Annotated in this window: 46 protein-coding genes, 3 tRNA genes and 3 rRNA genes (2 of these 52 only partly in view); 37 read left to right on the top strand and 15 right to left on the bottom strand. The window is 65.1% G+C overall.

The genetic code is table 11. The annotated features are described in order from the left end of the window. From hisC to BJP62_RS06830, 3 genes are all read right to left on the bottom strand, one after another. Positions 1–653, bottom strand: the 5' portion of a protein-coding gene (gene hisC, locus BJP62_RS06840) for a histidinol-phosphate transaminase (RefSeq protein ID WP_070528180.1). 406 nt of this gene lie to the left of the window's left edge; the window shows 653 of its 1,059 coding nt (coding positions 1–653); it begins with the start codon at positions 651–653; its stop codon lies beyond the left edge, outside the window. Positions 654–745: 92 nt separating this feature from the next. Further along, positions 746–1,459 (bottom strand): SAM-dependent methyltransferase, encoded by a 714-nt coding sequence (locus BJP62_RS06835; RefSeq protein WP_070528178.1) that lies wholly within the window; start codon positions 1,457–1,459, stop codon positions 746–748. Next, on the bottom strand, positions 1,456–2,055 hold the full coding sequence (locus tag BJP62_RS06830) for a Maf family nucleotide pyrophosphatase (RefSeq protein ID WP_070528176.1): 600 nt from the start codon (positions 2,053–2,055) through the stop codon (positions 1,456–1,458). The genes BJP62_RS06835 and BJP62_RS06830 overlap by 4 nt, the downstream gene beginning before the upstream one ends. 90 nt (positions 2,056–2,145) lie before the next feature. Between BJP62_RS06830 and BJP62_RS06825 the strand changes: the two genes are divergently transcribed. From BJP62_RS06825 to fabF, 8 genes are all read left to right on the top strand, one after another. Further along, complete coding sequence (locus tag BJP62_RS06825) at positions 2,146–2,640, top strand: DUF177 domain-containing protein (RefSeq protein ID WP_168163811.1); 495 nt, start codon at positions 2,146–2,148, stop codon at positions 2,638–2,640. Positions 2,641–2,680: 40 nt separating this feature from the next. Next, positions 2,681–2,860, top strand: a complete 180-nt coding sequence (gene rpmF / locus BJP62_RS06820; protein WP_070528171.1) for a 50S ribosomal protein L32 — start codon at positions 2,681–2,683, stop codon at positions 2,858–2,860. Between the two features lie 102 nt (positions 2,861–2,962). Beyond that, on the top strand, positions 2,963–4,009 hold the full coding sequence (gene plsX / locus BJP62_RS06815; RefSeq protein ID WP_070528169.1) for a phosphate acyltransferase PlsX: 1,047 nt from the start codon (positions 2,963–2,965) through the stop codon (positions 4,007–4,009). A gap of 21 nt (positions 4,010–4,030) precedes the next feature. Then, positions 4,031–4,987, top strand: a complete 957-nt coding sequence (locus tag BJP62_RS06810) for a beta-ketoacyl-ACP synthase III (RefSeq protein ID WP_070528167.1) — start codon at positions 4,031–4,033, stop codon at positions 4,985–4,987. An 89-nt stretch (positions 4,988–5,076) separates the two neighbouring features. Continuing rightward, on the top strand, positions 5,077–6,006 hold the full coding sequence (gene fabD, locus BJP62_RS06805) for an ACP S-malonyltransferase (protein WP_070528165.1): 930 nt from the start codon (positions 5,077–5,079) through the stop codon (positions 6,004–6,006). A gap of 83 nt (positions 6,007–6,089) precedes the next feature. Then, a complete protein-coding gene (gene fabG, locus BJP62_RS06800; RefSeq protein ID WP_070528162.1) occupies positions 6,090–6,833 on the top strand; it encodes a 3-oxoacyl-ACP reductase FabG in 744 nt (247 codons plus the stop codon). 102 nt (positions 6,834–6,935) lie between these two features. Further along, a complete protein-coding gene (gene acpP / locus BJP62_RS06795; RefSeq protein ID WP_070528160.1) occupies positions 6,936–7,175 on the top strand; it encodes an acyl carrier protein in 240 nt (79 codons plus the stop codon). Between the two features lie 84 nt (positions 7,176–7,259). Then, complete coding sequence (gene fabF / locus BJP62_RS06790; protein ID WP_070528159.1) at positions 7,260–8,504, top strand: beta-ketoacyl-ACP synthase II; 1,245 nt, start codon at positions 7,260–7,262, stop codon at positions 8,502–8,504. Between the two features lie 61 nt (positions 8,505–8,565). On the opposite strand, the gene BJP62_RS06785 is transcribed toward fabF, so the two are convergent. From BJP62_RS06785 to BJP62_RS06775, 3 genes are all read right to left on the bottom strand, one after another. Further along, a complete protein-coding gene (locus BJP62_RS06785) occupies positions 8,566–10,863 on the bottom strand; it encodes a TonB-dependent siderophore receptor (RefSeq protein WP_070528156.1) in 2,298 nt (765 codons plus the stop codon). Between the two features lie 76 nt (positions 10,864–10,939). After that, a complete protein-coding gene (locus tag BJP62_RS06780) occupies positions 10,940–11,881 on the bottom strand; it encodes a FecR domain-containing protein (protein WP_070528154.1) in 942 nt (313 codons plus the stop codon). Then, positions 11,878–12,369: an RNA polymerase sigma factor gene (locus BJP62_RS06775; protein WP_070528151.1), complete on the bottom strand. Its 492-nt coding sequence runs from the start codon at positions 12,367–12,369 to the stop codon at positions 11,878–11,880. The genes BJP62_RS06780 and BJP62_RS06775 overlap by 4 nt, the downstream gene beginning before the upstream one ends. Positions 12,370–12,509: 140 nt before the next feature. Between BJP62_RS06775 and BJP62_RS06770 the strand changes: the two genes are divergently transcribed. The 17 genes from BJP62_RS06770 (at position 12,510) to yegQ (ending at position 33,682) form a co-directional block, all read left to right on the top strand. Continuing rightward, entirely contained in the window at positions 12,510–13,787 is a 1,278-nt protein-coding gene (locus BJP62_RS06770) for an aminodeoxychorismate synthase component I (RefSeq protein ID WP_070528150.1), read from the top strand. Beyond that, positions 13,784–14,659: an aminodeoxychorismate lyase gene (gene pabC, locus BJP62_RS06765; protein WP_070528147.1), complete on the top strand. Its 876-nt coding sequence runs from the start codon at positions 13,784–13,786 to the stop codon at positions 14,657–14,659. The genes BJP62_RS06770 and pabC overlap by 4 nt, the downstream gene beginning before the upstream one ends. Next, positions 14,647–15,000 (top strand): hypothetical protein, encoded by a 354-nt coding sequence (locus tag BJP62_RS06760; RefSeq protein WP_145927135.1) that lies wholly within the window; start codon positions 14,647–14,649, stop codon positions 14,998–15,000. The genes pabC and BJP62_RS06760 overlap by 13 nt, the downstream gene beginning before the upstream one ends. Before the next feature lie 61 nt (positions 15,001–15,061). Then, complete coding sequence (ribA, locus tag BJP62_RS06755) at positions 15,062–15,679, top strand: GTP cyclohydrolase II (RefSeq protein ID WP_070528142.1); 618 nt, start codon at positions 15,062–15,064, stop codon at positions 15,677–15,679. Positions 15,680–15,785: 106 nt separating this feature from the next. Beyond that, positions 15,786–18,083 carry a hypothetical protein gene (locus BJP62_RS06750; RefSeq protein ID WP_070528140.1) on the top strand — a complete coding sequence of 766 codons (2,298 nt, stop codon included), beginning with the start codon at positions 15,786–15,788 and terminating at the stop codon, positions 18,081–18,083. 149 nt (positions 18,084–18,232) lie between these two features. After that, the gene (locus BJP62_RS18370; protein ID WP_145927134.1) at positions 18,233–18,472 is read left to right on the top strand and encodes a hypothetical protein; all 240 of its coding nucleotides are present in this window, start codon (positions 18,233–18,235) and stop codon (positions 18,470–18,472) included. Between the two features lie 153 nt (positions 18,473–18,625). Next, positions 18,626–20,160 (top strand): 16S ribosomal RNA (locus BJP62_RS06745). Between the two features lie 61 nt (positions 20,161–20,221). Continuing rightward, positions 20,222–20,298 (top strand) — tRNA-Ile (locus BJP62_RS06740). A gap of 35 nt (positions 20,299–20,333) precedes the next feature. Continuing rightward, positions 20,334–20,406: transfer RNA gene (locus BJP62_RS06735), tRNA-Ala, on the top strand. Positions 20,407–20,673: 267 nt separating this feature from the next. Continuing rightward, a 23S ribosomal RNA gene (locus tag BJP62_RS06730) occupies positions 20,674–23,565 on the top strand. 125 nt (positions 23,566–23,690) lie between these two features. Further along, positions 23,691–23,803, top strand: a 5S ribosomal RNA gene (gene rrf, locus BJP62_RS06725). Together the 16S, 23S and 5S rRNA genes with 2 tRNA genes alongside form the textbook arrangement of a ribosomal RNA operon. A gap of 171 nt (positions 23,804–23,974) precedes the next feature. Beyond that, positions 23,975–27,727, top strand: coding sequence for a nitrate reductase subunit alpha (locus BJP62_RS06720; RefSeq protein WP_070528138.1), 3,753 nt, complete (start codon positions 23,975–23,977; stop codon positions 27,725–27,727). Positions 27,728–27,729: 2 nt separating this feature from the next. Continuing rightward, on the top strand, positions 27,730–29,289 hold the full coding sequence (narH, locus tag BJP62_RS06715) for a nitrate reductase subunit beta (protein ID WP_070528136.1): 1,560 nt from the start codon (positions 27,730–27,732) through the stop codon (positions 29,287–29,289). Then, a complete protein-coding gene (gene narJ / locus BJP62_RS06710) occupies positions 29,289–29,972 on the top strand; it encodes a nitrate reductase molybdenum cofactor assembly chaperone (RefSeq protein ID WP_236943674.1) in 684 nt (227 codons plus the stop codon). Before narH ends, narJ begins: the two co-directional genes overlap by 1 nt. Before the next feature lie 38 nt (positions 29,973–30,010). Then, entirely contained in the window at positions 30,011–30,736 is a 726-nt protein-coding gene (narI, locus tag BJP62_RS06705; RefSeq protein WP_070528134.1) for a respiratory nitrate reductase subunit gamma, read from the top strand. Beyond that, on the top strand, positions 30,733–31,464 hold the full coding sequence (locus tag BJP62_RS06700) for a peptidylprolyl isomerase (RefSeq protein WP_083300761.1): 732 nt from the start codon (positions 30,733–30,735) through the stop codon (positions 31,462–31,464). The genes narI and BJP62_RS06700 overlap by 4 nt, the downstream gene beginning before the upstream one ends. An 856-nt stretch (positions 31,465–32,320) precedes the next feature. Beyond that, the gene (yegQ, locus tag BJP62_RS06695; RefSeq protein ID WP_070528130.1) at positions 32,321–33,682 is read left to right on the top strand and encodes a tRNA 5-hydroxyuridine modification protein YegQ; all 1,362 of its coding nucleotides are present in this window, start codon (positions 32,321–32,323) and stop codon (positions 33,680–33,682) included. A 27-nt stretch (positions 33,683–33,709) separates the two neighbouring features. Here yegQ and BJP62_RS06690 read toward each other — a convergent pair whose 3' ends face one another. Further along, complete coding sequence (locus BJP62_RS06690; protein WP_070532421.1) at positions 33,710–35,119, bottom strand: PLP-dependent aminotransferase family protein; 1,410 nt, start codon at positions 35,117–35,119, stop codon at positions 33,710–33,712. Positions 35,120–35,252: 133 nt separating this feature from the next. Here BJP62_RS06690 and BJP62_RS06685 point away from each other — a divergent pair, with 133 nt between their 5' ends. The 8 genes from BJP62_RS06685 (at position 35,253) to BJP62_RS06660 (ending at position 44,961) form a co-directional block, all read left to right on the top strand. Then, positions 35,253–36,920, top strand: coding sequence for a nitrite/sulfite reductase (locus BJP62_RS06685; RefSeq protein WP_070532417.1), 1,668 nt, complete (start codon positions 35,253–35,255; stop codon positions 36,918–36,920). Further along, positions 36,917–37,447, top strand: coding sequence for a DUF934 domain-containing protein (locus BJP62_RS06680; protein ID WP_070528127.1), 531 nt, complete (start codon positions 36,917–36,919; stop codon positions 37,445–37,447). Before BJP62_RS06685 ends, BJP62_RS06680 begins: the two co-directional genes overlap by 4 nt. After that, positions 37,448–38,875 (top strand): cytochrome ubiquinol oxidase subunit I, encoded by a 1,428-nt coding sequence (locus BJP62_RS06675; protein ID WP_070528124.1) that lies wholly within the window; start codon positions 37,448–37,450, stop codon positions 38,873–38,875. It begins immediately after the preceding gene. After that, positions 38,872–39,876, top strand: coding sequence for a cytochrome d ubiquinol oxidase subunit II (cydB, locus tag BJP62_RS06670; RefSeq protein WP_205700976.1), 1,005 nt, complete (start codon positions 38,872–38,874; stop codon positions 39,874–39,876). Before BJP62_RS06675 ends, cydB begins: the two co-directional genes overlap by 4 nt. Next, positions 39,876–40,004, top strand: a complete 129-nt coding sequence (locus BJP62_RS17945) for a DUF2474 family protein (protein ID WP_083300759.1) — start codon at positions 39,876–39,878, stop codon at positions 40,002–40,004. Before cydB ends, BJP62_RS17945 begins: the two co-directional genes overlap by 1 nt. Positions 40,005–40,083: 79 nt before the next feature. Continuing rightward, on the top strand, positions 40,084–41,499 hold the full coding sequence (gene ccoG / locus BJP62_RS06665; RefSeq protein WP_070528122.1) for a cytochrome c oxidase accessory protein CcoG: 1,416 nt from the start codon (positions 40,084–40,086) through the stop codon (positions 41,497–41,499). A 22-nt stretch (positions 41,500–41,521) separates the two neighbouring features. Continuing rightward, entirely contained in the window at positions 41,522–41,650 is a 129-nt protein-coding gene (locus BJP62_RS19170) for a hypothetical protein (RefSeq protein ID WP_257785854.1), read from the top strand. Between the two features lie 266 nt (positions 41,651–41,916). Next, positions 41,917–44,961: an autotransporter outer membrane beta-barrel domain-containing protein gene (locus BJP62_RS06660; RefSeq protein ID WP_083300758.1), complete on the top strand. Its 3,045-nt coding sequence runs from the start codon at positions 41,917–41,919 to the stop codon at positions 44,959–44,961. A gap of 472 nt (positions 44,962–45,433) precedes the next feature. On the opposite strand, the gene BJP62_RS06655 is transcribed toward BJP62_RS06660, so the two are convergent. Then, positions 45,434–45,523, bottom strand: a tRNA-Ser gene (locus BJP62_RS06655). 21 nt (positions 45,524–45,544) lie between these two features. Between BJP62_RS06655 and mltF the strand changes: the two genes are divergently transcribed. Together mltF and gltX are read left to right on the top strand one after the other, a co-directional pair. Continuing rightward, positions 45,545–47,098, top strand: coding sequence for a membrane-bound lytic murein transglycosylase MltF (gene mltF / locus BJP62_RS06650; RefSeq protein WP_083300757.1), 1,554 nt, complete (start codon positions 45,545–45,547; stop codon positions 47,096–47,098). A 117-nt stretch (positions 47,099–47,215) separates the two neighbouring features. Further along, the gene (gltX, locus tag BJP62_RS06645; RefSeq protein WP_070528116.1) at positions 47,216–48,625 is read left to right on the top strand and encodes a glutamate--tRNA ligase; all 1,410 of its coding nucleotides are present in this window, start codon (positions 47,216–47,218) and stop codon (positions 48,623–48,625) included. 54 nt (positions 48,626–48,679) lie between these two features. Here the strand turns inward: gltX and BJP62_RS06640 are convergent, their stop codons facing one another. Continuing rightward, on the bottom strand, positions 48,680–49,174 hold the full coding sequence (locus tag BJP62_RS06640; protein WP_070528111.1) for a superoxide dismutase family protein: 495 nt from the start codon (positions 49,172–49,174) through the stop codon (positions 48,680–48,682). Between the two features lie 75 nt (positions 49,175–49,249). Between BJP62_RS06640 and nagZ the strand changes: the two genes are divergently transcribed. Next, entirely contained in the window at positions 49,250–50,767 is a 1,518-nt protein-coding gene (nagZ, locus tag BJP62_RS06635; RefSeq protein ID WP_083300756.1) for a beta-N-acetylhexosaminidase, read from the top strand. Positions 50,768–51,128: 361 nt separating this feature from the next. Next, on the top strand, positions 51,129–51,566 hold the full coding sequence (locus BJP62_RS06630) for a hypothetical protein (RefSeq protein ID WP_070528109.1): 438 nt from the start codon (positions 51,129–51,131) through the stop codon (positions 51,564–51,566). Between the two features lie 66 nt (positions 51,567–51,632). Here the strand turns inward: BJP62_RS06630 and BJP62_RS17940 are convergent, their stop codons facing one another. The 6 genes from BJP62_RS17940 to BJP62_RS06600 form a co-directional block, all read right to left on the bottom strand. Next, the gene (locus BJP62_RS17940; RefSeq protein WP_083300755.1) at positions 51,633–53,372 is read right to left on the bottom strand and encodes a glycoside hydrolase family 19 protein; all 1,740 of its coding nucleotides are present in this window, start codon (positions 53,370–53,372) and stop codon (positions 51,633–51,635) included. 529 nt (positions 53,373–53,901) lie between these two features. Continuing rightward, on the bottom strand, positions 53,902–55,203 hold the full coding sequence (gene aroA / locus BJP62_RS06620) for a 3-phosphoshikimate 1-carboxyvinyltransferase (protein ID WP_070528107.1): 1,302 nt from the start codon (positions 55,201–55,203) through the stop codon (positions 53,902–53,904). A gap of 57 nt (positions 55,204–55,260) precedes the next feature. Then, a complete protein-coding gene (gene waaF, locus BJP62_RS06615) occupies positions 55,261–56,292 on the bottom strand; it encodes a lipopolysaccharide heptosyltransferase II (protein WP_070528104.1) in 1,032 nt (343 codons plus the stop codon). Between the two features lie 2 nt (positions 56,293–56,294). Continuing rightward, positions 56,295–56,660: a cupin domain-containing protein gene (locus tag BJP62_RS06610; protein ID WP_070528101.1), complete on the bottom strand. Its 366-nt coding sequence runs from the start codon at positions 56,658–56,660 to the stop codon at positions 56,295–56,297. A 69-nt stretch (positions 56,661–56,729) separates the two neighbouring features. After that, entirely contained in the window at positions 56,730–56,930 is a 201-nt protein-coding gene (locus BJP62_RS06605; RefSeq protein ID WP_070528098.1) for a zinc-finger domain-containing protein, read from the bottom strand. A 14-nt stretch (positions 56,931–56,944) separates the two neighbouring features. Then, positions 56,945–57,671: the 3' portion of a branched-chain amino acid transaminase gene (locus BJP62_RS06600; RefSeq protein WP_070528095.1), read on the bottom strand. The gene runs 197 nt beyond the window's last position; the window shows 727 of its 924 coding nt (coding positions 198–924); the start codon falls outside the window, past its right edge; the stop codon is at positions 56,945–56,947.

Below are 57,671 nucleotides of genomic sequence, written 5' to 3'. Positions count from 1 at the left end.
CGCAGCCCGGCGAGCGAGCGGCTCTTCGACAGCGTCTGCACGACCAGCAGGTTCGGGTAGCGCGCGGTCAGGCCGATCGCGCTTTCGCCGCCGAAGTCGATGTAGGCCTCGTCGACGACGACGACCGCGTCGGGCTGGCGCACCAGCAGGCGTTCGATGTCGGCCAGCGGCATCAGGCGGCCGGTCGGCGCATTCGGATTCGGGAAGATGATCGCGCCGGCGTCCTGTTCGTAGTCGGCGACGTCGATCTCGAACGCGTCGTTCAGCGGCACCGTCCGGTAGTCGATCTGGTACAGCCCGCAGTAGACCGGGTAGAAGCTGTAGCTGATGTCCGGGAACAGCAGCGGCCTGTCGTGCTTGAGCAGGGCGCAGAACGCGTGTGCCAGCACCTCGTCCGAGCCGTTGCCGACGAAGACCTGTTCGCGGCGGACATCGTGGTAGGCGGCGATCGCGTCCTTGAGCTGGTCGGCGTTCGGGTCCGGGTACAGCCGCAGCGCGTCGTTGTTGGCGTCGTGCATTGCCGCGAGCGCTTTCGGTGACGGGCCGTACGGGTTCTCGTTGGTGTTGAGCTTGACGAGTTTTTGCAGCTTCGGCTGTTCGCCCGGGACGTACGGGGTCAGCGTGTGGACGATCGGGCTCCAGAATCGGCTCATGGCGGTCTCGGTGGGCAGGGATGGGTCGAGCCTACCGCAGCACGCCGGCATTCCCAAGTGCCGGCGCGCTACGGCGTGTTCGGGGCGTCGGCTCAGTCGGCGCTGAGCACGAACACGGTCGGCCGCTTGTGCAGCTCCGGTTTGGGCGCGCGACGCCACTCGGCGACGGTCCGGCTGCCGATCCATTCGCCGGCGCCGGTCAGCTCGCGTGCAACGGTGATGTGCGTGCCGGGGCTGCAGTGCTGGACCAGTGCGGCGAACAGCGCGTCGTTGCGGTACGGCGTTTCGATGAACAGCTCGGCCTGCTTTTCCTTGCGCGAGCTCGCCTCGAGATTGCGGATCGCCGTCATCCGTTCGCCGTCGCCGGCCGGCAGATAGCCGTTGAAGCGGAACTTCTGGCCGTTGGCGCCGGACGCCATCAGCGCCAGCAGGATAGCCGACGGCCCGACCAGCGGGACGACGCGGACGCCGCGCGCATGCGCCAGCCGCACCAGCCGGGCGCCGGGGTCGGCGACGCCGGGGCAGCCGGCTTCGGACATCAGCCCGACATCGTGGCCAGACAGCAGCGGCGCCAGCAGCCCGGCGAGCTCGCCGTCCTTCGTGTGTTCGTTCAGCTCGCCCATCGTCAGGCTGCGCAGTTCGTGCGGCGTGCCGAACAGCTTGAGATGGGCGCGGGCGGTCTTGGGTGCCTCGACGACGAAGTGCGTCAGCGTGCGGGCAACGGCCAGCGCATCGGCCGGCAGGACGCTGGCGAGCGTGTCGTCGGCCAGCGGCACCGGAATCAGGTAGAGGATGCCGCTGCTCATAGGATGTCGACGCCTTCGTTGTTCAGCATGTCGACCAGCGCAATCAGCGGCAGGCCGATGATCGCTGCCGGGTCGGTCGATTCGATCGCGGCGATCAGTGCAATGCCGAGTCCCTCGGTCTTGGCGCTGCCGGCGCAGTCGTACGGCTGCTCCTTCAGCAGGTAGCGCTCGATGGCCGCATCGTCGGCGTTGCGCATGGTCACGCGGGTGACGTCGGTGTGCGTCTGGGTGCGGCCGGTTGCTGCGTTGTGCAGCGCCACGGCGGTGTGGAATTCGATTGTCCGGCCGCGCATGGCCCGGAGCTGGGCGACGGCGCGCTCGTGGGTGCCGGGCTTGCCGAGCTGGACGCCGTCGAGCAGGGCGACCTGGTCCGAGCCGATCAGCAGCGCGCCGGGGAAGCGCGACGCCAGCGCGACGGCTTTGGCGACGGCCAGCCGCAGGCTGGTCTGCGCGGCGGTTTCGAGCGGAAGCGGCGTCTCGTCGACGTCGGGGCTGGCGGTGTCGAACGGCAGGTGCAGGCGTTCGAGCAGTTCGCGCCGGTAGCGCGAGGTGGACGCCAGCACGAGGGCCGGCGAGCGAAGCGTTTGTTTTTGCATTGGAAATCCGTCGCACCGGGCGGAAAGGTTTTGACATCGGCAGGCGGCAAATTATATCATGCGCGGTTTCTGGTTCGTTGGCTCATGGGTATGACGGTCATTCACAGCGCCGAATTTGCCCGCGAGGGCAGCGTGCTCGACGGGGTGATCCCGGTTGCGGCGATGTCGCGGCTGAGTGATCAGCTGGCAAGCAATGGCGGCGAAATTCGCTGGTCGCTTGCCGGATCGGTCGACCGGTTCGAGCGTCCGCGCCTGACCGTGACCGTGTCGGGCGAGTTGCAGCTCGTCTGCCAGCGTTGCCTTGCGCCGATGGCGTGGTCGCTCGATGTGGACACCGTACTGACGCAGTTTCCGACCGAGGAGCTGGCCGACGAGGCCGCGGAACTCGACGAAACGCTCGAAACGGTGCTGATCGACCCGGCACTCGATGTACCGGCGCTGATCGAAGAAGAAGTGCTGCTGGCCCTGCCGTACGCGCCGCTGCATGTGCAGTGTGCCGCGCCCGGTGACGAGCCGCTGCAAGGCAATACCAAGCCGAATCCGTTTGCTGTCCTGGCTCAAATGAAAACCAGGAAAGCGGAGTAACTGAAACAGTAGTTTTTTCTGGTTTTCAAGGAGTTTTATCATGGCCGTTCAACAGAATAAGAAGTCCCCGTCCAAGCGCGGCATGCATCGTGCTCACGATTTCCTGACCGCCCCGGCGCTGTCGGTTGACGCGCAAACCGGCGAAGTGCATCGCCCGCACCACATCTCGCCGAACGGTTTCTACAAGGGCCGTCGCGTGATCAAGGCCAAGGGCGAATAAGTCCTGCGTAAAAACGCGTTTATAACCAATCGGTTATGATAACGGCGCAAGCGAGTTGTCTCGCTTGCGCCGTTCGCCATTCTGGAATCTAGCTTGTCTGCCATGGACATTACTGTCGCTGTCGATGCGATGGGCGGCGACCACGGGACACATGTCACCGTGCCGGCCGTCCTGCGCTTCCTCGACCAACACCCCCACGTCAATGTCGTCCTCGTCGGCCTGCCCGATGCGATCGATGCCGAGCTCAAGGCGCACAAGGCGCAGCCTGGGCCGCGTCTGCGCGTCCACGCCGCCAGCGAGGTCGTGACGATGGACGAGTCGCCGCAGTCGGCGATGAAGAACAAGAAAGATTCGTCGATGCGCGTGGCGATCAACCTCGTCAAGTCCGGCGAGGCGCACGCCTGCGTGTCGTCCGGCAATACCGGTGCGCTGATGGCGACGGCGCGTTTCGTGCTCAAGACCATCGACGGGATCGAGCGTCCGGCCATCGCCAAGATGCTGCCGTCGGTCAAGGGGACCGAAACCTGTGTGCTCGACCTCGGTGCCAACGCCGATTGCACGCCGCTGCAGCTGGTGCAGTTCGCGGTGATGGGCTCGTCGCTGTTCGCGGCCATCAAGGGCAAGGACGCGCCGGCGATCGGCCTGCTCAATATCGGTTCCGAAGACATCAAGGGCACTGAGACCATCAAGGCCACCGCCGAGCTGCTGCGGGCGAGCCGGATGAACTTCGCCGGCAACGTCGAGGGGAACGACCTGTACTCGGGCGTTGTCGATGTCATTGTGACCGACGGATTCACCGGCAACGTCGCGCTGAAGACGTCCGAAGGCATCGCCAAGATGATGGAGCGTTTCCTGCGCGAGGAATTCACCCGCAACGTGTTCACCAAGGCGCTGGCGATGCTCGCGTGGCCGGTGCTGTCGCGCTTCAAGAAGCGCATCGATCCGCGCCGCTTCAACGGCGCGTCGCTGGTCGGCCTCAAGGGCATCGTTGTCAAAAGTCATGGCGGTGCCGACCGGATGGCGTTCTACTGGGCGCTCAAGCAGGCGGCCGACGAGGCGAGCGCCGGCGTGACCCAGCGCATCGCCGAACAGGTGCAGCAACAACTTGCCGACCTCGCAGCCCATCCGGCCGCGGTGGCGGACCACTAAACCCACACGCAGGAAGCATTCATGTACGCGCGCATCGCCGGAACCGGCTCCTACCTGCCTGAACACATCCTGACCAACGAGGCGCTGGCCCAGCGCGTCGACACCAGCGACGAATGGATCGCCAGCCGTACCGGCATCCGCCAGCGCCATCTTGCCGCCGAGGCCGAAACCACGTCGGATCTGGCGCTCAGGGCCGCCGAGCGTGCACTGGCCGCGGCCGAGACCGAGCGCAGCGAAGTCGACCTGATCATCGTCGCGACGACGACGCCGGACCACGTGTTCCCGTCGACGGCGTGCACGGTGCAGGACAAGCTCGGGCTGCACGGTTTTCCGGCGTTCGACGTCCAGGCCGTCTGTGCCGGCTTCGTGTATGCGCTGACCGTTGCCGAAGCGATGATCAAGTCCGGCGCAGTCCGCTGTGCCGTCGTGATCGGCGCCGAAAAGCTGTCGAACATCATCGACTGGAACGACCGGACCACCTGTGTGCTGTTCGGCGACGGCGCCGGCGCGGTGGTGCTCAAGGCGTCGGAAGAGCCGGGCATCCTCGCGTCGAAGCTGCATGCCGACGGCCGCTACCGCGACATCCTCAAGACGCCGGGCCACCTGAAGCAGGGCCAGGTCGAAGGTTCGCCGTGGATCTACATGGACGGCGGTGCGGTGTTCAAGTTCGCCGTCCGCGCGCTGGCCGACGTCGCCAACGAGACGCTGGCCGCGGCCGGGGTCGAGCAGGCCGACGTCGACTGGCTGGTGCCGCACCAGGCCAATCTGCGCATCATCGAGTCGACCGCCAAGCACCTGCATCTGAGCATGGACAAGGTGATCGTCACCGTCGACCGGCACGGCAACACCTCGGCAGCGTCGATTCCGCTGGCGCTCGACGAGGGCGTCAGGAGCGGCAAGATCCGGCGCGGGCAGACCGTGCTGCTGGAGGGCATCGGCGGCGGTTTTGCCTGGGGATCGGTACTCTTCAAATACTGATGAAAACGGCGCAGTGATGCGCCGTTTTAACGTTCAAATAACTGTTTGAATTCGACGCCCGGTGTCGCCGGGCCGACAAGGAGCTAGAAATGGCATTGGCTTTCGTCTTTCCGGGCCAGGGCTCGCAATCGCTGGGCATGATGAACGGCTTTGCCGACGACGCGTCGGTGCGCCAGACCTTCGCCGAGGCGAGCGACGTGCTCGGCCAGGACCTGTGGGCGATGTGTGCCGACGGCGCCGATGCCGCGGTGATCAACGCCACCGTCAACACCCAGCCGCTGATGCTGACTGCCAGCGTCGCGATCTTCCGTGCCTGGCGTGCTGCCGGCGGCGCGGCGCCGGCATTTGCCGCCGGCCACTCGCTCGGCGAATACAGCGCGCTGGCCGCCGCCGGCAGCATTGCGTTTGCCGATGCGGTCAGGCTCGTGCGGCTGCGCGCCGAGGCGATGCAGGCTGCGGTACCCGAAGGCGAGGGCGCGATGGCGGCGATTCTCGGCCTGCCGGACGACGTGATCGTCGCCGCCTGCGTCGAAGCGGCGCAGGGCGACGTGGTCGAAGCGGTCAACTTCAACTCGCCCGGCCAGGTCGTGATCGCCGGCAGCAAGGCGGCGGTCGAACGCGCGATGGCACTGTGCAAGGACAAGGGCGCCAAGCGCGCGCTGCCGCTGCCGGTGTCGGTGCCGTCGCACTGCGCGCTGATGAAGCCGGCGGCCGAGAAGCTCGCCGTCGCGCTGGCGCAGATCCACGTTGCCGCGCCGGAGTTTCCGGTGATCCACAATGCCGATGTCGCCGCGTATACCGATCCGGCGCAGATCCGCGACGCGCTGGTCCGCCAGCTGTACCAGCCGGTACGCTGGGTCGAGTCGGTGCAGCGCATCGCCGCCGACGGTGCGACCGTCTTCGCCGAATGCGGTCCGGGCAAGGTGCTCAGCGGCCTCGACAAGCGCATCGCCGACGGCGCGCAGCACGCTGCGCTCGGCGATGTGGCCGCGTTCGACGCACTGAAAGCGCTGCTGTAATCCGTCTGGTTTAGTCTGGTGCGCCACGGCGCACCGCGTCATGATCCGGTGCGGCAGCGCCGCACCGTTACAAGGAAGCTGCAATGAGTCTCGAAGGTAAAGTCGCGCTGGTGACCGGCGCATCGCGCGGGATCGGCAAGGCCATCGTCCTCGACCTGCTGGCACAGGGTGCCACCGTGATCGGTACCGGCATCACCGAAGACAGCGCGGCCGCGATCAGCGGCTACATCGCCGAGGCCGGTGGCAAGGGCCGCGGCGTGGCGCTCGAAGTGACGACCGACGGCGCCTGCGAAGCCGTTGTCGACGCGATCGAAAAGGAGTTCGGCGCGATCCACATCCTCGTCAACAACGCCGGCATCACCCGCGACAACCTGTTGATGCGGCTGAAGGACGAGGACTGGGACGCGATCATGGACACCAACCTCAAGCCGGTGTACAAGCTCTCCAAAGCGGTGATCCGCGGCATGATGAAAGCCCGCTGGGGGCGTATCATCAACATTGCCTCGGTCGTCGGTAGCACAGGCAATGCCGGCCAGACCAACTACGCGGCGGCCAAGGCTGCACTGTTCGGTTTCACCAAGTCGCTGGCCAAGGAAATCGGCTCGCGCGGCGTGACCGTCAACGCGGTGGCGCCGGGCTTCATCGACACCGACATGACCCGCGGTTTGGCCGACGAACACAAGGCCAAACTGCTTGAAAACATCACGCTCGGCCGCCTTGGCGAGCCGCGCGAGATTGCAGACGCGGTCGGCTTTCTTGCCAGCGACCGTGCCAGTTACATTACCGGCCAGACCTTGCACGTCAACGGCGGTATGTATATGAATTAACGTGTATTTAACCAAGATCATCCGGCCCGCATTGGCGTGGCGGCTTTTTTTGGTACAATGCGTCCGCTTTTTTTATCCCTTGAAAGGCTTGGAGTTTTATCCATGGAAAACATCGAACAGCGCGTGAAGAAGATCGTTGCCGAACAACTTGGCGTGCCGGAAACCGACGTCAAGAACGAGTCCTCCTTCGTGAACGACCTCGGCGCCGACTCCCTCGACACCGTTGAACTCGTGATGGCCCTCGAAGAAGAGTTCGAGTGCGAAATTCCGGACGAAGACGCCGAAAAGATCACCACCGTCCAGCAAGCGATCGACTACGTTTCGGCCAATCTGGGCAAGTAATCCGCTGCATCCAAGACCTCTGCCGGACACCGTTGGTGCCTGGCAGGGGTCTTGTTCCATTCGGCGTATCAATCGGAGAGTAATGTGTCCAAACGCAGAGTAGTGATCACCGGCCTCGGCCATGTGTCCCCCGTCGGCAACGATGTTGCCACCGGCTGGGCCACCCTGCTCAAAGGGCAGTCCGGCATCGGCAGGATCACGCGCTTTGACGCGAGCGACTACGCTTGCCAGATCGCTGGCGAGGTCAAGGACTTCGACATCAGCCAATACATCTCGGCCAAAGATGCGCGCCGGATGGATACCTTCATCCACTACGGCATTGCGGCCGCGTTCCAGGCGATTGCCGACGCCGGCCTCGATGACGCACCCGGCCTCGACAAGACCCGCGTCGGTGTCAATATCGGCTCCGGCATCGGCGGCCTGCCGCTGATCGAGGAAATGGGCGGGACGCTGCTGGCCGGTGGCCCGCGCAAGATCGGCCCGTTCTTCATTCCCGGTTCGCTCGTCAACCTGATTGCCGGCCATGTCACGATCTACAAGGGCTTCCAAGGGCCGAGCTACGGCATCGTCTCGGCGTGCACGACCGGTGCGCACTGCATCGGCGACGCGGCGCGGATGATCCAGTACGGCGATGCCGACGTGATGGTTGCCGGCGGTGCCGAAGCGACCGTGACCGGTCTGGGCATCGGCGGCTTTGCCGCGATGAAGGCGCTGTCGACCCGCAACGACGACCCGGCGACCTCGTCGCGGCCGTGGGACAAGGGCCGTGACGGCTTCGTCATGGGCGAAGGCGCCGGCGTGCTGGTGCTCGAGGAATACGAACACGCGGTCAAGCGCGGCGCGAAGATCTACGCCGAGTTCGCCGGTTTCGGCATGAGCTCGGACGCGCACCACATCACCGCACCGAGCGCCGAAGGCCCGGCCCGCGGCGTGGCCAATGCGCTGCGCGATGCCGGCATCAACCCGGACGAGGTCGACTACGTCAACGCCCACGGCACGTCGACGCCGCTCGGCGACGCCAACGAGACCACCGCGCTGAAGCTCGCTTTCGGCGACCACGCCAAGAAGCTCGTCGTCAACTCGACCAAGTCGATGACCGGCCACCTGCTCGGTGGCGCCGGTGGCGTCGAGGCCGTGTACTCGGTGCTGGCGCTGCACAACCAGGTGTCGCCGCCGACCGCCAACATCTTCGAGCAGGACGTCGAAGGCGGTTGCGATCTGGACTACGTTGCCGACGGCGCGCGCGAGATGAACATCCGCGTGGCGATTTCCAACAGCTTCGGCTTTGGCGGTACCAACGGCACGCTGGTGTTCAAGCGTCTCGTCTGAGTTCGCGACGACGGCATGAAAAAAGGGCTGCCTCGACAGCCCTTTTTCTTTGCGTGCGCGATTACCAGCGGTAGCCGACGCTGGCGCGGACGCTGCGGCGGAAGCCCTGCTCGCAGAACGTACCGTCGCAGCTCGTCAGGTACTCGCGGTCGAACAGGTTGTTGACGTTGAGCGCGAAGCGCCAGTTGGCGCGCTCGTAGGCGACCAGGCTGTCGACCAGCGTGAACGCCTCGTTGACGCTGCCGAGCCCGCCGCGCGACTGGCCGACGTAGCGCACGCCCAGGCCGGCGTTCCAGCCGCTGAGCACGCCGGCGAAGTCGTACTTGCCCCACAGCGCGGCAGTGTGCTTCGGGATCGACAGCGGTGCCTTGCCGACGTCGGCGGCGATATTGCTCTTGGTGATCTCGGCGTCGAGCAGCGTGTAGCTGCCGATCAGGTCGAGCGCGCCGACCGTCCACTTGCCTTCGAGTTCGAGGCCGCGGCTGCGGATTTCGCCGGTCTGGACCTCGAGCCGCAGCGGGTTCGGCCCCGGCAGCGGCGTGCGGACGTTCTGCTTGGTCAGCTGGTAGACCGCGGCGGTGAAGCTGTAGGCGGCGCCTTCGGGCTGGTATTTGGCGCCGGCCTCGATCTGTTCGCCGCGCTCGGGCTCGAACTGCTGGCCGAACGCGTCGTTGCCGATCTCGGGCAGGAAGGACGTCGAGTAGCTCAGGTAGGGCGCCCAGCCGGCGTCGAACAGGTAGACAAGGCCGGCGCGGCCGGTGAAGGCGTGATCGCGCTGCTCGGTATAGGTCTTGTCGAGCCTGGAGTCGGCGCTGTCGCGCGTCCAGTCGTAGCGGCCGCCGACGGTCAGCGCCCAGCGGCCGTAGCGCAGCTGGTCCTGCAGATAGCTGCCGAGCTGGCGGCTCTTGTTGAGGTTGTCCCAGGTCTGGCGCAGCGAGTCCCAGTCGGGCTGCTTGAACACCGGGTCGAACAGGTCGAGCGGCGCGGCGCTACCCATATAGAGCTTCTGCTCGAAGCTGGCCTGGCGGTAGTCGACGCCGCCGAGCAGCAGGTGCTCGACCGGGCCGGTGTGCACGCGCGCCTGCACCTGGTTGTCGACGGCGAACGACTGCTCGTGCTCGGGCCGGTACATCGCGCGCCGGTTCATCGTCCGGCCGTCCGGCCGCAAGCCGAGCGCGCGGACCTCGCGCCGGTCGTTCTTCGCGTCGTAGTAGCGCAGGTTCTGCCGCAGCGTCCAGACGTCGTCGGGCGCGTGCTCGAACAGATAGCCGACCGTGACGCCGCGCTTGTCGTGCTCGGCGCCCGGCCCCTGGATGTTCAGCGACGGATCGGGCTGGCCCAGCGCGCCGGGCTGGTAGAACTGGTTCGGCACGGCCCAGGTCGTCCGGTCGTGCTGGTACTGTGCCAGCAGCGTCAGGCTGGTGCGTGCATCGGGCTGCCACGTCAGCGCCGGTGCCAGATAGACGCGGTCGTCGGGCAGGTCGTCCCACTGCGTGCCGGCGTCGCGCGCCAGCGCCGTCAGCCGGTAGACCCAGCGGCCGTCTTCGTCGAGCGCACCGCCGACGTCGGCGGCGATCTGCGCACGGTCGTCACTGCCGCCCTCGACGCGGACCTCGGGACGCAGGCCGACCGTCGGGCGCTTGGTCACCGCATTGACGAGGCCGCCGGGGTTGGCACGGCCGTACAGCACCGAGCTCGGCCCGCGGACGATGTCGAGGCGCTCGAGCCCGTACGGTTCGATCCGGCTGATGAAGGCGTTGTGGTACAGCCGCATGCCGTCGCGGTACATGCCGTTGGCCGAGACGCTGAAGCCGCGCATCAGCAGGTCGTCGTCGGTGGTGGCGAATTCGTGGCCGGTGACGCCGGCGTTGTAGCGGACCGCCTCGGCGATGGTCGCGACGTCCTGGTCATCCATCTGCTCGCGGGTGACGACCGAGATCGACTGCGGCGTTTCCAGCAGCGTGCTGTCGGTTTTGGTCGCACTGGCGGCGCGGTGCGCCTGGTAGCCGGTGCCGGGGCTGGTCGCCCAGTCGCGTACGGCCTCGACGGTGACCGGCGACAGCGTCGTTTCGGCCCGGCCGACGGTGACCGTCTTGCCGGCGAACGACGCGGCGAGGCCGCTGCCGGCGAGCAGTTTCTGCAGCGCGTCGGCGGGCTCGAGCTTGCCGCGCAGCGCCGGCGCACGCTTGCCGGCGACCAGCGCGCTGTCGACGACGAGGCTGAGTCCGGCGGCCTGGCCGAGCTGGGTGAGCGAGGCGGCCAGCGATTGTTCGGGCAGGTCGAGACTGACCGGTGCGGCATGCGCGGTGACGAGGGCCAGCGCGAGTGCGGCGCCGAGCAGGGTGGAACGCGGGTTCATGATTTTCCTTGTTGAACAGAACACGCGGTCATGACGGACGAACGCGGCAAGACCCTGATGTCGTGGGCGGACTATTTCAGCGCGGCTGCAAAAGCGTTGCCGCGGCAGTCTCGACAACGCGGAGATTGCCGGCGCGCGGCAGTGCGCGCAGGAAGGCATCGGTGTCGTTCGCCTGGACGACGGCGGTCAGCCGCGGACCGTCGCCGCCGGCAAGCACCGGGCGGGCGCGGTAGCGCGAGAGGGTCGCCGCGACCTCGGCCAGCGGGGCGTTGTCGAAGACCAGCGCGCCGCGCTGCCAGGCGAAGCCGTCGTCGGCCCGGCGGTGCAGCCGGTGCGCGCCCAGCGCGTCGATGTCGACGACCTCGCCGGCCGCGAGCAGCCAGCCCGGCGGCCGTTCGCGGCCGTTTTCATCCTGACGGACCACGCCGACGCGGCCGCTGGCGACGCTGATGCGCACGTGCGCGGGCAGCCGGGCGACGGCAAAGCGCGTGCCGAGCACGGTGATCCGCGCCAGGCCGCTGTCGACCCGGAACGGCCGGGCCGGATCGCGGGCGACGTCGAAGCTTGCCTCGCCGGCGAGCAGCACGACCTCGCGCCGGTCGCGGTAGTAGCGGATCGACAGCCGCGTGGCGGCCGACAGCGTCACGGTGCTGCCGTCGGCCAGCCTTTCGGTGTGCAGGCCGCCGATCGCCGTTGCCAGCGTCAGCGACTGCAGCGGTTGCTGTGCGCGCCAGCCCAGCCACCCGAGCCCGCCGCTCAGGCAGGCAAACAGGCCGAGCGCGCCGTGCTTGAGCAGGCCGCGCCGCGAGGTCCGGCGCCGCTCGACCGCACCGGCCAGCGCCGACAGCTGCGCGTTCGAATCGAAGTCGTCCCACAGTTCGGCAAACGCCGCGTACTCGCGCCCGTGCGCCGGGTCGGCGAACAGCCAGGCTTCGAAGCGGCCGCGGACCGGGTCGTCGGGCGCCGCGTCGCGCATCCGCACGAACCAGCGCGCCGCGTCGTGGCGGACCCGGCTCACTGCAGCGTATCCCTGATCGCCCGCAGGTCGATCAGCGCGCGCATCACATGGCGTTCGACCATGTTGACGCTGATGCCGAGCGTCGCGGCGATCTCGGCCTGCGTGTGTCCTTCGACGCGGAACAGCCAGAACACCTCGCGGCAGCGGGGCGGCAGGGTGTCGAGCACGCGCTGCAGCATCGCCAGCCGCTGGTGCAGCGCGGCGACCGTTTCGGCCGACGGTGCGACCGGTGTGTCGGCAGTTTCGGCGTGGTCGGGTAGCGGTACGAAGCGCCGCTGTTCGCGGTGATGGTCGACCAGCGTTGCGCCGATCACGGTGCGCAGATAGGCGTGCGGCTGGGCGATCTGCGCGCGGTTGCGCGTCAGCGCGTAACGCAGCAGCGCGTCGTGGAGGATGTCCCAGGCGCGGTGCAGGCAGCCGGTCTGCCGCCGCAGGCCGGGCAGCAGCTCGGCATAGGCCCAGTGCAAATCGAGTCCGTACCAGTGCATAAGTCGTCGCTCGTCACGGCGCGGCCATGACGGATGGAAAAAGGTCAGCGGCCTGCATTGAACCACAAATGAAAACAATTATCATTCCGTATGCGTCCGGATCGTCTTGGCCGGCTTGACGGCCTTGGTACAATCGGCGGATGCAAGTTCAAGCCCTGACCCGAATTCCCGACCTGCCGGCGCTGGCCGCCGCGTTTCCGGCCCGCTGCCCGGTGCTGCTGCAATCCTCCGGCGAGCGCGGCTGGGACATCCTGATGGCGCTGCCGCAAGAGCGGCGCGTCTACCACGATGCCCATGCCTTTCTTGCCGACGTCGACGCGCTGCCGGTCCACGCCGGCGCCGCCGGCGAGCTGCCTTTCGCCGGCGGCTGGGCGCTCTATGCCGGCTACGAGCTGCTCGGTGCGTTCGAGCCGACCGTGCCGGCGCGCGCGCTGAGTGCGCCGGTCGCCGCGCTGATCCGCTGCCCGGCCGCGGTGCTGGTCGACCGCGCTGCGCAAACCGCCTTCATCGTTGCCGAAACCGCGGCACAACTGGCCGAGCTGGCCGGTCTGCTCGCGCAGGCGCCGGTCTGGCAGCCCAGACCGCTGGTCGTTGCCGCGGTGTCCGAGGACGAGCCGCAGGCCTTTGTCGACGGCGTTGCCGCGTGCAAGCGCTACATCGTCGAAGGCGACGTGTTCCAGGTGAACCTGTCGCGCGGCTGGGACGTGACGCTGGCGCAGGGCGACGCACACGACCTGTACGCCGCGCTGCGCCGCGCCAACCCGGCACCGTTCTCGGCGCTGTTCGACCTCGGTGAGTCGCAGATCGTCAGCTCGTCGCCCGAGCGGCTGGTGCGCGTGCAGGGCGGCATCGTCGACACCCGGCCGATCGCCGGCACGCACCGGCGCTCGGTTGACCCGGAGGAGGACGCGGCACTGAAGCGCGCGCTGATCTCTACGGTGAAGGAGCGCGCCGAGCACATCATGCTGGTCGACCTCGAGCGCAACGACCTCGGCCGGATCGCCGTCCCCGGCAGCGTCGAGGTCGACGAGCTGATGGCGGTCGAGAGCTATGCCTATGTCCACCACATCGAGTCGAACATCCGCGCCCGCTTGCGCCCGGGCACCCCGGCGCGGCAGATCCTGCGCGCGCTGTTTCCCGGCGGCACGATCACCGGCTGCCCGAAGGTGCGCTGCATGCAGATCATCCGCGAGCTCGAAGACCGCGAGCGCGGCGTCTACACCGGCAGCCTCGGCTATATCGGGCTCGACGGCCGGATGGACCTGAACATCCTGATCCGCAGCTTCCTGCAGACCGGCCCGCAGCTGTACTTCCGCGCCGGTGCCGGCATCGTCGCCGACTCGGTACCGGCGCGCGAACTCGAGGAAACCCGCCACAAGGCCCGCGGCCTGCTGCGCGCGCTCGGGGTCGACGGATGACGCCCGCTGTCGACGGCGCGCCGGACACGATCCCGTCCGCCGGCGGGGTGATCCGTCTTGTCGACGGCGCGCCGGCCGGGGCGCTGGCGCTGGCCGACCGCAGCATCCAGTTCGGCGACGGCGTGTTCCGCACGCTGTACGTCCGCAACGGCGGCATTCCGTTCTGGCGCCGCCACATGGCCAGACTGGCGCACGACGCGGCGGCGCTCGGCATCGCCGCACCGTCGTTTGAGACCTGGCTGGCCGAGCTGCGCGCGCATGCGCCGGCCGACGCGACGATCAAGCTGGTCCTGACCCGCGGCGAGTCGCCGCGCGGCTATGCGGTGCCGGCCGGCTGCACGCCGCACCGGATCACCCAGATCGCGCCGCCGGCAGCGGTGACCGACCGCAGCGCCGGTGTCACGGTCCGCGTCTGCGACACGCGCGCCAGCTGGCAGCCGCGGCTGGCCGGCATCAAGCACCTGAACCGGCTTGAAAACGTGCTTGCGCGCAGCGAGTGGCGCGATCCGGAGATCTTCGACGGCCTGCTGCTCGACCGCGACGGCGACGTGGTCGAAGGCACGATGAGCAATGTGCTGCTGCTCGAAGCGGGCGTGCTGCTGACGCCGAAACTCGACACCGGCGGCGTCGCCGGCGTGCTGCGCGACGTCGCCTTCGACGCCGCGGCCGCGCTGGGCTGGCCGGTCGGGGACGTGCGGATCGACCTGCCGCGGCTGCTGCGCGCCGAGCGCGTCTGGCTGTGCAACAGCCTGATCGGGCTGGTGCCGGTCGCCCGGCTCGGCGAGCGCGACTGGCCGGTGCACCCGGCCGACCACACGCTGGCAGGCCGCATCGCCGCGCTCGCCACCGAGGAAACCGAATGGATCGGCTGAGCGCTCGAATCGCCGTTCAAGCCACCGCCCGACGCGCCGCCCGATCAGCCGGGCGGTTTGCCGCCCGACTGGCACTGGCGATGCTCCCGGCCCTGTGCGTCGCCGCGCCGACCCCTGCGCCGACCGCGGCACCGGCCTACTACAAGCCCGATCCGGCCAGGCTGGCACAGCTCGAAGCGCGGCGCTGCACCAGGCTGGGCAAGGAGTCGGCGCTGATCCAGCAGCGCATGGCGGGCTTCAACCGGCCCTACGATCTGGACAAGCTCAGGCAGCGGCAGAAGCAGGTCGACGCCGACTACGCGCGCTACTGCAAGACCGCATCGGCCGTGGCGACGCGCTGACGCGATTGCAATCCGCGCCGCAGCCCCCATCTGCAGGGGATTCACTCCATTGCAGAATTCCATGTCCAACGCGCCACTGACCCAAGCCGCCGTCGAAAAAGCCGGCGTCGCCCGACTGCCCACGCCGCACGGCGTGTTCATGGCCCACGCCTACCGATCCGGCCTCGACGATGTCGAGCACCTGGCCGTGGTGATGGGCGATCCGGCCGGCGATGCGACGCTGGTGCGGCTGCATTCGGAGTGCCTGACCGGCGACGTGTTCGGCTCGCTGCGCTGCGACTGCGGCGAGCAGTTGAACAAGGCGCTCGAGCGCATCGCCCGCGAAGGTCGCGGCGTGCTGCTCTACCTGCGCGGGCAGGAAGGCCGCGGCATCGGACTGGCGCACAAGATCCGTGCCTACGAACTGCAGGACAGCGGCCTCGATACCGTCGATGCCAACCTCGCGCTCGGCCTGCCGGTCGACGCACGCTCGTACGAGGCGGCGGCGGCGATGCTGCGCGACCTCGGCGTGACCTCGGTACGGCTGATGAGCAACAACCCGAAGAAGATCGCCGCGCTCGAAGCGGCCGGCCTGCCGGTGAGGCAGCGCGAGCCGCACGCGGTCGACCCGAACCCGGAGAACCGCCATTACCTGGCGACCAAGCGGCAGCGGATGGGACACCTGCTCAAAGAAAGGTGAATATAGCAACATTCGCGCAGTAAACTAATCGGGTTCCCGTCCGGTCTTACCGTGACGGCCATAATACGGCCGGCGCCACGCGCGCCGCCGGACAAAGGGGATCCACATGCATCGCAAGACGCTCACGACTTCACTGCTGGCCCTGCTGTGGCTCAGCGTGCCGACCGCTGGCTGGTCCGCAACGACACCGGCGCCCGAACAGACCGCATCGCTGAGCGCCGGCGCCCAGGCTGCCGGCTGGCCGCGGCTGGTCAACGGCCAGCAGGGCGAACAGATCTACGTCTACCAGCCCCAGCTCGACGCACTGAACGGCGATACGCTGACCGGACGCTCGGCCGTGCGCGTCAGCGGCAAGAACGGCGATACCTTCGGCGTGATCTGGTTCAGCGCCCGCGCCGACATCGCCAAGGACCGGCGCGTGGTGACGCTGAGCCAGTACAAGATCACCAAGTCCAACTTCCCGACGGCCGGCAAGGACGAAGGCCGCTACCTGTCGGCCTTGCGCGCCGCGGTGCCGAAGGAAGACTGGACCGTTCCGTACGACGCGCTCGCCGCCGACCTGCAGATCAACCAGGCCGAAGCCGCGCAGGCCGGCCAGGCGGTGAAGAACGACCCGCCGGCGATCATCTACAGCAACCGCCCGTCGCTGCTGGTGATGATCGACGGCGAACCGGCACTGCGCAGCGCCGGCGGCAAGCTGATGCGCGTGATCAATACCAGCGCGCTGCTCGTGCTCGATCAGGCCAGCGGCAACTACTACCTGTGGGCGGTCGAACGCTGGTACCAGTCCGGGTCGGCGACCGGCCCGTGGCAGGTCGCCACCAAGCCGCCGACCGACGCGCTCAACCCGCTGCGCGAGTCACTGCTCAAGGCCAACAAGATCGACCCGATGTCCGGCAAGAGCGCCAACGGCGAATCGGCGTTCGACCCGAGCGTCGTCCCGGCGATCTATGTCGCGACCCGGCCGACCGAGCTGCTGCAAAGCAAGGGCGAGCCGCAGTACGCGCCGATCCCGGGGACGCAGCTGCTGTACATGTCGAACTCGCCCAGCGACATCTTCGTGCAGATCGGCAGCCAGCAACTCTATGTACTGGTCTCCGGCCGCTGGTTCACCGCCGGCAAGATCGACGGCCCGTGGCAGTACGTGCCGGGTGACAAGCTGCCGGCCGATTTCGCCAGGATCCCGACCGACCACCCGATGGCCGGCGTGCTCGTCTCGGTGCCGGGCACGGCGCAGGCGAGCGAAGCGCGCATCGCCAACAGCGTGCCGCAGACCGCGCAGGTCAAGCGCAGCGTCAAACCCGATCCGGTGGCCTACGACGGTGGCGAGCCGCAATGGAAGCCGATCGACGATACGCCGCTGCAGTACGCGTATAACACCGCAACGCCGATCATCCGCGTCGACGCGCGCAGCTACTATCTGGTGCAGAACGGCGTCTGGTTCGTCGCAACCTCGGCCGCCGGGCCGTGGAGCGTCGCGGCCAGCGTGCCGGCGGTGATCTACTCGATCCCGGTCAGCTCGCCGATGCACTACGTCACCTACGTCCGTGTCTACAGCGCGACGCCCGACGTCGTCTACGTCGGCTACACGCCGGGCTACTACGGCACCGTGGTGTCGAGCGACGGTGTCGTCGTCTACGGTACCGGCTACGTCTATCCGACCTATGTCGGCACCGTCTGGTACCCGGCGCCGTATACCTACGGTTTCGGCGCCGGCTTTGCCTGGGGCACGGCGACCGGATTCGCCTTCGGTTTCGCCATGGGCGCATGGATGTCGCCGTGGTACTGGGGCGGCGGCGGTTGCTGCTGGGGCGGCGGCAATACCTACAACATCAACGTCACCAACAACTACAACCGCTGGGGCCACAACTCGGTCATCACCGGCCCGAACAACACCTACCGGACCGGGCAGATCGGCCAGACCCACTTTGCCACCAAGCAGGGCAGCGGCGATCTCTACGCCGGCCGCGACGGCCAGGTCTACAAGCGCGACAGCGGCGGCCAGTGGCAGAAGTATCAGGGCAACGGCAACTGGTCGAACATCGACAAGCAGCAGGCCGCCGACAATGTGAAGAGCCGGGCGCAGAACTACGCCAACAGCCCGCAGGGCCAGCAGCGCATCCAGAACGCCAAGGACTTTGCCAACTCGCCGCAGGGGCAGCAGGCAGCGCAGCGCGCCAAGGACTGGAAGCAATCGCCGCAGGGGCAGCAGGCTGCACAGAACTTCCGCGAAAACCACCAGTCGCTCGACGGCCAGTTTCAGGCGCGTAGCGCCGGCGACCAGCGTGCAGGCAACTTCCAGCGCGGCAACGCCGGCGGCTGGGGCGGCGGTTCGCACGACTTTTCGCGTTTCGGTGGCGGCGGATTCGGTGGCTTCCACGGCGGCGGCTTCCGCCGCCGGTAAAGCACGGGTATCCAAGGAATGTAGCGACAGCAACGGGCGGCCCTGGCCGCCCGTTGTGCTTTTGGGCGCGGCGAAGCGGGAACTGCCGGTGCTGGACGGGCCGGCGGCGGCATTCCAGCCGGCCGGCGAGGCAGAAACTGACGGATTTCATGCGTTTGACATGGATTTGTCAGTATCGTGCCGCCATCCTGCGCGGCAATGCGAATGCGTCGGATTTTGGTCTGCTGAAATTTCGCTGTCCGATCAGGGGTTTATCGGTTGTGCTGCGAAATTGTTGCGGCGGGGTGTTGACGGAAGACGGGGAAGTGCTTAAAGTTGCGTTCTCTGCTGATGACGCAGCGAAAGAAACGAAGCGAAACCCGCCGAGTTTACCGAGCGAAGCGTCCTGAAGCAAGCGATCTTTAACAAATTACAGCCGATGAGTGTGAGTGCTTGATGAGTGCATCAAGTGCTTGCACTTAAATGATAGAAAGCAGTCTGGCCGCTTCGGTGGTCGGGCGAGTTTTTTTGAGTTAACGCAAGTGCGCAACTATTCAGTGATTAAACGAAAGAGTTTGATCCTGGCTCAGATTGAACGCTGGCGGCATGCTTTACACATGCAAGTCGAACGGGGTTGAGGAGCTTGCTCTTCAATCTAGTGGCGAACGGGTGAGTAATACATCGGAACGTGCCCAGTAATGGGGGATAACCTGCCGAAAGGCAAGCTAATACCGCATACGCCCTGAGGGGGAAAGTGGGGGATCGCAAGACCTCACGTTATTGGAGCGGCCGATGGCTGATTAGCTAGTTGGTGAGGTAAAGGCTCACCAAGGCGACGATCAGTAGCGGGTCTGAGAGGACGACCCGCCACACTGGGACTGAGACACGGCCCAGACTCCTACGGGAGGCAGCAGTGGGGAATCTTGGACAATGGGCGAAAGCCTGATCCAGCAATGCCGCGTGGGTGAAGAAGGCCTTCGGGTTGTAAAGCCCTTTTGTCAGGGAGGAAATTCTGGCCCCTAATACGGGTCGGGGATGACAGTACCTGAAGAATAAGGACCGGCTAACTACGTGCCAGCAGCCGCGGTAATACGTAGGGTCCAAGCGTTAATCGGAATTACTGGGCGTAAAGCGTCCGCAGGTGGCTTGTTAAGAGCGATGTGAAAGCCCCGGGCTCAACCTGGGAACTGCATTGCTGACTGGCTCGCTAGAGTACGGCAGAGGGGGGTGGAATTCCGCGTGTAGCAGTGAAATGCGTAGAGATGCGGAGGAACACCGATGGCGAAGGCAACCCCCTGGGCTGATACTGACACTCATGGACGAAAGCGTGGGGAGCAAACAGGATTAGATACCCTGGTAGTCCACGCCCTAAACGATGTCTACTAGTTGTTGGGCTTTTCGGAGCTTAGTAACGCAGCTAACGCGGGAAGTAGACCGCCTGGGGAGTACGGCCGCAAGGTTAAAACTCAAAGGAATTGACGGGGGCCCGCACAAGCGGTGGATGATGTGGATTAATTCGATGCAACGCGAAAAACCTTACCTGGTCTTGACATGTCTGGAATCCCGAAGAGATTTGGGAGTGCCGTAAGGAGCCAGAACACAGGTGCTGCATGGCTGTCGTCAGCTCGTGTCGTGAGATGTTGGGTTAAGTCCCGCAACGAGCGCAACCCTTGCCATTAGTTGCTACCATTCAGTTGAGCACTTTAATGGGACTGCCGGTGACAAACCGGAGGAAGGTGGGGATGACGTCAAGTCCTCATGGCCCTTATGACCAGGGCTTCACACGTCATACAATGGTTGGTCACAGAGGGTCGCGAAGCCGCGAGGTGGAGCCAATCCCATAAAACCAATCGTAGTCCGGATCGCAGTCTGCAACTCGACTGCGTGAAGTCGGAATCGCTAGTAATCGCGGATCAGCATGTCGCGGTGAATACGTTCCCGGGCCTTGTACACACCGCCCGTCACACCATGGGAGTGGGTTTTACCAGAAGTAGCTAGGCTAACCTTCGGGAGGCCGGTTACCACGGTAGGATTCATGACTGGGGTGAAGTCGTAACAAGGTAGCCGTAGGGGAACCTGCGGCTGGATCACCTCCTTTAAAGATAATGCCTCATTAAGCATTCACACTCATCGGCTGTAGGTTAGAGATACGGAGAACTGGGTCAGTAGCTCAGTCGGTTAGAGCACCGTCTTGATAAGGCGGGGGTCGCTGGTTCGATTCCAGCTTGACCCACCATTTGCTTTGCGGATGGACAAACAGTTTGATCCGATGGGGGCATAGCTCAGTTGGGAGAGCATCTGCTTTGCAAGCAGAGGGTCGTCGGTTCGATCCCGTCTGCCTCCACACCTTGCGGTGAGCCATCACCGTGTTGGTTTAGATCCGGAAGGACTCAGAATCAAGTGCATTCAATCGAGAGATTGCGTGGATTTCATTCTGACTGCTTCAGTTGGACGAGATTTATTCTCTGTATCGCTCTTTAACAAGATAGAAGAAGCAAGACTCAAATTTATTCAGTAATGAATGGGTTTGATTGCATCGAGTTTTGAATTCGAGAGAATTCGAAGTCGCAAACACAGCTTGTAGCCGCAAACCACGTGTTTGAGGTTATAGGATCAAGCGACTAAGTGCATCTGGTGGATGCCTTGGCGATCACAGGCGATGAAGGACGCGGCAGCCTGCGAAAAGCTGCGGGGAGCTGGCAAACAAGCTTTGATCCGCAGATATCCGAATGGGGAAACCCGGCCCTTTTGGGTCATCCATGACTGAATACATAGGTCATGTGAGGCGAACCCGGCGAACTGAAACATCTAAGTAGCCGGAGGAAAAGAAATCAACCGAGATTCCCAAAGTAGTGGCGAGCGAAATGGGAAGAGCCTGTACGTGATAGCGGTAGTCTTAGTAAAACGGCATGGAAAGGCCGGCGATAGTGGGTGATAGCCCCGTATACGAAAAGACCATCGTGGTACTAAGCGTACGACAAGTAAGGCGGGACACGAGAAATCCTGTCCGAAGATGGGGGGACCATCCTCCAAGGCTAAATACTCGTGATCGACCGATAGTGAACCAGTACCGTGAGGGAAAGGCGAAAAGAACCCCGGGAGGGGAGTGAAATAGAACCTGAAACCGGATGCATACAAACAGTGGGAGCCCCCTCGTGGGGTGACTGCGTACCTTTTGTATAATGGGTCAGCGACTTACGTTCAGTAGCGAGCTTAACCGAATAGGGGAGGCGTAGGGAAACCGAGTCCGAATAGGGCGATCAGTTGCTGGGCGTAGACCCGAAACCAGGTGATCTATCCATGGCCAGGATGAAGGTGCGGTAACACGCACTGGAGGTCCGAACCCACTAATGTTGCAAAATTAGGGGATGAGCTGTGGATAGGGGTGAAAGGCTAAACAAACCTGGAAATAGCTGGTTCTCCCCGAAAACTATTTAGGTAGTGCCTCAAGTATCACTAACGGGGGTAAAGCACTGTTATGGCTAGGGGGTCATCGCGACTTACCAAACCATGGCAAACTCTGAATACCGTTAAGTGCGAGCTTGGGAGACAGACATCGGGTGCTAACGTCCGGTGTCAAGAGGGAAACAACCCAGACCGCCGTCTAAGGTCCCAAATGATCAATTAAGTGGAAAACGAGGTGGGAAGGCATAGACAGCCAGGATGTTGGCTTAGAAGCAGCCATCATTTAAAGAAAGCGTAATAGCTCACTGGTCGAGTCGTCCTGCGCGGAAGATGTAACGGGGCTCAAATTGATAACCGAAGACGCGGATATGTACTCTGTACATATGGTAGGGGAGCGTTCCGTAAGCCTGTGAAGGTGACTTGTAAAGGTTGCTGGAGGTATCGGAAGTGCGAATGCTGACATGAGTAGCGTTAAAACGGGTGAAAAGCCCGTTCGCCGAAAGCCCAAGGTTTCCTACGCAACGTTAATCGGCGTAGGGTGAGTCGGCCCCTAAGGCGAGGCTGAAAAGCGTAGTCGATGGGAAACAGGTTAATATTCCTGTACCGATTCTGAGTGCGATGTGGGGACGGAGAAAGGTAGGTCAGCCATCTGTTGGAATAGGTGGTTTAAGCGTGTAGGTGGGGGATTTAGGCAAATCCGGATCCCTGTTAACACTGAGGCGTGACGACGAGGGCCCATTGGGCCTGAAGTGATTGATCCTATGCTTCCAGGAAAAGCCACTAAGCTTCAGCTCAGAATTGACCGTACCGCAAACCGACACTGGTGGGCAGGATGAGAATTCTAAGGCGCTTGAGAGAACTCAGGAGAAGGAACTCGGCAAATTGACACCGTAACTTCGGGAGAAGGTGTGCCTCTGTAGGGTGAAGCGACTTGCTCGTGGAGCTCGAAGAGGTTGCAGTGAAAAGGTGGCTGCGACTGTTTATCAAAAACACAGCACTCTGCTAACACGAAAGTGGACGTATAGGGTGTGACGCCTGCCCGGTGCCGGAAGGTTAATTGATGGGGTGCAAGCTCTTGATCGAAGCCCCGGTAAACGGCGGCCGTAACTATAACGGTCCTAAGGTAGCGAAATTCCTTGTCGGGTAAGTTCCGACCCGCACGAATGGCGTAACGATGGCCACACTGTCTCCTCCTGAGACTCAGCGAAGTTGAAGTGTTTGTGAAGATGCAATCTCCCCGCTGCTAGACGGAAAGACCCCGTGAACCTTTACTGTAGCTTTGCATTGGACTTTGAAGTGGTTTGTGTAGGATAGGTGGGAGGCTTTGAAGCAGAGACGCTAGTTTCTGTGGAGCCGTCCTTGAAATACCACCCTGACCCCTTTGAGGTTCTAACCTTGGTCCGTCATCCGGATCGGGGACCGTGCATGGTAGGCAGTTTGACTGGGGCGGTCTCCTCCCAAAGTGTAACGGAGGAGCTCGAAGGTTACCTAGGTACGGTCGGACATCGTACTGATAGTGTAATGGCACAAGGTAGCTTGACTGCGAGACTGACACGTCGAGCAGGTGCGAAAGCAGGACATAGTGATCCGGTGGTTCTGTATGGAAGGGCCATCGCTCAACGGATAAAAGGTACTCCGGGGATAACAGGCTGATTCCGCCCAAGAGTTCACATCGACGGCGGAGTTTGGCACCTCGATGTCGGCTCATCACATCCTGGGGCTGTAGCCGGTCCCAAGGGTATGGCTGTTCGCCATTTAAAGTGGTACGTGAGCTGGGTTCAAAACGTCGTGAGACAGTTTGGTCCCTATCTGCAGTGGGCGTTGGAAATTTGAGGGGGGCTGCTCCTAGTACGAGAGGACCGGAGTGGACGCATCTCTGGTGTACCGGTTATCACGCCAGTGGTATCGCCGGGTAGCTAAATGCGGAAGAGATAAGCGCTGAAAGCATCTAAGCGCGAAACTTGCCTCAAGATGAGATTTCCCTGGGAACTTGATTCCCCTGAAGGGTCGTGGAAGACCACCACGTTGATAGGTCGGGTGTGGAAGCGCAGTAATGCGTTAAGCTAACCGATACTAATTGCCCGTGCGGCTTGATCCTATAACCTGAACCGCGTGGTTCGGGTGTGTTGCGACAAGCTCGACACAATCAAACCGAGCCTTTGCTTCTTCTATCGAATTCAGAGATATGACTAGTAGTAAACAGTCGTAACTCAACCAGTTACGTCTGGCGACCATAGCGAGTTGGTCCCACGCCTTCCCATCCCGAACAGGACCGTGAAACGACTCAGCGCCGATGATAGTGCGGGTTCCCGTGTGAAAGTAGGTCATCGCCAGACTCCCCATAGAAACCCCCCCATCAGCGAAGCTGGTGGGGGGGTTTGCTTTAGGGGCGTTCTCGAAGGAGGCGCATCACTCCTTGCTTGGTTTCTTCCCGATCTGCAACTAGCTTGTAGATGTTGACGTCCGCGCCCAGCCTGGTGTCGGGGCGCAGAATGCCAGGGGGAACCATGAGTCATTTTCTTGACCGTTTGAGTCTCTTCACGCTGACACGCGAGGCCTATGCCGGTGGGCATGGCGAACTGCGTGCCGAAGACCGTACCTGGGAGGAGGCATACCGGCTGCGCTGGCAGCACGACAAGATCGTTCGCTCGACCCATGGTGTGAACTGCACCGGTTCCTGTAGCTGGAAGATCTATGTCAAGGGCGGCATCGTTACCTGGGAAACCCAGCAGACCGACTATCCACGTACCCGTCCGGGCATGCCCAATCACGAGCCTCGCGGCTGTTCGCGTGGCGCCTCGTACAGCTGGTACCTCTACAGTGCCAACCGGCTGAAATACCCGATGATTCGCGGCCGGCTGATGCGCTTGTGGCGCGAGGCACGTAAGACGCTGACGCCGGTCGAGGCTTGGCAATCCATCGTCGCCGACGATACAAAAGCGCAGGAGTACAAGTCGATTCGCGGGCGTGGTGGGTTTGTCCGCGCCAGTTGGGAAGAGGCGACCGAGCTGGTTGCGGCGGCGAATATCCACACGATCAAAACATATGGTCCGGACCGCATCATCGGCTTTTCGCCGATTCCGGCGATGTCGATGGTCAGCTATGCCGCCGGCAGCCGCTATCTGAGCCTGATCGGCGGCACCTTGATGTCGTTTTACGACTGGTATTGCGATCTGCCGCCGTCGAGTCCGCAGACTTGGGGCGAGCAGACCGATGTGCCGGAATCGGCCGACTGGTACAACTCGGCGTTCATCATTGCCTGGGGCTCTAACGTGCCGCAAACGCGGACCCCGGATGCGCACTTCTTTGTCGAGGCGCGATACAACGGCACGAAAATCGTTGCCATTACCCCCGACTATTCCGAGGTCGCCAAGCTGTCGGACATCTGGCTGCATCCGAAGCAGGGAACCGATGCGGCGCTCGGGATGGCGATGGGGCATGTGATCCTGAAAGAGTACTTTGTCGATCGGCAGGTCGACTATTTCGACGACTACTGCCGCCGCTTGACCGATTTGCCGATGCTGGTTCGCTTGCGCAGGGACGGCGAAAGGCTGGTTGCCGACCGATTTGTGCGGGCGTCCGACTTTGGCGATGCGCTGGGGCAGGCGAACAACCCGGAGTGGAAAACGGTCGCATTCGACGAGGCGAGCGGTGCCTGTATCGCGCCTCAGGGGGCGATCGGCTATCGCTGGGGGCAACAGGTCGAAGGGGATCTGGGCAAATGGAATCTGGAGCAGAAGGACGGCGCAAGCGGAGCCGGAGTCCGGCTTGCGCTGAGCCTGATCGCCCGGCGGGATGATGTCGCTCCGGTTGCCTTTCCCTACTTCGGTGGCGAGGCGCCGGCCGACTTCACCGCCAACGAGCAAGGTGGCGAAGTGCTCAGCCGGAATGTGCCGGTTCGACGTCTGGCACTGAAGGACGGCGAGGCGCTCGTGGCGACGGTCTTCGACCTGATGTGCGCCCACTATGGTGTCGATCGCGGTCTGGGCGGAGAAGCTGCCGCGTCGTTCGATGACAACATTGCCTATACGCCGGCGTGGCAGCAGCGCATTACCGGTGTTCCGGCCGAACAGGTGATCGAGGTCGCGCGCCAGTTCGCCGAGACGGCCGAGAAAACCCGCGGGCGGTCGATGGTGATCATCGGTGCGGCGATGAATCACTGGTACCACCAGGACATGAATTACCGCGCGGCAATCAATATGCTGATGCTGTGCGGCTGTATCGGCGTGTCCGGTGGCGGCTGGGCCCATTATGTCGGTCAGGAGAAGCTGCGGCCGCAGACCGGCTGGACCGCGCTGGCGTTTGCGCTTGACTGGCTGCGTCCGCCGCGACACATGAACAGCACCTCATTCTTCTACGCACATACCGACCAGTGGCGGTACGAAAAAATCGGCGTCGATGAAATCCTCTCGCCGCTGGCCGACCCCAACCGCTATGGCGGCAGCATGATCGATTTCAACGTCCGGGCCGAGCGGATGGGTTGGTTGCCGTCGGCACCACAACTGGCGACCAATCCCTTGGGCATCACCGCGGCGGCCAAGCACGCCGGTCTGGCGCCGAAGGACTTCGTCGTCAACGGCCTCAAGGACGGCAGCCTGAGGATGTCCTGCGAAGACCCGGATGCGCCGGTCAATTTTCCGCGCAACCTCTTTGTCTGGCGTTCCAACCTGTTCGGGTCGAGCGGCAAGGGGCACGAGTACTTCCTCAAGCATTTCGTTGGCGCCCAGAACGGGTTGCTTGGCGACGACATCGGATCCACAGGCGAATCCAGACCACAGGAGGTTGTCTGGCACGACAAGGCGCCCGAGGGAAAGCTCGACCTGATCACCGTGCTCGATTTCAGGATGAGCACGACCTGTCTGTACGCCGACGTGGTGCTGCCGACGGCGACCTGGTACGAAAAGAACGATCTCAATACCTCGGACATGCACCCGTTCATCCACCCGCTGTCGGCCGCCGTCGACCCGATCTGGCAGAGCAAGAGTGACTGGGAAATCTACAAGGCGATTGCGAAAAAGTTTTCCGAACTGGCCGTCGGCCATCTCGGGGTGGAGCAGGACGTCGTGTTGGTGCCGATCCTGCACGACACTGCGGGGGAACTGGCGCAGCCGTTCGAGCCGAAAGACTGGAAGAAGGGGGAGTGCGAACTGATTCCGGGCAAGACCGCGCCGAACATCGTCGTGGTCGAGCGCGACTACCCGAATACCTACAGGCGCTTTACCGCCCTCGGCCCGCTGATGAAAACGCTGGGCAACGGCGGCAAGGGCATAGGCTGGAATACCGAGCACGAGGTCGACGGGCTGGCGAAGCTCAACAAGGCCGTGACCGAGGAGGGGCCGACCAAGGGACTACCGCGGATCGAGACCGATATCGATGCGACCGAGGTGATCCTGTCGCTGGCGCCGGAAACCAACGGCGAGGTCGCGGTCAAGGCTTGGGAGGCGTTGTCCAAGTTCACCGGCCGCTCGCATGCGCACCTGGCCGATGTGCGCGAGGACGAGAAGATCCGCTACCGCGATGTTCAGGCGCAACCGCGCAAGATCATTTCCAGCCCGACCTGGTCCGGGATCGAGAGCGAGCACGTCAGCTATACCGCCGGCTACACCAATGTGAATGAACTGATTCCGTGGCGCACGCTCACCGGCCGGCAACAGTTCTATCAGGACCATGCGTGGATGCGCGATTTTGGCGAAGGCTTCGCCTGTTACCGGCCGCCGGTCGATACCAAGGCGGTCGCGCCGCTGAGTGGTAAGGTGCCGAACGGCAACCCGGAAATCGCGCTCAACTTCATTACGCCGCACCAGAAGTGGGGAATCCACTCGACCTATACCGACAACCTGCTGATGCTGACGCTGTCGCGCGGCGGGCCGATCGTCTGGCTGTCCGAGACCGATGCGCAGCGGGTCGGCATTGCCGACAACGACTGGATCGAGCTGTTCAACGTCAACGGCGCGATCGCTGCGCGTGCGGTGGTCAGCCAGCGGGTCAAGCCGGGCATGTGCATGATGTACCACGCGCAGGAAAAGATCGTGAACGTGCCGGGGTCGGAGGTGACGAAGCACCGTGGCGGCATTCACAACTCGGTGACGCGGACGGTGCTCAAGCCGACGCACATGATCGGTGGCTATGCGCAGCTCTCGTACGGTTTCAACTATTACGGCACCGTCGGCAGCAACCGCGACGAATTCGTCATTGTCCGCAAGATGGCCAAGGTCGACTGGATGGACACGCCGACCGGCGATCAAGGGGAGGAGGACTGACCATGAAAGTCCGCGCACAGATCGCCATGGTGCTCAATCTCGACAAATGCATCGGCTGCCATACCTGTTCGGTCACCTGCAAAAATGTCTGGACCAGCCGGCTCGGCATGGAATACGCCTGGTTCAACAATGTCGAAACCAAGCCCGGTATCGGTTACCCGAAGGACTGGGAGAACCAGGACAGGTGGAAGGGTGGCTGGGACCTCAAACGCAACGGCAAGCTGAAGCTCAAGCAGGGTAGCCGCCTGCAGGTGCTGCTCAACCTGTTTGCGAATCCGAACCTGCCCGAGATCGACGACTATTACGAGCCGTTCACCTTCGATTACGAGTTCCTGCAGACCGCACCCGAAATGCCGACGCCGCCGGTGGCCCGGCCGATTTCGGTCGTCAGCGGCGCACGGATGGAAAAGATCGAATGGGGGCCGAACTGGGAAGAAATCCTTGGGGGCGAATTCGCCAAGCGCAGTGCCGACTACAACTTCGAGGACGTGCAGAAGGACATCTACGGCGAGTTCGAAAACACCTTCATGATGTATCTGCCGCGCCTGTGCGAGCACTGCCTCAACCCGGCCTGCGTGGCGTCCTGTCCGTCCGGTTCGATCTACAAGCGCGAAGAAGACGGCATCGTGCTGATCGATCAGGACAAATGCCGCGGCTGGCGCATGTGCGTGTCGGGCTGTCCGTACAAGAAGATTTACTACAACTGGTCGTCCGGCAAGGCCGAGAAGTGCATCTTCTGCTATCCGCGCATCGAAGCGGGGCAGCCGACCGTATGTTCCGAAACCTGCGTCGGCCGGATCCGCTACCTTGGCGTAATGCTGTACGACGCCGACCGGATCGAGGCGGCGGCGTCGGTCGCCAACCCGCAGGACCTGTACGGCGCGCAGCTGTCGGTTTTCCTCGACCCGCATTCGCAGGCGGTGCAGGAACAGGCCCGCAAGGACGGCGTACCGGAGCTCTGGCTCGAAGCGGCAACCCGCTCGCCGGCCTACAAGATGGCGATGGAGTGGAAGATCGCCTTTCCCTTGCACCCGGAGTACCGGACCTTGCCGATGGTCTGGTACGTGCCGCCGCTGTCGCCGATCCAGGCGCGGGCCAATGCCGGAGAGATCGGCATGCAGGGCCACCTGCCCGATGTCGACAGCCTGCGCATTCCGGTTCGTTATCTCGCGAATCTGCTGACGGCCGGCGATGAAAAGCCGGTACAGCGCGCCTTGAAAAAAATGCTTGGCATGCGGGCGTTCTATCGCGAGCGGCAGCTCGAAGGACGGGACAACGCGGCCTTGCTGGCCGAGGCCGGGCTGACGCAGGCCGAGGCCGAGGAGATGCATCGCTACCTGTCGATTGCCGACTATGAAGACCGTTACGTCATTCCGACCACGCACCGCGAGTATGCCGAGAATGCCTACCAGTTACGCGGCGAATGCGGCTTTTCGTTCGGCAACGGCTGCTCGGACGGCAGCAGCGAGACCAGCCTGTTCGGCGGCAAGATGGGGGGCAAGAAGGTGATTCCGCTCAAGACCATGGGCGGACGCGGGACCGAAAACAAGGTGGATTACTGATGATGGCCTCGACACGTGCAACATCCGGCAGGCCGCCCACCCATGTGCTGCGCCTGCTGGGCGCGCTGCTGCTGTACCCGGCCGCGAACCTGCGCGCGCTGTTGCCCGAGATCGCCGCCGAGCTGTCGGGCGACGGGAGTCTGCGGCGGATCGATCGCGAGCGCCTTGCCGAGCTGCTCGAGTCGCTGATGCGTGCCGATGCGCTGGACGCCGAGGAGGCCTATGTCGGCCTGTTCGACCGTGGTCGTGCCGCATCGCTGCATCTGTTCGAGCATCTTCACGGCGAGAGCCGCGAGCGCGGCGAGGCGATGGTGCAACTGGCCGAGCTGTACCAGCGCGCGGGCTTTCTGCTCAAGCCGGGCGAGTTGCCGGACTACCTGCCGGCGCTGCTCGAGTTCCTCGGGAACCGGCCGCTTGCTGAAGCGAAGGCGGTCATGGCCGATTGCGGCCATCTGGTCCGCAAGGTCGGCGAAGCGGTGGCGGCGCGCGGCAGCCGCTATGCAGCGGTTTTTGATGCTGCGCTTGCGGTGGCCGGCGAAGACGGACTGGACTGGTCAAAAGCGGTCGAACCCGAGCCGCTCGACGATGTCGACGACGACTGGATGGACGTGCCGGCATTCGCCAAGCCTGACGAGCAGCCGGCGACGTCGACGATCCGTTTCATGCCCAGGCCCGGGCGCTGATCGAATGGACCGGCGCAGGCCGGTAAAGGAGTCATGTGATGGATGCCGGGACCTATCTGCACCAGTTCCTGTTCGGGTTCTATCCCTATATTGCGCTGACGGTGTTCTTTGTCGGCAGCCTGTTGCGCTTCGACCGCGAGCAGTACAGCTGGCGAGCCGATTCCTCGCAACTGCTGCGGAAAAGGCAGCTGCGCTGGGGATCGAACCTGTTCCACTTCGGCGTACTCGTCGTGTTTGCCGGTCATCTGGTCGGCTTCCTGATGCCCGAGCCCATCGTGCTGGCCTTCATGAGCGAGCACGCGCACGAACTGCTGGCCATGGTCGGCGGCGGCGTGGCCGGCGTTGCCGCGATCATCGGGCTGTCGATACTGATCCACCGGCGGCTGAGCGATCCGCGGCTGCGCTCCAACAGCCGGCCGTGGGATCTGCTTATTGTCGCGCTGCTCTGGGTGCAACTGGCGCTGGGGCTGGCGACGGTGTATTTCTCGTCGGCCAGGGTCGAAGGCTACAGCTTCCAGGCGCTGATCTACTACGTGCAGGGCATCGTGATCTTCCGGCCGAACAATGCCGATCTGCTGGTTGCGATTCCGTGGGTCTACAAGCTGCACATCTTCCTCGGTCTGACGATTTTCCTCGTGTTCCCGTTTACCCGGCTGGTGCATATCTGGAGCGGGTTCGCTTCGGTGTTCTACCTGTTCCGGCCGTTCCAGCTGATGCGCACGCGGCGGACGCCGCAGGCGCGCGGCGTGCAGGGGCTGAAATGATGGCCATCGACGGCGGTGTTTGCGTCAACGGGATTCCCGTGAACGAGGACGGCATGGCCAACGGCGAAAGCGCGGCGGTGTACGAGCTGTTGCGGCAGCAGGTGCTGCACGAGCAGTTGCTGCCGGACGAGGCCGACGACGAGGCGATGGCTGCAGCGATCGAGCAGTTGCTGCTGCGCGATGTGGCGGTGCCGATGGCCGACGATGCGGCATGCCGGCGCTATTTCGACGCCCACGAGGCCGAATACGTGGTGGGGGAGCGGATCGGCGTGCGCCACATCCTGTTTGGCGTGACGCCCGGTGTGCCGGTCGCCGCTCTGCTCGAACAGGCGCAGCGGGTGTTGCAGGCGGTACTGGCCGCGCCCGAGCGGATCGGCGAGCTGGCGAGGCGCTATTCCAATTGCCCGACCGGTGCCGACGGCGGCAGCCTGGGCTTGCTGAGCCGTGGCGATGCGGTGCCCGAGTTCGAGCAGGCGCTGTTCGGTGGCCGGACGATCGGCGTGCTGCCGCAACTGGTCAGGACGCGCTACGGTTTTCACGTCGTGGTCATCGAGTCGCGCGAGCCGGGTCATGCGCTGCATTACGAGCAGGTGCAGGCGCAGGTCGCGCGGCAATTGCAGACGGTGGCGCTCAAGCGGGCACTGTCGCAGTATGTCCAAGTGCTGGCCGGTCAGGCGGAGCTGACCGGTGTGCAGCTGGCGCAGGCCGATTCGCCACTGCTGCGCTGATTGTCCACCGTTGCGCTGGGCAAGGATGTGGGCGCGCTGTGGGTAAGCCGGGCAAGCGCTTGTTTTTGCTCGGTTAAAGCCTGCTGCGTGATTTTCGGGCAAGGCCGGCGGACTACCCACCGATTCGGTTTGCCGCCGTGTTGACCGCCTGTGGATGGCCGGCGCAAGACCTTGTTTGGACTGGGGTTTTTCATCCTGCCTGTTTTTTGTGCGGCCGATGCCGGCCGGTGGCCATGCCGGAGGCTGCGGCCTCTGCCCATCCCGGCCGGTGACGGGTATCCCCAAAAGCGCTGGGCCGGACTGTGAGGCGGCTGTGGGTAAATGCGGCAAGCACTTGTTCCGGCAGCTTTTTTCCGGGGAGCCCGAAAAACGGGCACGCCACCGTTTCCGGACCGGGCGGCCGCGCCGCTTGTCCCCAGCTTCGTTCGACAAGCGTGTGGAATGGCTGTGGATAAGCCGGCCAGTGCGCTGATTCCTTGGCGGTTTTATCCCTTGCCTGCAAGACGTGCAACGAGCCGGCGCTTCGGGTGTCTGGCTGGGCGGCAAACGGTTTATCCACTCATCCACCGTTTTGCCGCAGCAACGATGTGAGCGGGCTGTGGATCGTTGAAGCAGGTGCTTGTTCCGGAACGGTTTTTTTTCATTGCCCAAATTTTGATCAGGACCGGTACCCGGGGCACGACGCGCTGCAAGCGCATCCATGGGGGCGTCGTCCACCGTTTTCCCGTCACAACGGTGTGGGCCGGCTGTGGGTAAACGGCGCAAGCCCCTGTTTGCGATGTACATTTTGGCGCTGCTCAAAGAATGGGCAGCCGGTGCGGGTACAATGGCGGGCTTTCCGAACCGTCGTCCTGTCATGTCGCTCAAAGCCCCCGAACTGCTCCTGCCTGCCGGCACGCTGGAAAAAATGCGTGCCGCCTACGATTTCGGCGCCGATGCCGTCTATGCCGGCCAGCCGCGCTACAGCCTGCGCGCGCGCAACAACGAGTTCAGGCTCGAGCAGCTGCAGCAGGGCATCGCCGAAGCGCATGCGCGCGGCAAGAAGCTGTTCGTTGCCAGCAACATCCTGCCGCACAACGCCAAGGTGAAAACCTACCTGGCCGACATGGCGCCGGTGATCGCAATGAAGCCCGATGCGCTGATCATGGCCGACCCGGGCCTGATCATGATGGTGCGCGAGCGCTGGCCCGAGCAGCCCATCCACCTGTCGGTGCAGGCCAACACGGTCAACTATGCCGGGGTGAAGTTCTGGCAGTCGCTCGGGCTCGAGCGGGTGATCCTGTCGCGCGAGCTGAGCCTCGATGAGGTCGAGGAGATCCGCCAGTTGTGCCCTGACATCGAGCTGGAAGTCTTCATCCACGGTGCGCTGTGCATCGCCTATTCGGGCCGCTGCCTGCTGTCCGGTTACTTCAACCACCGCGATCCGAACCAGGGCACCTGTACCAACGCCTGCCGCTGGGACTACAAGCTCAGCGACACGCAGTCCGACGACGCCGGCGACGTGCAGCCGGCGAAGATCGACTTCGATTTCAACCGTGCGCTCGGCGAGGCCGAGCAGTCGCTTGCCGCCTGTGGCGGCGCCGAGCGCCACCCGCTCGCCGACCGGACCTATCTGATCGAGGAAGCGAGCCGGCCGGGCGAACTGATGCCGATCATCGAGGACGAGCACGGCACCTACATCATGAACAGCAAGGATTTGCGCGCGGTGCAGCACGTCGAGCGGCTGGCGAGGATCGGCGTCGATTCGCTCAAGGTCGAGGGCCGCACCAAATCGCTGTACTACGTCGCCCGCGCGGCGCAGGTCTACCGCCGGGCGATCGACGACGCGGTGGCCGGCCGCCCGTTCAACCCGGCCTTGCTCGCCGATCTCGACGGCCTGGCCAACCGCGGTTACACCGATGGCTTCTACCAGCGCCACTACACCCACGAGGCGCAGAACTACCTCGACGGCCACTCGAAGGCCAGGCGCAGCCAGTTCGTCGGCGAGGTGAAATCGGTGGTCGATGGCTGGGCCGAGATCGACGTGAAGAACCGCTTCGAAGTCGGCGACGAGCTGGAAATCATCCATCCGTCCGGTAACCAAGTGATCACCCTGGGCGCGCTGCGCGGCAAGGATGGCGCGCCGCTGGCCGCAGCAGCCGGCAACGGCGTGCACGCCAGCATGCCGCTCGACGCGCGGTTCGACGGCGCCCTGATCGCGCGGCTGCTGCGGGACTGAGCGGCGCGTCGTTCCGCCGGCGGACAACTAGCCCGACGATGCCAGCCGGCCGAGCAGCGCCATGCCCTGCTCGAAGTCTTCGCTCCACGGCGAGCCATAGTTGAGCCGCAGGCAGTTGCGGAACCGCCGGCTCGCCGAGAAGATCGGCCCGGGGGCGAGGCTGATGCCCTGTTCGATCGCGCGCCGGTGCAAGTCCAGCGTGTCGAAATCGTCGGGAAACTCGACCCACAGGAAATAGCCGCCGCTGGGGCGGGAGACCCGGACGCCGGCGGGGAAGTGTTCGACCAGCGCGCGGTTCATGCACGCCAGCTGCGATTCGAGCGCGTGCCGCAGCTTGCGCAGATGCTTGTCGTAGGCGCCTGTCTGCAGGTAATCGGCAATTGCCACCTGCGCCGGCACGCTGGCCGACAGCGTCGTCATCAGCTTGAGCCGTTCGATCCGCTGTCCGAAGCGCCCCGGCGAGACCCAGCCGATCCGGTAGCCGGGGGCGAGGGTTTTCGAGAACGAACTGCAGTGCATCACCAGCCCTTGGGTATCGAAGGCCTTGGCCGGCAACGGCGGGTGTTTGCCGAAGTACAGCTCGCCATACACATCGTCTTCGATCAGCGGAATCTGGTGCCGCGCCAGCAGCGCGACCAGCGCCTGTTTCCTGGCTTCGTCCATGCTCGCGCCCATCGGGTTCTGGAACGAGGTCATGAACCAGCAGGCCCTGACCGGATGGCGCTCGAGCGCGGCGGCCAGCGCGTCGAGATCGAGCCCGTTCTTCGGGTGGACCGGGATTTCCAGCGCCTGCATGCCCAGCCGTTCGATCGCCTGCGTCGCCGCGTAGAAACCCGGCGATTCGATCGCGATCACATCGCCCGGCTGCGCGACCGCCGCCAGGCACAGGTTCAGCGCTTCGAGCGCGCCATTGGTGACGATGATGTTCTCGGGGGCCTGCGGCATGCCCATGCCGAGGTAGCGCAGCGCGATCTGCTGCCGCAAGCCGGTGTTGCCCGGTGGCAGGCTGGCGACGGTGTCCCACGGGTCGATGAAGCGCGCCGTCGACGCCAGCGATTTCGCCAGTCGCGGCAGCGGGAACAGCTTCGGCGACGGGAACGCCGAGCCCAGTGGCAGGATGTTGCGGTGCTGGACCGCGCCGAGCACCGAGAACACCAGCTCGCTGATGTCGACCGGTGCGGAGACCTGCGGCGGCAAGCTGGCGGCGGGCTCCGGCGGCAGCGTCTGGCCGGCGCCGGCGACGAAGTAGCCAGAGCGCTCGCGCGCACGGACAAGGCCGCGCTTTTCCAGCAGGTAGTACGCCTGGAACGCCGTCGACGGGCTGACTCGGTGCTGTGCCATTACCTTGCGGATCGACGGTAGCCGCGTGCCCGGCGCCAGCCGGCCGCTGCGGATGTCGGCCGCGATCAGCTCGGCGATGTCTTCGTAACGCTTCATGGCGGCCCCGGTGTTCTGCATCTGATACGCAAAAATATCATTTTTCTGATGCTGTTACTGATTGCGGTCGAAAACGACACTGGGAACCGGTCATCCGAGCGTGGCATCGCCGCGCATGACCGGGGAGAAACCGGTGTACCGATACGATCAATACGACCTGACGCTGCTCGAACAGCGCACCGCGCAGTTCCGCGATCAGGTAGTGCGCCGCCTGTCCGGCGCGCTGAGCGAAGAGGAGTTCCTGCCGCTGCGGCTGCAGAACGGGCTCTACCTGCAGCGCCACGCCTACATGTTGCGTGTGGCGATTCCGTACGGCACGCTGTCGTCGGCGCAGATGCGCGTGCTGGCCGAGATCGGCCGGCGCTGGGATCGCGGCTACGGCCACTTCACCACCCGGCAGAACATCCAGTTCAACTGGATCAACCTCGAAGACGCGCCGGACATCATGGACCGGCTGGCCGAGGCCGAGATGCACGCGATCCAGACCTCGGGCAATGTCGTGCGCAACATCACCACCGAGCAGTTCGCCGGCGTCGCCGCCGACGAGGTGATCGACCCGCGTCCGCTGGCCGAGATCCTCCGGCAGTGGTCGACGCTGAACCCCGAATTCGCCTTCCTGCCGCGCAAGTTCAAGATCGCCATTTCGGCGTCGGCGACCGATCGTGCCGCGGTGCGCGCGCACGACGTCGGCCTTTACCTGTACCGCGGTGACGACGGTGCGCTGCTGCTGCGCGTGCTCGCCGGCGGCGGGCTCGGCCGTACGCCGCTGCTGGGCGCGGTGATCCGCGAGGCGCTGCCGTGGCAGCACCTGACGACGTACGTCGAAGCCGTGCTGCGCGTCTACAACCGCTACGGCCGGCGCGACAACAAGTACAAGGCGCGGATCAAGATCCTGGTGCAGGCGCTCGGTGCCGATGCGTTCGCCGCCGAGGTCGAGCGCGAATGGGACCGGCTGCGCGACAGCCCGGCCACGATCACCGAGGCCGAATACCGCCGCGTCGCCGCGCATTTCGCAGCGCCCGACTACGCCGACGCCGCGACCGACCCCGCCGTGCTCGCCGCGTATCTCGCCGGCGATGCCGCATTCGCGCGCTGGCACCGTCGCAACGTGCACGCGCACCAGCGGGCCGGCTACGCCAGCGTCACGCTGTCTACCAAGCCCGGCATGGCCGCACCGCCCGGCGACGTCAGCAGTGCGCAGATGGCGCTGGTCGCCGGCTGGGCCGAGCGCTTCGGCTTCGGTGAAATCCGCATCAGCCACGAACAGAACCTGATCCTGCCCGACGTGCGCCAGCGCGAGCTGTTCGCGCTGTGGCAGGCCGCCACGGCAGCGGGGCTGGCGACGCCGAATGCCGGCCTGCTGACCGACATCATCGCCTGTCCGGGCGGCGACTACTGCTCGCTGGCGAACGCCCGCTCGATTCCGGTCGCGCAGGCGATCCAGGCGCGCTTCGACGACCTCGATTTCCTGCACGACCTCGGGCCGCTGTCGCTGAACCTCTCGGGCTGCGTCAACGCCTGCGGCCATCACCACCTCGGCAACATCGGCATCCTCGGCGTCGATAAGCACGGCGAGGAGTGGTACCAGGTGACGCTCGGCGGCGAGCAGGGGCTGGACGCGACGATCGGCAAGGTGATCGGCCGCGCCTTCCGCGCCGGCGAGATGCCCGATGTCGTCGACAGGATCGTCGAGACCTTCCGAGCGCACCGGGCCGGTGACGAACCGTTCAGCCAGACCTTCCGGCGCATCGGGCTCGCGCCGTTCAAGACGCGCGTCTACGCACAGGAGGAAGCGGCATGAAACGGATCATCCGGGTGCGGGGAGGTCGCGCCGACGTCGTTGCCGACGACTGCCGGCTGTTCGAAGCCGGTGCGCCGGCCGATGTGGATGCGCGGCACATCGTGCCGGTGGCGCTGTGGCGGCAATGGCGCGCGTGCGGCGGGCTGCCGCCGGCCTACGCCGGCGTGTGGATCGGCGCGGCCGACGACTTCGACGACGTGGCCGAGGCGCTGGTGGCGCTGCCCTTGCTGGCGGTCGATTTTCCGAGTTTCCGCGACGGCCGCGGCTACAGCGTCGCCTACCTGCTGCGCAGCCGCTACGGCTATACCGGCGAGCTGCGCGCTGTGGGCGACGTGCTGCGCGACCAGCTGTTCTACATGCATCGCTGCGGTTTCGATGCGTTCGATGTCCGCGCCGGCAAGGACATCCACGACGCGCTGCTGGGGCTTGCCACCTATACGGTGCGTTACCAGGGCGCCGTCGACGACCCGGTGCCGCTGTTCAGGAAGCGCAGCGCCGATTCTTCCAATCCAGACGGGGAGCACTGAATGAGTACGCTGACCGCGGTCGACCTGGCGCGCATCCAGTTCGCGTTTACCGTTTCCTTCCATATCGTGTTTCCGGCGATCAGCATCGGGCTGGCGAGTTTCATCGCCGTGCTCGAAGGGCTGTGGCTCAAAACCGGCAAGCCGGTCTACCTCGACCTGTGCCGCTTCTGGTCGCGCGTGTTCGCGGTCGCCTTCGGCATGGGCGTCGTCTCCGGCGTGGTGATGAGCTACCAGTTCGGTACCAACTGGAGCGTGTTCTCCAACTTTGCCGGCAGCGTCACCGGGCCCTTGCTGACCTACGAGGTGCTGACGGCGTTTTTCCTCGAAGCCGGCTTCCTCGGCATCATGCTGTTCGGCTGGAACAAGGTCAGCCCGCGCGCGCACTTCGGTGCGACGCTGATGGTCGCGATCGGCACGCTGATCTCGACGTTCTGGATCCTCGCGTCGAACAGCTGGATGCAGACACCGGCCGGTTTCGACATTGTCGACGGCCGCGTGGTGCCGACCGACTGGTGGGCGGTGATCTTCAACCCGTCGTTCCCGTACCGGCTGGTGCACATGACCTTGTCGGCCTTCATCGTCACCGCCTTGCTGGTCGCGGCGACGGCGGCGTGGCATCTGCTGCGGCAGCGCCGAGATGCGGCGATCAAAACCTCGTTCTCGATGGCGCTCGGCATGCTGGTGATCCTCGCGCCGCTGCAGGCCTTCGTCGGCGACCTGCACGGGCTCAACACGCTCAAGCACCAGCCCGCCAAGCTCGCCGCGATCGAGGGCATCTGGGAGACAGAAAAGGGCGGCACCGCGCTCAACCTGTTCGGCATTCCGAACATGAAGGAGGAGCGCACCGACTACGCGCTGGCGATCCCGCATCTGGGCAGCCTGATCCTCACGCATTCGTGGGACGGCGAAATCCGCGGCCTGAAGGAGTGGCCACCGGAAGACCGGCCGAATTCGCTGATCGTGTTCTGGAGCTTCCGCATCATGGTCGGCCTCGGCCTGTTGATGATTGCGCTGGCGGGGCTGTTCCTGCTGCTGCGCTGGCGGGGCCGGCAGTTCGACAGCCGCCTGCTGCAGCGCTTTGCATTGTGGATGGGGCCGAGCGGCTTCGTCGCGCTGCTGGCGGGCTGGGTGACGACCGAGGTCGGCCGCCAGCCGTGGGTGGTGTACGGACTGCTGCGTACCGTCGACGCGGCGTCGCCGGTGTCGTACCAGCAGGTCAGCGTGTCGCTGCTGATCTTCGTGATCGTCTACTTCCTCGTCTTCGGCACCGGCATCCATTACATGCTCAAGCTGCTGCGCACCGGGCCGGTGGCGGACGAGCACACACCGGACGGCGAACGCGAGCCGATCGGCCAGACCGCGACGTATTCGGGCCGGCGCCCGCTGTCCGGCGCCGACGACCTCATCGATGAAGGAGAACGGCAATGATCGACATCACCCTGGTCTGGGCCGGCATCATCGCGCTCGGCGTGTTCATCTACGTGATGCTCGACGGTTTCGATCTGGGCATCGGCATCCTGTTTCCGTTCTTCCCGAACGAGGCCGACCGTGACGTGATGATGAACACCGTCGCACCGGTCTGGGACGGCAACGAAACCTGGCTGGTCCTCGGTGGCGCCGGGCTGTTCGCGGCGTTTCCGGTCGTGTACTCGGCGGTGCTGTCGGCGCTGTACCTGCCGCTGGTGCTGATGCTGGTCGGGCTGATTTTCCGCGGCGTGGCGTTCGAGATCCGCGCCAAGGCGACGCGCACGCGCCACCTGTGGGATCTGGCCTTCATCGCCGGCTCGGTGCTGGCGACGTTCTGCCAGGGCGTCGCGCTCGGTGCCTACATCCAGGGCATCAAGGTCGTCGGCCGCGAATTCGCCGGCGGCGGCTTCGACTGGCTCAGCGCGTTCAGCCTGTTCACCGGCTTCGGCCTGGTGCTGACCTATGCGCTGCTCGGCTGCGGCTGGCTGATCATCAAGACCCAGGGCGAACTGCAGCGGCGGATGATCGTGCTCATGTCGCCGCTGACGTGGCTGCTGCTCGGCGCGATCGCCGTCGTCAGCATCTGGACGCCGCTGCGCGAGCCGGCCGTCGCGGCGCGCTGGTTCAGCCTGCCCAACTTCTTCTGGCTGGCGCCGGTGCCGCTGGCGGTGCTCGGCTGCGCCTGGGGCATCCGCCGGGCACTGCGGCAGGGACGCGACTACGCGCCGTATTTCCTCGCGCTGGCGATCGTCGCCCTCGGCTATTGCGGCTTTCTGATCAGCATCTGGCCGTACCTGATCCCGCCGGCGGTGACGCTGTGGGACGCCGCCGCGCCGGCGAGCAGCCAGTCATTCACGCTCGTGGGGGCGCTGATCATCATCCCGGTCATCCTCGCCTATACCGCGCTCGGTTACTGGGTGTTCCGCGGCAAGGTCCGCCATGACGACGCGGGGTACCACTGATGCGCAATGCCGAACGCCGGGGCCGCTGGCGCGGCGCGCTGTGGTTCGTCGGCCTGTGGGTCGCCGGCGTGCTCGCGCTGACCGCCGTTGCCGGATTCTTCCGACTGCTGATGCGCTGGGTCGGCTAGCAGGCACAAGGCCGGAGGTGGAGCCCGTCCCGGCCTCCGTAAAGCAGCGATCACTAATATATAAGTAATCGGATTCGAGATGAGCAAAACCATCCCCATCGTCCCGGTCGCGGCCGATGCCGCGTACGAGACGACGATCAATGTCGCCGGCCGCCGCAAGATCCATGCACGCATGGCGCACGGCTTCTGGAGCAACTGGCGCATCGCTGCAGTGGTCGCCACCCAGCTGTTCTTCTATCTGGTGCCGTGGTGGCAGATCGACGGCCGGCAGGCGCTGCTGTTCGATCTGGAAACCTTCCGCTTCAATGTATTCGGCATGGTCTGGCTGCCGCAGGACCTGATCTACCTCGCCGCGCTGCTGATCTTCTGTGCGGTGGCGCTGTTCGCATGGACCGCGGTGGCGGGGCGGTTGTGGTGCGGCTTCACCTGTCCGCAAACCGTCTACACCGAGATGTTCATGTGGATCGAGCGCTGGGTCGAGGGCGAGCGCAACGCGCGGATCAAGCTCGACCGTGCGCCGGCCTCGGCCGGCAAGATCGCCCGCAAGGCGGTCAAGCACGGGCTGTGGGTTGCGCTGGCGCTGTGGACCGGCTTCACCTTCGCCGGCTACTTCACGCCGATCCGGCCCTTGTGGCAGGCCGCGCTGGCGTGGAGCGTCGGCGGCTGGACCACGTTCTGGATACTCTGCTACGCCCTCGTCACCTACGGTCACGCCGGCTGGCTGCGCGAGCAGATCTGCCTGCACATGTGCCCGTACTCGCGCTTCCAGAGCGCGATGTTCGACCGCGACACGCTGGTCGTCAGCTACGACAGCCAGCGCGGCGAGCCGCGCGGCGGCCGGCGCAAGGACGCCGACTTCGCCGGCGACGGGCTGGGGTCGTGCGTCGACTGCACCGTCTGCGTCCAGGTCTGCCCGACCGGCATCGACATCCGCAACGGCCTGCAGTACGAGTGCATCGGCTGCGGCGCGTGCATCGACGCGTGCAACGACGTAATGGACAGGATGGACTACCCGCGCGGGCTGATCCGCTTCACCACCGAACACGCGCAGGCGGCCGGGGCGGGCAGGGCGACCATCGCCCGGCGGATGCTGCGGCCCAAGGTGCTCGCCTATGCGGCGGTGCTGGCGGTGATCGCCGCGGCATCGGCGATCGGGCTGGTTAACCACCAGCCGCTCAAGCTCGAGATCGCCCGCGACCGCGGTGTGCTGGCGCGGACGACCGACGAAGGCGGCATCGAAAACGTGTACCTGCTGACGATCCAGAACACCGACGACAAGCCGCACCGCTACCGGCTCAGCGCCGCCGGGCTGCCGGGGCTGGCGTCGTCGCAGCAGGTGCCGGTGACCGTCGCCGCCGGTGGCAGCCAGACCGTGTCGCTGCGGCTGAGCGTGGCCGAGATGCCGTCATCTCGGCAGACGGTCAGCGTGACCCTAGCGGCGATCGATGCACCCCGGCAGTCGGTGACGGAAACGACGACCTTTCTGGCCCCTTGAGCCGGCCTGGTACGGGACGCGCATGACGATGTTCATGAAAGCAATGGTGATAGACCTGATTTCATTCAAAAACTTTGGCCTGGCCTTGGTTGCTGGACAGGGTGAAGAGGGGATGGCGTCAGATATGCATGGGAGGCAGCGACTGGCATGACTATGGGAAGATTTCCTGTTCCGTCAACTTTGCTTCAGTTTTTGATGGTTGATTTTTGTCATATGCTTAAAATCGCATCGTTGCTGCTTAACGTTGCATTGGTCGTGGAGAAATGAAAAGTCCTTGATGAGTGTCAGCGAATATGAACACGCGAGGCGTTCCGACGCGATTCAGGCGGCAATGGGGCCAAGGACGCTGCCTTGGCGTTCAGGGTGTACTGCGGGCGCGAAGGCGCCCGGCACGATCGACGGTAGGGAGAGGGAATAATGAAACCAGCATCTACGCGTATTTTTGCACTGACCCCCATCATGCTGGGGGTGGCCATACTCTGCTGGTCGCAGCAGAGCAATGCGCTGGCGGTGGTTGATACGAGTGGCACGACAACCGTGAACCTAGACTCATTACCCGATCCCAACAACGCCGGCGCCGTCACCGTCAACCAGGGCGTCTCGGTCAACACCTCGAATGGTCCGGCCGTGTTCGGCCAGAACAAATCCTGGACCCTGACGAACCAGGGCTCGCTGAGGAGTTCCGATTCCAGTTCGTTTGCCGTGGTGCTGCGAAACGGCGTTGCGGTAAACAATGCCGCGGGCGCCACCATTTCCGGGGTCGGCGGCGGGCTGACCTCGATCAACGCGCCCACCAAGGTCGTCAACCGCGGCGTGATCGAAGCAACCGCCGGTTCGGGCGTTGAACTGCACGCCGGCGGCGGCCTCGAGAACATGCAGGGCGCGCGCATCACCGGCGGCACGGCGGGGCTCTACCTGATCAACGGCTCGGATCAGGTCGTCAATGCGGGCACCATTTCGGCCACGAACGGCGCCGGCGTTCATTTGGAGGGCGGGAACACCAGGCTGCGCAACGAACGGTCCGGGGCCATCAGTGGCACGACCTACGGCCTGCAGATGGTCAACGGCTCGGAGGCCGTGACCAACCTCGGCCAGATTGCCGCGAGCGCAGGCGTTGGCGTCGATTTTTCGGCCGGCGGTACGCTGGTGAATCTGCAGGGCGCATCCATTCAGGGCAGCGTCGGCGGCGTGCACACAACGAACGGTGCCGCACAGATCACCACGGCAGGCACGATCGGCGGCGGGACGTATTCGGTGCAGTTTGCGACCGGCAACGGCACGCTCACGATGCAGACGGGGGCGTTGCTGCAGGGCGCGGCGCTCGGCGGCGATACCAGTCATCTCATCCTGGAAGGGACGGGGACCGCCAGCAACGACTTCCTCAAGTTCGGCTCGCTGGACATGGTCGGCAGCGAGTGGACGCTGCTCGGTCGCACCGAAGCGCGCACGGCAACGGTCTCCAACGGCCGCCTTCTGATCGGCGTGCCGGGTTCCAGTGGCGCGATCCTCTATGCGGATACCGTGACGATCCAGCCCGGTACCGAACTGGTCGCCTACAACAGCAAAATCCATGGCGACGTGACCAATCGAGGCACGTTCTATGTTGGCAACGGCTACGCCTTCCCCAGCGGCACGGCGCCATCCACCGTTTATCTCGAAGGCGCTTATACCAACGTCGGCAAAACAATCCTCAGCGCGGGCCAGCCGTTCGGAAACACGCTGAACATCGCGGGCAGCTATAGCGGTGTCGGCGGCTCGCTGACGGTTGGCGCCCTGCTGGATGATCCTTATCTCGGCCCCATCGCAAACCAGGTGGCCGACCGGATGCTGATTCACGGCGCCGCCGTCGGCCCCACGAACGTGATGGTCCTGACCAGGACTGAAACGCAAGGCGCGGCAGCCGCAATTGCTGCGGTTGCCAAGACATTGCCGACCAATGCCTATGCCAGACAGGACGGACTGGTGGTTTCGGCAACCGAGGGGGTCTCGCTGATTCAGGTTGCCGGCGCATCGTCGGCCGGTGCGTTCACGATGGCCCGCGACTATGTCACAGGCGGAACGCCGTACCAGTTCAAACTCCTGGCGTTCGGCCCCGGCTCACCGAACGGCCCGGCTGCGGCCAGCCAGAATCTGGTCGGGTTCCCGAATTCGTACTGGGACTACCGGCTTGAGCGCGTCTATGTCACCGCGGTGCCGCTTCCTCCGGGAACGGTTGGCACCCTGCCGCCCGGCGGCGGAGGCACGGATCCAGGCGACGGCGGTGGCACGAATCCCGGCGGTGGCGGCGGGACGAATCCCGGCGGCGGTGGTGGCACGAACCCCGGCGGTGGCGGCGGGACGAATCCCGGCGGCGGTGGTGGCACGAATCCCGGCGGTGGCGGCGGGACGAATCCCGGCGGCGGCGGCGGCACGAACCCCGGCGGCGGTGGTGGAACAAACCCCGGCGGTGGCGGCGGTGGCGGCGGTGGCACCGAGACTCCGGGGCGCTGGGTGGTTGCCCCGCAAGTACCGGGCTACATCAGCCAGACCGGCGCGCTCTTCAATGCAGGCCTGCAGGATCTGGACAGCCTGCACCGCCGCCTTGGCGAGATTCACGGGGCCACGGAGTCCGGGGCCGATTCGCGCGCTGGAGAAGGCTTCATCCGGGTCTATGGCAATACGTCGAGCTACAAGACCGACGTTTCATTCGAGCGCTACGGTTATGACGCCGATCAGAATTATTCGGCGGTGCAGTTCGGTGGCAACGCCATCCTGAATCATTACCAGAACGCCACGCTTCGGCTGGGCGGTGCCGTTTCGCTGGGGCATTCCCGGGTGACTCCGGATGCCGTGGACGGCGACAGCATCACGCGTACCGATACGCAGAATCTGGCGGCGATGGCAACGTACCTGCATGACGACGGCTGGTATGTGGATGCGATCCTGTCCGGCGGGATATTCCAGGCAGGAACGACGACGTCGACCTATGGCGGCGACGAGGTCGCCTCGTATGACGGCAACAGCTACGCCGCGTCGATCGAGTTTGGCTATCCGCTGGCTCTGGGCAATGGTGGATTCAGTTTCGAACCGCAGTTCCAGTATGTCTGGCAACGCCTCCGCTTCGACGACTTCACCGACAAGGACGGCATCGCTACCCGCCTGGGCAGCCAGTCCCAGAATATCGTGCGCCTTGGCGGGCGGCTGACCCGCAGCTTCGAGACCGGCGACGGCACGCGCATGACGCCTTACCTGACCGCCGACTATCTGCAAGGGCTCGATGGCGATGGCGCCATCGTGGTCGGCGACGTCGACTTTCCGGTCGGAAAGTATGGCCGGAACTGGCGGGTGGGCGCCGGGCTCAGCGGCATGGCGACCAGGCAGTTGTCGCTCTATGCCGAATTCTCGTATCAGCGGCAGTTCAACGACGCGGGATGGGACGGCTGGCAGTTCAACGGCGGCCTGCGCTACATGTTCGGTGGATGACCGCACCAACGCCCTCGCGCGCAAAGCACGTGAGGGCGTGTTGCGACATGCCCGGTTGCCGCGTTGCGCAAGTCGTCCCCGTTTCGCCGACTCCGGCGGCCGCGGCCACGGGGCCTCCCCCGGTGGCCAGGGGCTGGCGGAGGCGGGGCGGGCAATCATCGTCACGGCGTGCCGGACAAAACTTGCTTATCGCGGAGCCTCGGCTACGCTGCTGGGGGATGCACGGCGGAAAAAGCCCGGACTCTCGGTCGAAACCGGGGTTGCCGGGGGAAAAGCACCTACCGTTTGTCTGTCGATCAGCGGTCGGTGAGAGGGGCGATCGGAACGCGAAGGGAGCGAAACCGTGTCCCGGCCCGTCCGGAACAGTCCAAAGGCAACCGAAACGGCAAGGCAACGTCAGGTGACTGGCCGGCAACGGCAGGAATGAAAAAGCCCCTGAATCCTTACGAATTCAGGGGCTTTGTATGGGTCTTGGCGGAGAGGGTGGGATTCGAACCCACGGTAGGCTTGCACCTACGCCTGATTTCGAGTCAGGTACATTCGACCACTCTGCCACCTCTCCGGCAAGAGAGACGCATAATACATGCTTCTCGGAGAAATGCAAAGTCTTTACGTTTGTGTTGCGGAAAAACTGTTGGCAGAATGCACGCCAACAGCATTATTTTGGAGCGGCATGAAGAACTGGTTGATGGCTTTGGCGACAGTAGCCCTGGTGGGATGCGGCGATATGCCTGCAAACAAGGCCCACCAAGCGGCCCCGTGGACCGAATCGCGCGAGCTGGTTGTGCTCGTGCAGAATGGTCCGACGACGTTCTACGTCGATGCGGAGGGGCATTACGCAGGGCTGGAATATGACCTCGTTACGCGTTTCGCGTCCGAAAACGGACTCAAGGTGCGCTTCGTGGTCGAACCCAACTACGCAAAGCTCTTCGAGCGGCTCCAACGCAACGAAGCGCATCTGGCAGTCGGCGTGCACCAGACGACGGACGAAAGCGGCATCCGCTTCGGCCCGGCGTACCAGTCGGTGCGCCCGGTGCTCGTGTACCGCAACGATCGCAGCGAGCAGGCTGCGCTCAATGCCGTCCTGAACGGCGGAGCAACGGTCGAGACCATGCCGCAGTACGTGCAGGGACTCAATCAGCTCAAGACCAAATCCCCGTCGCTGACCTGGCGTGTCGCCGAGGCAGGCGACAGCGAGGAGCTGGTCGAGGCGGTGGCACAGCGCAAGATCGATTACGCGATCGTCGGTTCGCAAGTGGCCGAGCTGGCGCAGAAGTATTACCCGCAAGTGGCGATTTCCGAGAAAAGCGGCGACCCGCAGCAGCTGGCGTGGGCGATGCGCGATGACGATGGCGAACTGCAGGGCAAGCTGACGCAGTTCTTTGCCGAAGTCCGCGCCGACAAGTCGCTGGCCAAGCTCACCGACCGCTATTACGGTCACGTCAACCGCGTGGGTCCGCCCGATTCGGTGGCCTTCCTGAGCAAGCGCACCAGCGTGCTGCCGAAGTATCAGGGCTGGTTCAAGAAAGCCGAGGCCGAGACCGAGATCGACTGGCGTCTGCTTGCGGCGCTGTCGTATCAGGAGTCGCACTGGGATCCGAATGCGGTATCGCCGTTCGGCGTGCGCGGGCTGATGATGCTGACCAACGACACCGCGCAGCGCATGGGGGTCGACCGGCTGAACCCGCAGCAGAGCATTCTCGGCGGCGCGCGCTATCTGGCGCTGCTCCGTGACGGCCTCGACGACGCGATCGCCGAGCCCGACCGCACCTGGCTGGCGCTGGCCGCATACAACGTCGGCCTCGGGCACCTGCTCGATGCGCGCGAGCTGGCGCGCCGGCAGGGCAAGAATCCGGACAGCTGGGCCGACGTGAAGACCACGCTGCCGCTGCTGCGCGATCCGAAGTACTACAACACCGTGCGCTTCGGTTACGCCCGTGGCGGCGAACCGGTTGCCTATGTCGAAACGCTGCGCAGCTTCTACGACATCCTCGTGCGCTTCGAGTCGCCGGCGACACCGGCCGAGCCGCAGCTGGCCGCCAATGTCGAAGTCCTGAATCCGGCCAACCGGATCCTGCAGATCAACAACCGCGTCGCCCGGTCCAGATCGAAGCCGGTGATGACCGCCGCGCTGTGACGCGCGCTGCCGTTCCTGCGTGAATCCGCCGGCCTCTTGGCCGGTTTTTTCTGTCCGCTGCACGGGCAGGCGGCTGCGGGTAAAATGTCGCCTTTGCGATCCCTACCTGTTGCCGCCATGACTGCTCCGACTTCCGCCATCCGCACCCGTTTCGCACCCAGCCCCACCGGCCTGCTGCATATCGGTGGCGTGCGTACCGCGCTGTTCTCCTGGGCCTACGCCAGAAAGCACCAGGGGGTGTTCGTGCTGCGCATCGAGGACACCGATCTCGAGCGTTCGACGCCGGAGTCGGTCGCCGCGATCATGGACGGCATGCACTGGGTCGGCCTCGGCTACGACGAGGGCCCGTTCTACCAGATGCAGCGGATGGACCGGTACAAGGCCGTCATCGCCCAGATGCTCGCTTCCGGCCATGCCTACCACTGCTACTGCTCGCGCGAGGAACTCGACGCGATGCGCGCCGAGGCCGAGGCACGCGGCGAGAAGCCGCGTTACGACCGCCGCTGGCGGCCCGAGGACGGCAAGGCGCTGCCCGAGGCCCCGGCCGGCGTCTCGCCGGTGGTGCGTTTCCGTACCCCGATCGACGGCGTCGTCGCCTGGGACGACCAGGTCAAGGGCCGGATCGAGATCTCCAATACCGAGCTTGACGACCTGATCATCGCCCGTCCGGACGGCACGCCGACGTACAACTTCTGCGTCGTCGTCGACGACTGGGACATGCGGATCAGCCACGTGATCCGCGGCGATGACCACGTCAACAACACGCCGCGGCAGATCCACATGTACGAGGCGCTCGGTGCGCCGGTGCCGGCGTTTGCCCACCTGCCGATGATCTTCAACGATCAGGGCCAGAAGATGAGCAAGCGCCGCGACGCGGTCAGCGTGGTCGACTACGACAAGATGGGTTTCCTGCCCGAAGCGCTGCTCAACTATCTGGCGCGGCTCGGCTGGGCGCACGGCGACGACGAGTTCTTCACGATGGACCAGTTCGTCGAATGGTTCGATCTGGTCAATGTCAGCCCGAGCCCGAGCCGTTTCGACCGCGACAAGCTGCTGTGGCTGAACGCGCAGCACATCAAGGCGGCCGAGCCGCTGCGGCTGGCGCAGCGCGTCGCCGGCTTCCTCGCCGACAAGGGCGTCGACCCGGCGGACGGGCCGTGCCTTGCCGAGGTGTGCGTGCTGCTGAAGGACCGCAGCCAGACGCTGGTCGAAATGGCCGACCAGGCCGAATATTTCTATCGTCCGCTGGTGCCGAGCGCCGACGTTGCCGAAAAGCACCTGACGCCGGATGACGAGGCACGGCTCGGTTTCTTCGCCGAAGGCGTCGCCAGGCTCGAGACGTGGGATCAGGCCAGCCTTGGCGCTTTCATCAAGGACTTCGTCAAGCAGCAGGGCGTGAAGATGCCGCAGGTCGGCATGCCGTTGCGCGCCAAGGTCTGCGGCATCACCAACACGTCGTCGGTCGACGCGGTGCTGGCGCTGCTGGGCCGCGACGAGGTGCTGCGCCGGCTGGCGATGACGAACTGAGACCGGCGCTAGCCGATGATGCCGCAGGCGGTTAACTGATCACGCCGCAGGGATTTAGTTGATCACGCCGCAGGCGATTCGGGCACCGGCATCGCCGGCCGGCTGGCTCTTCAGGTCGTCCGGGCCGGCATGAACGATCAGCGCCCGGCCGCGCAGCGCGTCGAGCCGGACGCCGCTGATCCTGACCGACGTCGAGACCCGGCCGTCGGCGCCGGCGACGACGTTGCCCAGGTCGCCGGCATGGCGGGCGGCGGTCTCGGGGCCGCCGTGCGCGTGGTTGCCGGGATTGAAGTGCGCGCCGGCGCTGCTGGCATCCGGGGCCGAGCAGTCGCCCTTTTCATGCACGTGGAAGCCGTGCTGCCCCGGTGTCAGGCCGGTCAGCGTCACGTCGAGCAACAGCGTATCGCCGCTCTGGCGGAGCCCGACCTTGCCGGTGGCGGTCTGGCCACTGGTCGGCAGCAGCGTTGCCTGTGCCGTCTGCGTCGCCTGCGGCATCATCGCGCAGGCGGTCAGCGCTGCAAGCCCGGTCAGTAGGAAAGCGTGGCGCATGGCTGGGCTCCGGCGGCGGGGGCAGATATTACGATGTAGCTTCATGCTGCGACCGAGGCAAGCGGGAGAAGACGAATGAACTTACAGCAACAGATCGGCCAGCTGCTGATGGCCGGCTTTGACGGACTGGTGCCGAGCCCGGGCGTGGCGCGGCTGATCCGCGAACGCGGCATCGGCGGGGTGATCCTGTTCCGCCGCAACGTCGAGACGCCGGCGCAGGTCGCTGCGCTGTGCCGGCGGCTGCAGCAGATCAATGCCGAGGTCAGCGACGTGCCGCTGCTGATCGGCATCGATCAGGAAGGCGGCATGGTGATGCGGATCGAGGATGGCATGACGCCGCTGCCGTCGGCGCTGGCCTATCAGGCCGCGGGCAGCGTCGACGATTGCCGCGAGCTGGTCCGCGCCGGCAATGCCGAACTGGCGATGCTGGGCATCAATATCAATTTCGCGCCGGTGCTCGACGTCAACAACAACCGCGCCAACCCGGTGATCGGCGTGCGTGCGTTCGGCGAAGACGTCGATACCGTCTGCCGCTACGGGCTGGCGGCGCTCGACGGCATCCGTGCCGCCGGGCTGGCGGCGACGGCCAAGCACTTCCCCGGTCACGGCGATACCGATACCGATTCGCACCTCGGCGTGCCGCGCGTCGGCCATGAGCGGGCGCGGCTCGACGCGATCGAGCTGGCGCCGTTCCGCGCCGCGATCGCCGCCGGTGTCGACGCGGTGATGAGCTCGCACGTCGCGTTTCCGGCGGTCGAACCCGATCCGGACCTGCCGTCGACGCGCTCGCACGCCGTACTGACCGGCCTGCTGCGCGACGAGCTGGGCTTCAACGGCGTCGTGTTCACCGATTGCCTCGAGATGGACGCGATTGCCCGGGGGCCGGGCGGCACCGTCGGCGGCGCCGTCGATGCATTCAAGGCCGGTGCCGACGTGTTGCTGATCTCGCACCGCGAGGACAGGCAGTACGGTTTCCTTGAGGCGCTGGCCGCGGAAGTCGATACCGGCGGGGTCGATCCGGCGCGCATCGCCGCATCGGCCGGGCGGATTCTGGCGCTGAAGCGGCGCCTGTCCGACTGGCGTGCGCTGCCGGCCGAGCCGGTACTGCGTACCGATGCCGCGCTGGCGCTGGCCGAACGGGTGCAGCGGCAGGCGGTACGCCGTCACGGTCGGGGCATCGACCCGAACCTGCCGGTGCTGCTGCTGACGTTCGAGGTCCGTGCGCGGACCGAGATCGACGAGGTCGCGATGGGCAAGGCGGCGCTGGTGCGCGACACGCTGGCGACGCCGCTGCTGGCAGCCGGCGTGGCCGTCGACGAGATCGCGCTGCCGCTGGCCCCCGGTGCCGAAGAAGCCGCCGCGGCGCTGGCGCGGGTAGCCGGCGCCGCGCAGATCGTCTGCGTCAGCTACAACGCCGTGCTGCAGCCGGCGCAACGGGCGTTGATCGCCGCGCTGCCGTTCGAGCGGCTCTGGCTGGTTGCCGGCCGCTTGCCGTACGACACCGACCTCGTGCCGCAGGCTGCGGGGCGGCTGGCGGCATTCGGCAACCGGCCGGCGATGCTCGCGGCGGTGACCGATGCGCTTTTGCGCTGAGCAAAAAAAAGCGGGGAGCCGAAGCTCCCCGTCAAGACGCATGCCCCAGGCAAAGGCATGAGCAGCATCCGGTGCGGCACCCGGCCGCGATCTACCGATGAAGTGGTCTTATTCATGCCATCGGTATAGTCCTGCAATACTATCTTCGATAGTTGTACTGTCAAGAAATTTGCCCGGATTTTTCCGATAAACATCATGGATTTGCCGACATTGCGCTTTCAATGACCGCAGGCTTTCTATGTATGCGGGCCAATTTGCCCGGGCAAGTGGTCTTGTCCTGGATGGGCGGCAGGTATGGCGGTCTTGCCGTGAAAAGGGATCGGGTATACTGGGCGCCCCCGTTCTGCCCGAATCCCGTGTCATGCGTATCCTGCTTGCCCTGCTGCTGAGCTTCTCCCTGAGCACCGCTTTCGCCGAGGATGCGCCGTTGCCGTTCGACGACCCGGCGGCCTTGCCGCCTCCGGCGGCGCGCAGTGCGCCGGCTCCGAAGGTCAGCCGCGCGCAGCCGGTCTCGCACAAGTCCGCAACCCGGCATTCGAGCGCCAAGGCGCGGAAACAGCATTCGGCCAAGCAGGTCTCCAAGAAGGGCCGCAGTACGCGTCAGGCGGCAGCGACCACCAAGCATCGCAGCGCCAAGGCATCGACCCATGCACGCAAACCGGCAGCGAAGGCGCCGAAGGCCACGATGAGGACGAAGTCGTCGGTCAGGAAAACCCCGGCCAGAAAGACGCCGGCGAAGCAGGGCGCCGCACACAAGAAGAAGACGACGAAGACGACGAAGAAGACGACACACCGCTGAGACGTCCGGCGGTGATCAGGAAAAACGGGGGCCGAGGCCCCCGTTTTTCATTGCTGGAAAGCTCGCTTACTTCAGCGCCACGCCCCAGTTCTTCTCGACGCACTTCACGTAGTTGCCTTCGATCAGCGCGTTGTACGGCGTCTGGTAGCTGACCAGCATGCACTGGTTGTCGCCGCCAACGTTCCAGTTCTTCTCCCAGTAGATGTTGTACGCCGCCGAGCTGCCCGGGCCAAAGCGCTGCATCGTCGCGCAGCTCAGCTGTTCCTTGCTGTAGTCCCAGCCGAGTTCGCGCGAGAACTCCTTGTAGTAGTCGATGCGGTTCTGCGCGGCCTGCTTCTCGGTCCCCAGGCCGCATTCGGCGTTGATGATCTGGATCGTCGTCGCGAAGTTGTTGCCGGTGCCGGCGGCCTGGTCGGCCTGGTTCGGCACCCAGGTGCCGTCGATCACGTGCAGCATCGACGGTTTCGGCGGTTGCGGATAGACGAAGAAGAACGTGGCGCTGGCGAGATTGAGCCAGGTCGATGCGACGAGGTCCGGCTCGTTCAGCAGCTTGAACTGGTCACCGCCGTACATCACCTGCGAGAACGGGCCGTAGTTGTAGTTGTACGAGAGCTGCTTGGCGCCGCGGCCGAAGTACTTCTTCCAGCTGCCGTCGGCGTTCTTGCCGCAGGTCCACACGGTGTTGAACACCGGATCGGCGCACTCGGTGTTGTAGCCGCAGCCCGGGCCGGTTTCCTCACAACCGAGCTCGCGCAGGTACTTCAGCGCCTGACGCCATTCGGGCACGGTGTCGTTGCGGTTGTGGTCGCCGGTTTCCTGCGCGAAGTGCGCGAACATCGTCGCCAGGCTGTGGCGGCAGATCGCATCGGCATCGCGGCCGTCCTTGTAGTCGTCGCAGATCGCCGGGAACTTGGCGTTGGCCTGCAGGAAGCGCTGGTAGGTGTAGCTCGCGTCACGGCGCGGGAACAGGTATTCCCACTTGGCTTCCGGCAGCAGCCGCTCGATCCGCTTCACGTTGAGCGGGTTGTCGGTCTTGCCCGGCGCCACGGCGTCGACGACGGCGTTCGGCGCGGTGCGGATCGACGCCTTCACGGTGCGGAAGAAGTCGTTGTTGGTCAGCTCGGCTTCCTTGGCCTCGGCCTGGGCCTTGGTGGGGACGCCGCCCGGTGCCGGCGTCGGCGTGGTGCCGGTCGAACCGCCGCCGGACGAGCCGCTGCACGCACCGGCGTCGACCCAGACGCCGCCCTTGCTCGGGTCATCACCCTTGGTCCACCACTTGGCGCTGTAATTGCGGTTCAGCTGGCTGGCGCTGGCGCCGCCGCTGTACGCGGTAGCGGCATCCCAGGCGGCGACGCAGGCGGTGCCGGCCGGTGTCGGAGCGGGTGTCGGAGCGGGGGTCGGAGCAGGCGTCGGAGCAGGCGTCGGAGCAGGCGTCGGAGCAGGTGTCGGAGCAGGTGTCGGAGCGGGTGTCGGGGCAGGCGTCGGAGCGGGTGTCGGCGCGGGTGTCGGAGCCGGCGTCGGAGCGGGCGTCGGAGCGGGCGTCGGAGCGGGCGTCGGAGCGGGTGTCGGAGCGGGTGTCGGAGCGGGCGTCGCGCCGCCGGCGTTGCCGATCAGTTCCCACGGCCCCCATTGCTCGGCGCCGGGCGTGTTGCCTTGCGTCCACCACTTGGCTTTCCAGGTCTTGCCGGCGTGGTCGACCGACTGGCCGGCGGTATAGACGGCCTTGGCGTCCCAGGCAGGGGCGGCATAAGCCTGTGCAGCGAAGACTGCGGCCACGGCGAGCGCGGCGATTTTCGGGTAATGCATCTCGACTCCATCGTTATGGGTGGCGACGGGGTCGGAACGAGCCGTGCCACTTTGGTCATGCAAAAAGCATGGCGATGGTATCACCGCGATTCCGGTGCAAATCCGGGCCGCCGGCCTGTAAGCAAGGCGCAGAATGGGCGGATGCAAGGCGTACGGCGCTGTCTGTTTTTGGTCTGCCCGGTGACAACCGGAATTGGATTTGTCTTGCAAAACAAGCTGGTATCAACAGCCGGACAGGGCTGATGCCAGTTCGTTGCAAACCGGCCCGGCGACGCGGCGCGGGCGCGGGCTGGCCACTCGCAGGCGCCGGTGGCCGACGCGCGTCGGCTTCGGCAAGGCGGACGGTAGCGGGCCGTCTGCCGACAATCATGTCGGTTTACGGGGCGTGTAGCCCTGCTCTGACCACGAATGAAAGAAGGCCGGCAATGCCGGCCCTCCCGGTTGCGTGAAACGGAGCGGTTAAAGCCCCTGGGGGACGTCCTGCCGGGTACACATCCGGCGCAACGCAGCCTGCAGGGGGCAGGTGCGCTCAGCCGGCGATGCGCGCCAGTTCGGCAAAGTAGGTCGGGAAAGTCTTGGCGGTGCAGTTCGGATCGAGAATGCGCACCGGCACGCCGCCGAGCGCGACCAGCGAGAAGCACATTGCCATCCGGTGGTCGTCGTAGGTGCCGATTTCGGCATTCGGCGTCAGCGCCGCCGGCGGCGTCACGACGATGTAGTCCTGGCCTTCCTCGACGGTGGCGCCGACCTTGCGCAGCTCGGTTGCCATTGCGCTGAGGCGGTCGGTTTCCTTGACGCGCCAGCTTTCGATATTGCGGATCGTCGTCGTGCCGTCGGCGAACAGCGCGGCGACGGCGATCGTCATCGCCGCATCGGGGATGTGGTTGAGGTCGACGTCGAGCGCCCTGAGCCTGCCCGATGCGGGCGGTGCCGCTGAAATCCAGTTCGGGCCCCAGCTGATCTGCGCGCCCATCTGCGCCAGTGTCTCGGCAAAGCGCTTGTCGCCCTGAATGCTTTCGCTGCCGACCCCCTCGACGCGGACCGCACCGCCGCCCAGTGCGCCGATCGCGCCGGCGGCGAGGAAGTACGACGCGCTCGACGCGTCGCCTTCGACGAAGATCTCGCCGGGCGACACATAGGTCTGGCCGCCCTTGATGACGAACTCCTGCCAGCCATGGCGCTCGACGGTGACGCCGAACTTGGCCATCAGGTTCAGCGTGATCTCGATGTAGGGCTTGGAGATCAGCTCGCCGACGACTTCGATCGTCACGTCTTCGCCGCTCAAAGGCAGCGCCATCAGCAGCGCGGTGAGGAACTGGCTCGAGACATTGCCCTTGACCGGAATGCGCCGGCCGGTGGCAATTTCGCCCGGATGGATCTGCAGCGGCGGGAAGCCCTCGGTGCCGAGGTAGTCGATCTTCGCACCGGCGACGCGCAGCGCGTCGACCAGATCGCCGATCGGGCGCTCGTGCATCCGTGCGACGCCTTCAAGCTTGTAGCTGCCGCCGGCGAGCGCCAGCGCGGCGGTCAGCGGCCGGAACGCGGTGCCGGCGTTGCCGAGGAAGAGTTCGGCCTGCTTGACCGGAAACGCACCCGCGCCGCCGCGGACGACGAAATCGCGGCTGTCGCCCTGCTGTTCCCAGGCGATGCCGAGCGCTTCGAGCGCTTCGAGCATCCGCTGCGTGTCGTCCGAGGCGAGCAGGCCGCGCACCTGCGTGTCGCCCTTGGACAGCGCGGCGAGCAGCAGGGTGCGGTTGGAAATGCTCTTGGAGCCGGGCAGTTGCACGGTGCCGTTGACGCGGGCGATCGGGGCGAGGTCGAGGAATTCCATGGTCGGGTGCGGTGCGGGAAAACCCCGATCATAGCGCGATGGCGACGGTTTCCGCGACTAGCAGGCGTCGGTCTGGCCGGGGCGGGGCCGCAGCCGCTCGACCGCCGCATCGACGCGGGCCGCATCGAGCTGGTTCAGGCAGTTCATGTGTTCGAGCGGGCAGGTGCGCGCAAAGCACGGCGAGCACGACAGCTGCAGCGAGACGATTTCGGCGTGATCGGTCAGCGGCGGCGTGAAGCCGGGGCTGGACGAACCGTAGACCGCCGCCAGCGGCACGTTCAGCGCCGCGGCGACGTGCATCAGTCCCGAATCATTGCAGACCGCGACCGCGGCTAGGCTCATCAGGTCGATCGCTTCGGCAAGGCTGGTTCGGCTGGCAAGGTTGATCACGCCGGGGGCGAGGGTTTCGATCTCGCCGGCGATCTCGGCGTCCTTGGCGGAGCCGAACAGCCACACCTGTTCGCCGCGCGCCATCCGGTGACGGGCGAACTCGGCAAAGTGGCGTGCCGGCCAGCGCTTGGCCGGGCCGTACTCGGCGCCGGGGCAACAGGCGACGATGGGGCTGGCGGTGTCGAGGCCCAGTCTGGCCAAGGTCGCGGCGCGCGCCACCGGGTCGATCTTCAGTTGCGGATAATGGCGCCCGGCGGGCAGCGGCGCGCCATCGGCCACCGCGAGCGCAACGAAGCGCTCGACCATTTTCGGATAGCGGTCCTTGTCGAGTTTGCGCCAGTCGTTCAGCAGGCCGTAGCGCGATTCACCCAGCCAGCCGGTACGGACCGGAATGCCGGCAAACGCCGGCACCAGTGCACTCTTGAGCGAGTTCGGCAGCAGGATCGCCTGATCGTAGCCGCGTGCCTTGAGCATGCGGCCGATGGCCCAGCGCTTTTTCAGCGCCAGCTCGCCGTGGCCGAAGGGGTTGTCGATGGCTTCGCGGATTTCCGGCATCCGCGCATGCACCGGCCGCGTCCAGGCCGGCGCAAGCACGTCGATCGCCACGCCGGGGTGTCGGCGTTGCAGTTCGGCGTACAGCGGCTGGGCCATGATGGCGTCGCCGACCCAGGCGGGGGCGACGATCAGGATTTGCTTCATCGTTAACAGCTCATCGTTTCCGCGCGCGGGGCGGGCACGCGGTCATTGTGCGAGGGTGGTTGCGAGACCACAAGAAAGCGCGCGTCGATCTCGCCGAGGTTGGCGACCTGATGCGCCTGCGCCGGAGCGATTTCCAGCCCCTGGCCGGCAGCGACACGGTGGGTCATGCCGTCGACCTCGATCGCCAGCTCGCCGGCCAGCACGTAGAAGAACTGCCTTGCCCGGGCGTGGGCATGACGCACTTCGCTGCCGCCGGGCGGAATGCGCTCCTCGATGACCGACAAGCCGGGCTGCCTGACCAGATGCCAGCCGTCGTTCGTGCCGCCCCAGCGGTAGTGTTCGGCGGTGCTTGTGTCGATCACGTTCATGGTTTGCTCCGGGTGCTTCAAATGACAAAGCGGCGCACGCGCCGCTTTGTGATTCGCTACATCAGGCCATCAATGGCCCTTCACGACTTCACCCGCCTTCAGCCGGTAGTGGGTGCCGCAGTACGGGCACTGGCCTTCGCCGGTCTTGGACAGGTCGATGAACACGCGCGGGTGCGAGTTCCACGACACCATGTCCGGCATCGGGCAGTGCAGCGGCAGGTCGTGGGCGGTGACTTCGATCTGCGTCTTGGTGTTTTCGTGCAGTTGCATCTTTTTTTCCTGAATCAGCTGGCCAGCGTGAGCCATTCGGCACGCTTGGCGTCACGGCCCTGGACGATGTCGAAATAGCGCTTCTGGATTTCCGCGGTGATCGGGCCGCGCGAGCCGGCGCCGATGTCGCGGTTGTCGAGTTCGCGGATCGGCGTGACTTCGGCGGCGGTGCCGGTGAAGAACGCTTCGTCGGCGATGTAGATCTCGTCGCGGGTGATGCGCTTCTCGATCACTTGCAGGCCCATTTCGGTCGCGATCTCGAACACCGTGTTGCGGGTGATGCCGTCGAGGCACGAGGTCAGGTCCGGCGTGTACAGCTTGCCCTTGCGGACGACGAAGATGTTTTCCCCGGAACCCTCGGCCACGTAGCCGTCGACGTCGAGCAGCAGCGCTTCGTCGTAGCCGTCGCGCACCGCTTCGGTGTTGGCGAGGATCGAGTTCATGTAGTTGCCGTTGGCCTTGGCCTTGCACATCGTGATGTTGACGTGGTGGCGGGTGAAGCTCGAGGTCTTGACGCGGATGCCGCGCTCGATGCCTTCGGCGCCCAGATACGCGCCCCACGGCCAGGCGGCGACGATCACGTGCACGTCGCCAGCCGGCGGCGCAACGCCGAGCTTGCCCGAGCCGTAGAAGGCCATCGGGCGCAGGTAACACGACGCCAGCTTGTTTTCGCGGACGACGGCCAGCTGTGCCTCGTTCAGTTCGTCCTTGCCGAACGGCATTGCCATGCCGAGGATCTTG

This window comes from Jeongeupia sp. USM3 (assembly GCF_001808185.1).
Classification (GTDB): Bacteria; Pseudomonadota; Gammaproteobacteria; order Burkholderiales; family Chitinibacteraceae; genus Jeongeupia.
Note: the sequence above shows the minus strand (reverse complement) of the source record. Positions and strands in the feature narration are given on the sequence as shown.

What these genes read in the sequence shown, in the direction of transcription:
- BJP62_RS06835 (WP_070528178.1), bottom strand. Translation starts at nt 1,459, where the DNA reads ATGAGCAGCGGCATCCTCTACCTGATTCCGGTGCCGCTGGCCGACGAC.
- BJP62_RS06830 (WP_070528176.1), bottom strand. Translation starts at nt 2,055, where the DNA reads ATGCAAAAACAAACGCTTCGCTCGCCGGCCCTCGTGCTGGCGTCCACC.
- BJP62_RS06825 (WP_168163811.1), top strand. Translation starts at nt 2,146, where the DNA reads ATGACGGTCATTCACAGCGCCGAATTTGCCCGCGAGGGCAGCGTGCTC.
- rpmF (WP_070528171.1), top strand. Translation starts at nt 2,681, where the DNA reads ATGGCCGTTCAACAGAATAAGAAGTCCCCGTCCAAGCGCGGCATGCAT.
- plsX (WP_070528169.1), top strand. Translation starts at nt 2,963, where the DNA reads ATGGACATTACTGTCGCTGTCGATGCGATGGGCGGCGACCACGGGACA.
- BJP62_RS06810 (WP_070528167.1), top strand. Translation starts at nt 4,031, where the DNA reads ATGTACGCGCGCATCGCCGGAACCGGCTCCTACCTGCCTGAACACATC.
- fabD (WP_070528165.1), top strand. Translation starts at nt 5,077, where the DNA reads ATGGCATTGGCTTTCGTCTTTCCGGGCCAGGGCTCGCAATCGCTGGGC.
- fabG (WP_070528162.1), top strand. Translation starts at nt 6,090, where the DNA reads ATGAGTCTCGAAGGTAAAGTCGCGCTGGTGACCGGCGCATCGCGCGGG.
- acpP (WP_070528160.1), top strand. Translation starts at nt 6,936, where the DNA reads ATGGAAAACATCGAACAGCGCGTGAAGAAGATCGTTGCCGAACAACTT.
- BJP62_RS06785 (WP_070528156.1), bottom strand. Translation starts at nt 10,863, where the DNA reads ATGAACCCGCGTTCCACCCTGCTCGGCGCCGCACTCGCGCTGGCCCTC.
- BJP62_RS06775 (WP_070528151.1), bottom strand. Translation starts at nt 12,369, where the DNA reads ATGCACTGGTACGGACTCGATTTGCACTGGGCCTATGCCGAGCTGCTG.
- BJP62_RS06770 (WP_070528150.1), top strand. Translation starts at nt 12,510, where the DNA reads ATGCAAGTTCAAGCCCTGACCCGAATTCCCGACCTGCCGGCGCTGGCC.
- pabC (WP_070528147.1), top strand. Translation starts at nt 13,784, where the DNA reads ATGACGCCCGCTGTCGACGGCGCGCCGGACACGATCCCGTCCGCCGGC.
- BJP62_RS06760 (WP_145927135.1), top strand. Translation starts at nt 14,647, where the DNA reads ATGGATCGGCTGAGCGCTCGAATCGCCGTTCAAGCCACCGCCCGACGC.
- ribA (WP_070528142.1), top strand. Translation starts at nt 15,062, where the DNA reads ATGTCCAACGCGCCACTGACCCAAGCCGCCGTCGAAAAAGCCGGCGTC.
- BJP62_RS06750 (WP_070528140.1), top strand. Translation starts at nt 15,786, where the DNA reads ATGCATCGCAAGACGCTCACGACTTCACTGCTGGCCCTGCTGTGGCTC.
- BJP62_RS18370 (WP_145927134.1), top strand. Translation starts at nt 18,233, where the DNA reads ATGCGTTTGACATGGATTTGTCAGTATCGTGCCGCCATCCTGCGCGGC.
- BJP62_RS06720 (WP_070528138.1), top strand. Translation starts at nt 23,975, where the DNA reads ATGAGTCATTTTCTTGACCGTTTGAGTCTCTTCACGCTGACACGCGAG.
- narH (WP_070528136.1), top strand. Translation starts at nt 27,730, where the DNA reads ATGAAAGTCCGCGCACAGATCGCCATGGTGCTCAATCTCGACAAATGC.
- narJ (WP_236943674.1), top strand. Translation starts at nt 29,289, where the DNA reads ATGATGGCCTCGACACGTGCAACATCCGGCAGGCCGCCCACCCATGTG.
- narI (WP_070528134.1), top strand. Translation starts at nt 30,011, where the DNA reads ATGGATGCCGGGACCTATCTGCACCAGTTCCTGTTCGGGTTCTATCCC.
- BJP62_RS06700 (WP_083300761.1), top strand. Translation starts at nt 30,733, where the DNA reads ATGATGGCCATCGACGGCGGTGTTTGCGTCAACGGGATTCCCGTGAAC.
- yegQ (WP_070528130.1), top strand. Translation starts at nt 32,321, where the DNA reads ATGTCGCTCAAAGCCCCCGAACTGCTCCTGCCTGCCGGCACGCTGGAA.
- BJP62_RS06690 (WP_070532421.1), bottom strand. Translation starts at nt 35,119, where the DNA reads ATGAAGCGTTACGAAGACATCGCCGAGCTGATCGCGGCCGACATCCGC.
- BJP62_RS06680 (WP_070528127.1), top strand. Translation starts at nt 36,917, where the DNA reads ATGAAACGGATCATCCGGGTGCGGGGAGGTCGCGCCGACGTCGTTGCC.
- BJP62_RS06675 (WP_070528124.1), top strand. Translation starts at nt 37,448, where the DNA reads ATGAGTACGCTGACCGCGGTCGACCTGGCGCGCATCCAGTTCGCGTTT.
- cydB (WP_205700976.1), top strand. Translation starts at nt 38,872, where the DNA reads ATGATCGACATCACCCTGGTCTGGGCCGGCATCATCGCGCTCGGCGTG.
- BJP62_RS17945 (WP_083300759.1), top strand. Translation starts at nt 39,876, where the DNA reads ATGCGCAATGCCGAACGCCGGGGCCGCTGGCGCGGCGCGCTGTGGTTC.
- ccoG (WP_070528122.1), top strand. Translation starts at nt 40,084, where the DNA reads ATGAGCAAAACCATCCCCATCGTCCCGGTCGCGGCCGATGCCGCGTAC.
- BJP62_RS19170 (WP_257785854.1), top strand. Translation starts at nt 41,522, where the DNA reads ATGACGATGTTCATGAAAGCAATGGTGATAGACCTGATTTCATTCAAA.
- BJP62_RS06660 (WP_083300758.1), top strand. Translation starts at nt 41,917, where the DNA reads ATGAAACCAGCATCTACGCGTATTTTTGCACTGACCCCCATCATGCTG.
- mltF (WP_083300757.1), top strand. Translation starts at nt 45,545, where the DNA reads ATGCTTCTCGGAGAAATGCAAAGTCTTTACGTTTGTGTTGCGGAAAAA.
- gltX (WP_070528116.1), top strand. Translation starts at nt 47,216, where the DNA reads ATGACTGCTCCGACTTCCGCCATCCGCACCCGTTTCGCACCCAGCCCC.
- BJP62_RS06640 (WP_070528111.1), bottom strand. Translation starts at nt 49,174, where the DNA reads ATGCGCCACGCTTTCCTACTGACCGGGCTTGCAGCGCTGACCGCCTGC.
- nagZ (WP_083300756.1), top strand. Translation starts at nt 49,250, where the DNA reads ATGAACTTACAGCAACAGATCGGCCAGCTGCTGATGGCCGGCTTTGAC.
- BJP62_RS06630 (WP_070528109.1), top strand. Translation starts at nt 51,129, where the DNA reads ATGCGTATCCTGCTTGCCCTGCTGCTGAGCTTCTCCCTGAGCACCGCT.
- BJP62_RS17940 (WP_083300755.1), bottom strand. Translation starts at nt 53,372, where the DNA reads ATGCATTACCCGAAAATCGCCGCGCTCGCCGTGGCCGCAGTCTTCGCT.
- aroA (WP_070528107.1), bottom strand. Translation starts at nt 55,203, where the DNA reads ATGGAATTCCTCGACCTCGCCCCGATCGCCCGCGTCAACGGCACCGTG.
- waaF (WP_070528104.1), bottom strand. Translation starts at nt 56,292, where the DNA reads ATGAAGCAAATCCTGATCGTCGCCCCCGCCTGGGTCGGCGACGCCATC.
- BJP62_RS06610 (WP_070528101.1), bottom strand. Translation starts at nt 56,660, where the DNA reads ATGAACGTGATCGACACAAGCACCGCCGAACACTACCGCTGGGGCGGC.
- BJP62_RS06605 (WP_070528098.1), bottom strand. Translation starts at nt 56,930, where the DNA reads ATGCAACTGCACGAAAACACCAAGACGCAGATCGAAGTCACCGCCCAC.